This window comes from Streptomyces sodiiphilus (assembly GCF_039529215.1).
Classification (GTDB): Bacteria; Actinomycetota; Actinomycetes; order Streptomycetales; family Streptomycetaceae; genus Streptomyces; species Streptomyces sodiiphilus.
Window position 1 is genome coordinate 5,149 of sequence record NZ_BAAAMJ010000003.1, and the last position, 56,042, is coordinate 61,190.

Sequence of the window (56,042 nt, forward strand, 5' to 3'; positions counted from 1 at the left end):
CGGCCGCCGCCGCCGTCACGGCCTCGGCGGATTCGGCCGCCGCGGCCAGGAAGCCCGCCGCGAGGACGGTGAGCAGCGTCGCCGCGGCCGTCGCGGTCAGCGAGTCCATCCGCTCCGGACCCGGCTCGTGGTGGCGCAGCTGGAGTATCACCACCAGCAGGAACCACACCCCCAGCGTGCCCAGCACGGCCGCCGGTGCCGCGTCGCGCGGAGCCAGCAGCACGGCGGCGTCCGCCGTGAGGCCGGCGGCGAAGGCCAGTGCGATGCCCTGACGGGCCGGCCACATGCCGTTCAGCCGGAACCAGCCGGCCGCGGTCAGCACCTGGAGCAGCACCAGGCCCGGCAGCAGGGCGGGGCGGCCCAGCGGTGCGAGGGCGAGCAGCCCGGCCAGCGCGGCGGTCAGCAGCGCCGGCTGCAGCCCGGGCATGATGATCGGGGAGGGCGCCGCACGCCGTCCCTGCGCCGTCCGGCTCATCGCGCGCCCCCCGCGAACGGGGGAAGCACCTCGACGGTGCCGCCCTCGGTCAGCGGCACCTCGGAGTGGCTCCGGGAGCCCACCTGCGCGCCGTTCACCAGAAAGGAGCAGCGCCGCAGGACCTGGTCGAAGCCGGGCCTGTCGGCGTGCCGGGTGCGGGCCGCGTCGAGGGCCCCGGCGAGCGTGCCGGCCTCGTACTTCTCCTCCGCCGTCCCCGCGGCGGCCTTGGCCGCCGCCCAGTAGCGGATGGTGCCGCTCGCCATCGGTCTCCTCCCGGCTGTGAACCCTTGCCGCCCCATGATGCCCTTCCCCCGGGCGGGCCGAGGGGGCGCGGTGCCGTGCGTCCTGGAGTGTGACGAATGTCCCGGGCCGGTGGTCCCGTTCTCCTGCGCACCGGTGGCCGGGTCGGCTATGCTCGCCGGAAGTAAGGATCCGGGCGCTGACGCCATCCCGGGTCCTTTCGCGCTTTCAGGGCAGAGCCGCTCGATCCGTCCCGCCAGGACTGAGGAAGGAACGCCCAGTACATGAGTTCCCTGCTGCTTCTCACCAACGCCCTCCAGCCCTCCGCCCACGTACTGCCGGCCCTCGAGCTCCTCCTGCACCAGGTGCGGGTCGCGCCCGCCGAAGGGCCCGCCCTGGTCGACGCTCCCAGCGCCGACGTCATCCTCATCGACGGCCGCAAGGACCTGCCGCAGATCCGCTCGCTGTGCCAGCTGCTGCGCTCCACGGGGCCCGGCTGCCCGCTGGTGCTCATCGTCACCGAGGGCGGGCTCGCCGCCGTCACCGCCGAGTGGGGTGTGGACGACGTGGTGCTGGACACCGCCGGTCCCGCCGAGGTCGAGGCCCGGCTGCGGCTGGCCACCGGCCGCAGCCAGCTCACCGCGGACGACAGCCCGATGGAGATCCGCAACGGCGACCTGTCCGTCGACGAGGCGACCTACAGCGCCCGTCTCAAGGGCCGGGTGCTCGACCTGACCTTCAAGGAGTTCGAACTGCTGAAGTACCTGGCACAGCACCCGGGCCGGGTCTTCACCCGGGCCCAGCTGCTCCAGGAGGTGTGGGGCTACGACTACTTCGGCGGCACCCGCACGGTGGACGTGCACGTGCGGCGGCTGCGGGCCAAGCTCGGCCCGGAGCACGAGTCGCTCATCGGCACCGTGCGGAACGTCGGCTACCGCTTCGTGATCCCGGAGAAGGAGAAGCCGGAGGACGAGCAGGCGCGGGCCGTCACCCGGGAGGCCGAGCAGGTCGTGAAGCAGGCCGCACGGCGCGCGTAGAGGGCTGCGCGCGTAGACTCCCGCCGTGGCCAAAGTGACGCGGGACGATGTGGCGCGGCTGGCGGGTACGTCGACCGCCGTGGTCAGCTACGTCGTCAACAACGGGCCGCGGCCGGTCGCGGCCGCCACCCGGGAGCGGGTGCTGGCGGCGATCAAGGAGCTGGGCTACCGGCCCGACCGGGTCGCGCAGGCGATGGCCTCGCAGCGCACCGATCTGATAGGCCTGATCGTCCCCGACGCCCGGCAGCCGTTCTTCGCCGAGATGGCGCACGCGGTGGAGCAGGCCGCCGCCGGGCGAGGGAAGATGGTGCTGGTCGGCAACTCCGACTACCTGGACGAGCGCGAGGTCCACTACCTGCGGGCCTTCCTGGGTATGCGGGTCTCCGGGCTCATCCTGATCAGCCAGGGCCCCAGCGTGCACGCGGCGGCGGAGATCGACGCCTGGGACGCCCGGGTCGTCCTGCTGCACCGGCGCCCGGAGGCGATCGACGACGTGGCGGTGGCGCTCGACGACGTCGGCGGCGCACGGCTGGCCACCCGCCACCTGCTGGACCACGGCTGCGCCTACGTGGCCTGTCTCGGCGGGGTGGAGAGCACCCCGGTCTCCGGCGACCCCGTCGCCGACCACGTCACCGGCTGGCGGCTGGCCATGGACGAGGCCGGGCTCGACACCCGCGGCCGGCTCTTCCAGGCCCCCTACAACCGCTACGACGCCTACCGGGTGGCGCTGGACCTGCTGGCCGGCCCCGACCGCCCGCCGGCCCTGCTGTGCACCACCGACGACCAGGCCATCGGCGTGCTGCGCGCGGCCCGCGAGCTGCGCATCGACGTACCCGGCGAGCTGGCGGTGGCCGGTTTCGACGACGTCAAGGAAGCCGCCCTCACCGACCCGCCGCTGACCACCGTCGGTTCCGACCGCGAGGCGATGGCCGAGGCGGCGGTCCGGCTGGCGCTGGGAGACGGTCCGGACAACGGCGGCGACCGCGTCCACCAGTTCCCCGTGACCCTCCGCGTCCGCCGCTCCTGCGGCTGCGCGGGCTGAGCGGCACTCCCGCCCGGCGGCGTTCCCGCTCGGGGCACCCTTGATCCCGGCCCGACGGGGTACGCGCCCCGGTCCGTGATGGGCCGCCGGGGTGACACCGGCCGACGCTCCCGGCAGCCGGGCACCGGAACGGCGCTCTCGCGGTCGAATGGGACGACCAACGAGACGTCACGGCCCGGGCCCGCCCCGCGGCCGCGGGTGGAGGCAGCCGGCAGTGAGAATCGCTTTCCTGGTCCACGACATGTACGGGATCGGCGGGACCGTCCGTGCCACCGCCAATCTCGCCGCCGGACTGGTCGCGCTGCCGGAGGTGGAGGACGTGGAGATCGTCAGCGTCCACCGCAAGCGGGACCTCCCGCAGATCGGGCTCGACCCCCGCGTCCGGCTGGTGCCGCTGATCGACGCCCGCCGCCGCGGCTGGCGCTACCGCAATCCGCTGGGCGCGCTGCCCAGCCGGATGTTCCACGACCCGGGTCCGGCCAACAGCCCGCTGCCGCCCAGCCTGCTGGCCGACCGCCGGGTCGCCGCCTATCTGCGGCGCACCCGGGCCGATGTGGTCATCGCCACCCGTCCGCTCCTGGTGGGCCATCTGGCGGCGCACGGCCGGGGTCGCGGCTACCTGCGCATCGGGCAGGAGCACCGCACCCTGGACTCGCACAACCCCGAGCTGCGCCGCGAGTGCCTGGCGGCGGCCGGACAACTGGACGCCTATCTCACCGTGTCCGAGGCGGACGCGGAGCAGTGGCGGGCCGGGCTGCCGCCCGGTTCCCGGGCGCGGGTGCTGTGCGTGCCCAACAGCGTCCCGGCCCCGGAGGTCACCCCCTCGCGCGGGGACTCCCGCACCGTCGTGGCGGCCGGGCGGTTCATCCCCATCAAGCGCTACGACCGGCTGATCGACGCCTTCGCCCGGGTCGCCGCCGAGCGGCCCGGCTGGCAGCTTCGGATCTACGGCCGGGGACGCAAGGAGGGCCGGCTGCGCCGCCGCATCAACGAACTGGGGCTGCACGACCGGGTCCGGCTGATGGGCGCCGTCTCGCCGATCGAGACCGAGTGGGCCAAGGGCGCGGTGGCCGCGGTCTCCTCCGACGGGGAGTCCTTCGGGCTGACCATCGTGGAGGCCATGCGCTGCGGCGTGCCGGTGGTCTCCACCGACTGCCCCTACGGCCCGGGGGAGATCATCACGCACGGGCACGACGGCCTGCTGGTGCCGCTGGAGGGCGGCAGCGACGCGTTCGCCGAGGCCCTGATCAGCCTGATCGACGACCCCCGGCGGCGCCGGGAGATGGGCAGGGCCGGGCTGAAGAGCGGTGCGGCATACGACCCGGAGCGCATCGCGGCCCGCTACACGGAGCTGGTGCGGGAGCTGGCGGCGCGGCCGCTGCCCGGCGCGGCGGAGCCCGGGAGCGGCGAGCGGCCCGACAGCGGCCGGCGGTCCGACGGCGGGAAGCGGCCGCGAAGGCGCCCCTGGCGGCCGCGGCCCGCGGCCCCGGCCCCGGTCTCCGCGCCGGCCGGCGGGTCCGACGGCGGGCCGGTGCCCGCGCGGTGCGAGATCGCCGAGGACGGTGCGCTCACGGTGTCCTTCGCCCCCGACGCGCTGCCCGCCGGGGAGCTGGACCTGGTCCTGGCCCGGCGCGGCGGTTCCCCGGGCGGCCGGGTACGGCTGCCGCTGCCGCGGGGGACCGCCGGGGACGGCAGGCGGGTGACGGCCGCCCTGCCCCGCACGGCCGGGGCGCTGCCCGAGGGCCGCTGGGACTGCCTGCTGGCACCGCGCGGCAGCGACGGCTCCGGGCGCCCGGTGGTCGCGGAACTCGTGCAGACCGCCGCCCTGCTGTCCCTGCCGCCCGCGGTGGACGGCGACGGCGTCGCCGGCTGGATCCCCTACACGACCGCCGACGGGCGGCTGGCGGTGCGCAGCTGGCTGCGTCCCGCCCACGCGGAGGTCGAAGAGGTGGTGACCGGCGAGGAGTCGGTGACGGTGAGCGCCGTCCTGTTCCGGCCGCCGGGCGGGGAAGCGGGGGCCGGCGAGGCAGTGGGCGGGGAGGCGCGGGTGACCGCGTCCGGCACCGGGCTGCGGGTGCCGGTGCGGGCGCTGCCCGGGGGGCGGTTCGAGTTCACCCTCGGCTACCGTGAGGCGCTGGAGCACCGAGCCGGGGGGCCGCAGGTGTGGGAGCTCGCGCTGAGTACGGAGCCCGGGGCCCGGCCGGTGCCGCTGGGGCGGATCACCGGGGACATCCCCGACCGCCGTCGCACCGACCGCTACCCGGCCGCCGTCCTGCCCCACCCGGAGTGGGGCCCCACCCGGCTGCGCCCGGTGTTCACCGTCCACAACGCGCTGGCGCTCGCCGCCACGGACGTTCCGCCGTCCTGACCGCGGGTGGGCCGGCCGGTGTTCAGTCGGGGGCGAAACGGCGGGGCCCCGGGCCCCGCTCGCCGAGCACGTCCCCGGGGTTGGCCAGCCCGCAGGTGGACAGGGAGAGGCAGCCGCAGCCGATGCAGTCGGAAAGGTTGTCCCGCAGCTCGGTCAGCTGCCGGATGCGCTCGTCGAGCTCCGCCCGCCAGCCGGCGGAGACGCGGGCCCAGTCGCTCCGGTCGGGGGTGCGTCCCTCAGGGAGCCGGCCCAGCGCCTCGCGGATCGCCGCCAGTGAGATGCCCAGGTTCTGCGAGACGCGGATGAACGCGACCCGCCGCAGGGTGTCCCGGCCGTAGCGGCGCTGGTTGCCGGAGGTCCGGCGGCTGTGGATCAGCCCCTGCTGCTCGTAGAAGCGCAGGGCGGACGTGGCGCAGCCGCTGCGCTCGGCCAGCTGGCCGATGGTGAGTTCCTTCGCGATCCTGCCGGGCATGACCGCAACCCTAGCTTGACCTCAAGCCGTGTTGAAGTTCAAGAATCCCTCTGTAGCCCTGAACGGCAACCGAGTCGAGGAGTTCTCATGGACGCGCACGCGAGCACGGCGCCGGACGGACCGCCCGGGATCGCGGTCATCACCGGCAGCACCCGCGAGGGCCGGTTCGGCCCCAGGGTCGCCGGCTGGCTGCTGGAGGAGGCCGCCCGTCACGGGGGGATGCGCACCGATCCGGTCGATCTGGCGGAGGCCGGGCTGCCCGCCCACCTGCCCGGGTACGGCACGCCGGAGCTGCCTGCAGTGCGTGAACTGGGCGAACGGCTGGAGGCCGCCGACGGTTTCGTGGTGGTGACTCCGGAGTACAACCACAGCTTCCCCGGTTCGCTGAAGAACGCGATCGACCTGTACCGGGAGCAGTGGCGTGCGAAGCCCGTCGCCTTCGTGTCCTACGGCGGGATGAGCGGTGGCCTGCGGGCCGTGGAACAGCTGCGGCTGGTCTTCGCCGAACTGCACGCGGTGACCGTCCGGGACTGCGTCAGCCTGCACAACTCCTGGGCGCAGTTCCCCGAGGACGGTTCCGCCGGGCCGTCCGGGGACCGGGACGCGGCGGCCAAGACCATGTTCGACCAGCTGCTGTGGTGGGCGGAGGTGCTGCGCGAGGCCCGCGACCGCCGCCCCTACGCGGCCTGACCGGCCCGGTGACGGCGGCCGGTGGCGTGGCCGGCAGGGCTCCTGCCGGCCACGCCACCGGGGGTGTCACCGCAGGATCGTGATGCGGTCCGCCGGCGGGGCCGCGATCGGGCTCTCCGCGGACGAGACCGCCGCCAGGTACTCCGCGAGCACGTCCATGTCGTTGCCGCCGACCAGCGGGCTCGCGCCCTCGGCCAGGGTCGGGAAGCCGTCCCCGCCGCCGGCCAGGAAGGAGTTGACCGCCACCCGGTAGGTGGCCGCCGGGTCCAGCGGCTGACCGTTGACGGTCACCGACTCCGCCACGACACGGTCGGCCCCGGAGCGGGTGAGGTCCAGGGTCCAGGAGAAGCCCTCGGAGGGCTGCAGGATCTTCGGCACCGCCTCGTTGGCCCCGCTGACCTGCTCGCGCAGGACGGCCAGCAGCTGCTCACCGCTGAGGTCGATGAGGTGCACGGTGTTGGAGAACGGCTGCACCGTGAAGCCCTCCCCGTAGGTGACCACGCCGTCGCCCTCGTCGCCGGAGGCGGCGTAGGTGAGGTCGGCCCGGATGCCGCCGGGGTTCATCAGGGCGAGCGCGGCGGCGTCGTCGAGCTGCCGGGCGTGCGCGAGCTGTGCGTCGGCGATCAGGTTGCCCAGCGGGGACTCCAGGGTGCCGGCGCCGCGGCCCAGGATGTCCTCGGAGATCCAGCCGATGGGCCGGTTGGCCACCGGGGCGGCCAGCTCGCTCCAGAAGGTGACCAGCTCGGTCAGGTCGGTGGCCTTGCGGTGGTCGCGGTGCACGACGCGGTTGGTGCCCTCGACGGAGGCGCGCACGATGTCCTTGGTGCGCCGGTCGTACCGCATGTTCAGCTCGGTGAAGAGGGTGCCGTTGGCGGCGGCCGAGGTCACCAGGCGGTCGTTGCCCGCCGGGTCGGGGATGGTGCAGACGTACGGCTGGTGGGTGTGGCCGGTGATCAGCACGTCCACCGCGGCGTCGGTCCGCTCGGCGATGTCCACGACCGGTCCCGACAGCCCGCCGCCGTCGGCGTCGCAGTCGTGGTTGTAGGCCCGGGAGGCGGGATAGCCGCCCTCGTGGATCAGGGCGACGACGGCGTTGACGCCCTTGCGCCTGAGCTCCTTGGTGTACCGGTTGATGGTCTCGGCCTCGTCGAGGAACTCCAGGCCGCGGATGCCCTCCTCGGTGACGATGTTCGCCGTGCCCTCCAGGGTGACCCCGATGAAGCCGACCTTGGCGCCCTTGAGGTTCAGGACCGTGTAGGGGGCGAGGATCGGCTTGCCGGTTTCCTCGTGGACCACGTTGGCCGCCAGGAACGGGAAGTCGGCGCCCTCGAACTCGCGGCCCTCGACGTAGCAGCCGTCCTCCGGGTGGCAGCCGCCCTCCTGCTTGCGGATCAGCTCCCGCCAGCCCTCGTCGAACTCGTGGTTGCCGACGCCCACCACGTCCATGCCGAGCTGGTTGAGCGCCTCGATGGTCGGCTCGTCGTGGAACAGGCCGGAGATCAGCGGGGTTGCGCCGACCATGTCACCGGCCGCCACGGTCACCGTGCGCCGCTCGCCCTCGCGGGCCTCGCGCAGCGCGGTGGCGAGGTACTCGACGCCGCCCGCGTCGATGTCCTCCAGGGAGCCGTCCTCGTGCTCGTGAGTCACCCGTCCGGCCGAGCCGGAGGGGGGTTCCAGGGCGCCGTGGAAGTCGTTGATGGCCAGCAGCTGGAGATCCACGGTGTGGCCGTGGCCCGGCTTGCCGGCCGCCGGTGCGCCCGGCCTCTCCGGGGCGGCGTGCGCGGCGGGCAGGGCGGCGACGGCGAGGGCGCCCGCCACCGCGAGCGTGGCGGCGCCCGCGGTCATGCGGCGCATGCGTGATCGACGCGGGGGGGAAGCGTGCATGAAGTGTGAATCCCTCTCTGCGGTCAGGAAGATGGCATGACCATGTGCAAGCCCGCAGCTTACGGTTACGCGCGTAGCATGTCAGCGGGCGGGAGGTAAAGAGCACATTGCCGCAGGACATCGCACGCCCCGTAAAGTCGTCCCCATGACTGACGTCGTGGTGCTGGACGAGGTGACGTCGGCCCGGCTGCGGGCCACCCAGGAGCTGATCGACGCGGCGGCCCGCACGGACGGCCGCAGCGCGGTCTCCGAGCAGGGCAGACTGCTGCTGCGCGGCGGCCGCAGGGAAGGCGTCCGGCACCTGCTGCTGCACGAGCGGGGAGAGCTGGCCGGCTACGCCCTGCTCGACGGCACCGACCCGGTCGAGGCACCCGCCGCCGAGTTCGTCGTCCACCCCGGCCGGCGCGGCCGGGGACACGGCCGGACGCTGGGCGAGGCGCTGCTCGACGAATCCGGCCACCGGCTCCGCCTGTGGGCGCACGGCGGCCACCCGGCGGCCCGCCACCTGGCCCGGGTGCTGGGCCTGACCCTCTTCCGCGAGCTGCGGCAGCTGCGCCGCCCGCTGGAAGGGCTGCGGCTCGACGACCCCGCCCTGCCGCCCGGCGTCCGGGTGCGCACCTTCGTTCCCGGACAGGACGACGCCGCCTGGCTCGCGCTGAACGCCGCCGCCTTCGCCCACCACCCCGAACAGGGCTCACTCACCCAGCGCGACCTGGACGCCCGCAAGTCCGAGGCGTGGTTCGACCCGGCCGGATTCTTCCTCGCCGTGCGCCGCGACGACGCCGGCGGCGAGGAACTCCTCGGCTTCCACTGGACGAAGGTGCACGGCGCCGAAGGGCTCGGCGAGGTCTACGTACTCGGCGTCGGCCCGCGGGCCCAGGGGCTCGGCCTGGGCACCGCGCTGACCGCCATCGGCCTGCGCTACCTGCACCGCGACCGCGCACTGCCCACCGCCATGCTCTACGTGGACGCCGACAACGCGCCCGCGCTGCGGGTCTACGAACGCCTGGGCTTCCGCACCCACGAGACCGACCTGATGTACCGCACCGAGAACTGACGGCCCCCGCCCGCCGCTCCCGCCCCGCCGAAACGGTGACGGTGATCACCCACCCGTTCACACGCGCGACATGCCGCGTTATCCCCCGGGGCGGGAGAATGGGGGCATGAGCCAGGACGCGCAGAGCCCCCAGGAGGAGACCACCGGGACAGGCACGGCCGTCGGATCGATCGAGGCCTCCCGCCCCTACGCCCTGCCCGCCCCCGCCGGGACGGCGGACGGCGGAGCCGCGCCGGGGCCCGACGGAGCCCCGGCCGCCGCCGTCGACGAACGGCCGCGCGACCCCGAGCTGCCCGCCGACCGCTTCCTGGACCGCGAGCGCAGCTGGCTGGCCTTCAACGAACGCGTGCTGGAACTGGCCGAGGACCCGCTGACCCCGCTGCTGGAACGGGCGAACTTCCTCAATATCTTCTCGAAGAACCTGGACGAGTTCTTCATGGTGCGCGTCGCCGGGCTCAAGCGGCGCATCGCCACCGGCGTGGCCACCCGCGCCGCCTCCGGCCACCTGCCGCGCGAGGTCCTGGAGTCGATCCTGGTCCGCTCCCGCGAGCTGATGATCCGGCAGGCCGCCTGCTACCAGAAGACCGTCCTGCCGGAGCTGGCCGAGCACAACATCCACCTGGTGCGCTGGCCGGACCTCACCGAGGAGGAGCAGACCCGGCTGTTCTCCTTCTTCCGCCGGCGGATCTTCCCGGTGCTCACCCCGCTGGCCGTCGACCCGGCCCACCCCTTCCCCTACATATCCGGGCTGTCCCTCAACCTGGCCGTGGTCGTCCGCAACCCGGCCACCGGCCACAAGCACTTCGCGCGAGTGAAGGTCCCGCCCCTGCTGGCCCGGTTCCTGGAGGCGTCACCGCAGCGCTACGTGCCCGTCGAGGACGTCATCTCCGCCCACCTGGAGGACCTCTTCCCCGGCATGGAGGTCCTGGACCACCACATCTTCCGGGTCACCCGCAACGAGGACCTGGAGGTCGAGGAGGACGACGCGGAGAACCTGCTCCAGGCCCTGGAGAAGGAACTGCTGCGCCGCCGCTTCGGCCCGCCGGTCCGCCTGGAGGTCGAGAAGTCCATCGACCCCGAGGTCCACGAGCTGCTGCTGCGTGAACTGAAGATCAGCGAGGCCGAGGTCTACGCGCTGCCCGGCCCGCTGGACCTCACCGGGCTGGGCGCCATCGCCCGGCTGGACCGGCCCGAGCTCAAGTACCCGAAGTTCATCGCCGGCACCCACAGCGACCTCGCCGAGGTCGAGTCCGCCTCCGCGCCCGACATCTTCGCCGCCCTCCGCGAGCGCGACGTCCTGCTCCACCACCCCTACGACTCGTTCTCCACCTCCGTCCAGGCCTTCCTGGAACAGGCAGCCGCCGACCCGGACGTCCTGGCGATCAAGCAGACGCTCTACCGGACCTCCGGCGACTCCCCGATCGTCGACGCCCTCATCGACGCCGCCGAGTCCGGCAAGCAGGTGCTGGTACTCGTGGAGATCAAGGCCCGGTTCGACGAGCACGCCAACATCAAGTGGGCCCGCAAGCTGGAGGAGGCCGGCTGCCACGTCGTCTACGGCCTGGTCGGACTGAAGACCCACTGCAAGCTGTCGCTGGTGGTCCGCCAGGAGGGCGAGATCCTGCGCCGCTACGCCCACGTCGGCACCGGCAACTACCACCCCAAGACCGCCCGCCGCTACGAGGACCTCGGACTGCTCACCGCCGACCCGGAGGTGGGCGCCGACCTGTCCGACCTGTTCAACCGGCTCTCCGGCTACTCCCGGCGGGACAACTACCGGCGGCTGCTGGTCGCCCCGCGGTCGCTGCGCAACGGGATCATCGCGCGCATCCGCAAGGAGGTCGAGGCGCACCGGGCCGGCCGCCCCGCCGCCATCCGGATGAAGGTCAACTCCATTGTCGACGAGCAGGTCATCGACGCCCTCTACCGGGCGTCGCAGGCCGGTGTCCCGGTGGACATCTGGGTACGCGGCATCTGCGCGCTGCGCCCGGGAGTGCCCGGGCTCTCGGAGAACATCCGGGTCCGCAGCGTGCTGGGCCGGTTCCTGGAGCACTCCCGGTTCTACGCCTTCGGCACCGGGGCGGATGCCGAGGTCTGGCTGGGCAGCCCCGACCTGATGCACCGCAACCTGGACCGGCGGATCGAGGTGCTCGTGCGGGTCAACGACCCCGCCCACCGGTCGGCCCTCAGCCGGCTGCTGACCACCGGAACCTCCGACAGCACGTCCTCCTGGCACCTGGGACCGGACGGAGAATGGACCCGGCACTCCACCGACGAGGACGGCCGGCCGCTGCGCCACGTCCAGGAGATGCTGATCGAGGCGCGTACCAAGCGGAGGAAACGCCGTGGAACGGGAAACTGACCCGACAGACGCAGCCGTCCCGTCCCCGGCGGCCGGCCCGGTGCCCGTGCCGGCCGTCCGCGCGGCCGGGTGCGTGCTGTGGCGCCGCCCGACGGGCGCCGGGCCGGGCGGCAGCGGGGCCACGGGCGTGGAGGTGGCGGTGGTGCACCGCCCCAAGTACGACGACTGGTCGCACCCGAAGGGCAAGCTGAACGCCGGTGAGGACCCGGCCGCCGCGGCCGTCCGCGAGGTGCGCGAGGAAACCGGCATGGAGTGCGTGCTGGGCGCGCCGCTGCCCGTCACCCGCTACCTGACCGAGACGGGCGGCCCGAAGGAGGTCAGCTACTGGACGGCCGAGGCCGTCACCGGCGCCTTCGAGCCGAACGACGAGATAGACCTGCTGCACTGGCTCCCGCCGGGGCAGGCCCGGGACCGGCTCAGCCACCCCGCCGACCGCGACCTGTTGGACCGCGCCCTGGCCACCCTCACCCCCCGCCCCGCCTGACCCGCCGGCCGGACCGGCCACCGGGCCCCCGCCGGGGTCAGCCGCGGGGAGCGACGGCGTGCCAGTGGACGGTGATCTCGCCCTGCCGCCAGCGGCGCGGGCCGTCGGCCAGCGGCCAGTCGCCGGCCACCGAGCCCGCCGTACGGATCCAGCGCTGCCGCGCCCCCAGGGCGCCGTAGGGCGCGGCGGCCGCCCAGGCGCGGTCCAGGTCGCGCAGGAAGGCGTGCACCGGCTCGCCGGGCACATTGCGGTGGATCAGCGCCTTCGGCAGTCGTTCGGCCAGGTCGGAGGGGGTGTTCAGGCCGGCCAGCCGGGCCGCGAGGGTGAGCGTGCGCGGCCCCGTGGCGTCCAGCGCCACCCACGCGTGGCGCCGGCCCGCCTCGTCGCAGGTGCCCTCCACCAGCAGACCGCCCGGTGCCAGGCGGGAGCACAGCCGCTCCCAGGCACCGGCCACTTCGCCCTCGTCGTACTGGCGCAGCACGTTGGCGGCGCGGATCAGCAGCGGGCTCCCGGCACCGGCCGGCACCGGCACCTCGAAGCCGCCGCGCAGGAAGACCAGCCCCTCGCCGGCGTACGGCGCCGCCGCGGCCACCCGCGCCGGGTCGATCTCCACCCCGGCCACCGTCACGTCGGCCCGCACCCGGCGCAGCCGGTCCCGCAGCTCGACCGACGTCCACGGCGCCGCGCCGTACCCCAGGTCGACGGCGAGCGGGGGTCCGTCGGCCCGGCGCAGTGCGGCCCCGTGGGTGTGGGCGATCCAGCGGTCCATGCGCCGCAGCCGGTTCGGTCCGGTCGTGCCGCGGGTGGGCGTTCCCTCGGGGCGCCCCGGCGGGCGGGCGGGTCGGGCGACGGGCATGCCCCGACCCTACGGCCGCCTCCCGGCGTGCCCAACCGGTCACGATTTGGCAAAGTGGGAAGACGCGGCACGGGCGGACCGTTCACCCGCCTGGAGCAGACTCCGAACACGCTGCCGTCAGGAGGCCACGTGCCGAACATCTCCCGGCTCACCGCCCGGCATCACCGACTGCCGTCGGCCCGGCCGAGACGGGTCGCGATGCTCAGCGTGCACACCTCTCCGCTGCACCAGCCGGGCACCGGGGACGCCGGCGGCATGAATGTCTACATCGTGGAGCTGGCCCGGCAGCTGGCCGAGCTGGGCACCGAGGTGGAGATCTTCACCCGGGCCACGGCCGGAGCCCGGGAGCCGGTGGTCGAGCTGGCCCCCGGAGTGCTGGTGCGGCACGTGGACGCCGGCCCGTACGAAGGGCTGAGCAAGGAGGAGCTCCCCGCCCAGCTGTGTGCCTTCACGCACGGGGTGATGCAGGCCTGGGCGGAACAGCGCCCCGGCTACTACGACCTGGTGCACTCGCACTACTGGCTGTCCGGGCATGTCGGCTGGCTCGCCGCCCAGCGCTGGGGCGTGCCGCTGGTGCACGCCATGCACACCATGGCCAAGGTGAAGAACGCCTCGCTGGCGACCGGGGACACCCCCGAGCCGCAGGCCAGGATCATCGGCGAGACGCAGGTGGTGGAGGCGGCGGACCGGCTGATCGCCAACACCGACGACGAGGCGGCCCAGCTGGTCCGCTTCTACGACGCCGACCCGGCGCGGACCGCCGTGGTCCATCCGGGGGTGAACCTGGAGCGGTTCTCGCCCGGTGACGGCCGGGCCGCCGCCCGCGCGCGGCTCGGCCTGCCGCAGGACGCGGTGATCCCGCTGTTCGCCGGCCGGATACAGCCGCTGAAGGCCCCCGACATCCTGCTGTACGCGGTGCGCGAGCTGCTGGACCGAGAACCGGCGCTGCGCGGCCGGCTGGTGGTGCCGGTGGTCGGCGGGCCGAGCGGGAGCGGACTGGCCCGGCCCGAGCGGCTCCACAAGCTCGCGGCCCGGCTGGGCATCGGCGACCTGGTGCTCTTCCGGCCACCGGTCTCGCAGGCCGCGCTGGCCGACTGGTACCGGGCCGCCTCCGTGCTGGTGATGCCGTCCTACAGCGAGTCCTTCGGGCTGGTGGCGATCGAGGCCCAGGCGTCCGGGACTCCGGTGATCGCCGCGGCGGTCGGCGGGCTGCCGGTCGCGGTGCGCCACGAGGAGACGGGCTTCCTGATCGACGGTCACGACCCGGCCGACTACGCCTCGGCGCTGCGCCGTTTCGCCGAGCACCCCCGGCTCGCGGACCGGATGGGCGAGGCCGCCGCCCGGCACGCCCGCCGGTTCGGCTGGGACACGGCCGCGGCCGGGACGCTGGGGGTGTACGCGGACGCGATCGGGGAGCGTCGGTTCCGGTCCGGGGCGGCCGCTGGCCTACGCTCGGCGCATGGCTGATCCGCGGCAGGTCATCGAACAGACACTGGCATCGCTGTCCGAGGAGGACGAGAAGGTCCGTTGGGAGAGCCCCGGTGAGGGGCGGTACGTCGTCGAACTCCCGGGCACCAGGAAGCTGTCCACCACCTGCTCGCTCGTGGTGGGGGAGCACGCGCTGGCGGTGAGCGCCTTCGTGGTGCGCTGCCCGGACGAGAACCACGCCGCGGTGCACCGCTGGCTGCTGGAGCGCAACATCCGGCTGTACGGGGTGGCGTACGCCATCGACGGGCACGGGGACGTGTATCTGGCCGGGCGGCTGCCGCTGGCGGCTGTCACCCCCGAGACGCTGGACCGGATCCTGGGCACGGTGCTGGAGCAGGCCGACGGCGCCTTCAACACCCTGCTGGAGATGGGGTTCGCCACGGCGATCCGCAAGGAGTACGCGTGGCGCACCGAGCGCGGGGAGTCCACCCGCAATCTGGACGCCTTCTCCCACCTGACCAGGCCGGGCGGCGCGGTGAAGGAGTGAGCGGGCCCGCCGGTCCGCCCGGCGCCGGACCGCAAAGCGTTTCCGGACAGTGATTTAAAGGTTTCAAGTGTGTGTCCTCAGGGAAATTCCCGAGAGCGTTCTGGGAGCGCTCCCAATGACCGGAACCCCCCACAGCCGGAAATCGGAGGCACGCAGTGAACGAACACGCTCATCCCGCAGGGCCCGCCTGGACCATAAGGATCATGGCGCTGATGTCCGCCGTGATCATCGGTCTCATCCCCTGGGCGGACACCGCCGCGGCCCACGGATCGGTCGTCGACCCCGCGTCCCGCAACTACGGCTGCTGGCTGCGCTGGGGCAGCGACTTCCAGAACCCGGCCATGGCGCAGGAAGACCCCATGTGCTGGCAGGCCTGGCAGGACAACACCAACGCCATGTGGAACTGGAACGGTCTGTACCGCGACAACGTCGGCGGCAACCACCAGGCGGCGATCCCCGACGGCCGGCTGTGCAGCGCCGGTCACACCGAGAACGGGCGCTACCGGTCCATGGACACCCCCGGCGCCTGGCGGACGGCCGATGTGGGCAGCAACTTCACCGTCCACCTGCACGACCAGGCCATGCACGGCGCCGACTACCTGCGCGTCTACGTGACCAGGCAGGGCTACGACCCGCGGACCCAGGCGCTGCGCTGGAGCGACCTGGAGCTGGTGCGCGAGACCGGCCGCTACGCACCGGTCAACGACATCCGGGTGGACGTGAACGCGCCCGGCCGCAGCGGGCACCACGTGGTCTACACGATCTGGAAGGCCTCGCACGCGGACCAGACGTACTACCTGTGCAGTGACGTGAACTTCCGCTGAGCCGTCGCCGGGCCGGCAGGCGTGTGCGCCGGCGGGTCCCTCTCGCGGGGCCCGGCGGCGCACTCGCCCCGGCGGAAAGGGGCGCCCGGGGAGACCGGGAGGTGTCCGTCCGGTGTCCGGAAAAATTTCCGGTGTCACAACCGTTTCCTCTCCGTGTCGCCGTGAATACACTCGGACCGATCTGGGAGCGCTCCCATTGCCCGGAAACCCCACAGCCGGAAAACGGAGACCGCAGTGTACGAACACGCGCAGTCAACAACGCCCAGAGCCTGGACCGTCCGCGCCCTCGCTCTTCTGTCCGCGGTGATCATCGGCCTGATCCCATGGGCCGACAACGCCGCGGCCCACGGGTCGATCGTGGACCCCGCCGCCCGCGCCTACAGCTGCCACGACCGCTGGGGCCACGACCACCTGAACCCCGCCATGGCGCAGCAGGACCCGATGTGCTGGCAGGCCTGGCAGACCGACCCGAACGCCATGTGGAACTGGAACGGTCTGTACCGTGACAACGTCGGCGGCAACCACCAGGCGGCTGTGCCGGACGGCCAGCTGTGCAGCGGTGGCAACACCCAGAACGGCCGCTACCGCGCCATGGACGCCGTCGGCAACTGGCACGCCACCGACATCAGCAACAACTTCACCATGCGGCTGCTCGACCACGCCAGCCACGGCGCGGACTACTTCCGTGTCTATGTCACCCGGCAGGGCTTCGACCCCACCACTCAGCAGCTGCGCTGGAGCGACCTGGAGCTGGTGCGCGAGACCGGCCGCTACGCCCCCGCCCAGAACATCTCCTTCTCCGTGAACGCCTCGGGCCGCACCGGACGCCACATCGTCTACACCGTCTGGCAGGCCTCGCACATGGACCAGTCCTACTACTTCTGCAGCGACGTGAACTTCCGCTGAGCGGCAGTCCCGGGTCCGCTGCGGAACTCCCCTCGGTGAACGGGCGGCGAGCGGGCCTCGCCGCCCGCTCGCCGGCCCCGCCGGATGTCTTCCGCCGAGCCGTCGCCGAACGGTCGGGTGCGCACGCCGGCGGGTCCCTCACGCGGGGCCCGCCGGCGTTCCCCTGTGCCCGGCGAGGAGCGTCCGGGAGGCCGGGAGGTGTCCTTCGATGTCCGGAAAAAAAATCCGGTGTCACGACTGTTTCCACTCCGTGTCGCCGGGCATACACTCGGAGCGATCTGGGAGCGCTCCCATTGCCCGGAAACCCCACAGCCGGAAAACGGAGACCGCAGTGTACGAACACGCGCAGTCCGCATCGCCCAGGGCCTGGACCGTCCGCGCCCTCGCTCTTCTGTCCGCGGTGATCATCGGCCTGATCCCGTGGGCCGACAACGCCGCGGCCCACGGGTCGATCGTCGACCCCGCCGCCCGCAACTACAGCTGCCTCGACCGCTGGGGCCACGACCACCTGAACCCCGCCATGGCGCAGCAGGACCCGATGTGCTGGCAGGCCTGGCAGGCCAACCCGAACGCCATGTGGAACTGGAACGGCCTGTACCGCGAGAACGTGCGCGGCAACCACCAGGCGGCGATCCCCGACGGCCAGCTCTGCAGCGCCGGACGCACCGAGGGCGGCCGCTACAACGCCATGGACACCGTCGGCAACTGGCACGCCACCGACATCGGCAACAACTTCACCCTGCGGCTGTACGACCAGGCCAGCCACGGCGCGGACTACTTCCGGGTCTATGTCACCCGGCAGGGCTTCGACCCCACCACTCAGCAGCTGCGCTGGAGCGACCTGGAGCTGGTGCGCGAGACCGGCCGCTACGCCCCCGCCCAGAACATCGACATCAGCGCGAGCGCCCCGGGCCGCACCGGACGCCACATCGTGTACACGATCTGGCAGGCCTCCCACCTGGACCAGTCCTACTACTTCTGCAGCGACGTGAACTTCCGCTGAGCAGCAGTCCCGGGCTCTCCGCGGGACTCCCCTCGGTGAACCGCCCGTGAGAAACCGCGCCACCCGCACAGCCCCCTGTACCAGCGGCCCCGCCGGACGTCTTCCGTGTCCGGCGGGGCCGCTGTCGCCCAAGGCGCCCGAGCCGCTACTCTGCGTTCTCGACAGCGGTGCCGAAGGTGGCACGGGCCTGCGAGTGAGGAGCCGTGACGGTGGCGGGCAGCGGTGGGGGCAGAGGGAAGGGCGTGGTCGTGGTCACCGGCTTCGTCGTGGCCGGACTGGTCGGCTACGGCTGGGTCTGGGGCGGCGGCGGACAGCCGAACGAGACCGTCGAGATCGGTGGTGAGACGTTCCTGGTGCCGGCCGGCGAGGGGGAGAGGCTGGCGGAGTGCACCGACGAGCAAGTCGTGGAGGACCGGCTCTGCGGCGGGCTGGACATCGTGGTGGTGGACGCCGCCCGGATGCCGTTCGTGGCCCGCAACATCGCGCTGGCCTGGCGGGAGGGGCACCCCTCGGTGCTCACCCGGGACGCCGACCGCACCCGGGCCGAGGAGCGCCGCGAGGCCGCCTGCCCGGCCGGCGGGGCCGTCGAGGAGGGCGGGAGCTGCGAGGCGTACCCGTTCCCCGGCACCCGGGAGGGCGGGGCCCGGGCTCGCACCGAGACGGTCCCGGAGCGGGAGGCGCTGTGCCGGGACGGCACCCTGACGGGCGGTTTCCAGCTCCAGGGCATCGGGGACGGGGAGCGCTTCCGTCTGGTGATCCGCAACCCCGGTGATCTCGCGGAGCGTTCGTGGACCGGTACCGACATCGCCCGGGACACGGACTGCGGGGTGTGAGAAGCGGGCCGGAGATGCCCGCCCGTGGCCGCCGGGACATCGCGCCGGCGGGTCACGGGCGAGCGGGGGCGGTCAGCAGCCCGCGGTCCTGCTGTAGTGGCCCGGGGAGGTCTCCGTCAGGCTGGTGGTGACGAAGACGTTCCACAGCCCCAGGTCGTCGCCCGAGCCGACGGCGTAGGCCCGGCCGCCGCTGTGGGTGGCCCGGCCCGCCTGGGTGTGGGCCCAGTTGCTCGCGGTGTGGCAGGACAGCGGAGGCTCGGGGTCCGGGTCGGGCTCGGGCTCCGGGTCGGGGTCCGGCTCCGGGTCCGGCTCCGGGTCGGGGTCAGGACCGGGGCCCTCGCCGGTCAGCCCCCAGTCGGCGGCGATCCAGTAGCTGGAGCACAGGCCGGCCAGGAAGTATCCGCCGGTCCGGCCGCACTGGGTGGCGCCCGTGCCCGGGTCCACCGGAGTGCCGTGGCCGGCACCCGCGAGCAGATAGCTGATCACCACCGGCTGCCCGGCCGCGTCGTGATACTCCGAACGGGTGGTGTTGGCCGGGAGCTGTTCGGTGGCGTCCGCGGCCTGGTCGGTGCCGTGCGCGTTCGTCCACTGCTTGACGGACTCCGTCATGTTGGCGGTGGCCACCACGTAGTCGGCCCCGCCGTGCCAGACCGACACCGGAGGGCGGGCGCCCTGATGGCCCGGGTGTCCGGCGCGCACCAGGTCGCCCCACGCCTGAGCGGTCCTGGTGCGCCCGGGGTTCATGCAGGTGAAGGCGTCGATCATGGAGGTGGCGCAGCGGTGCGGCAGCCCGGCGATCACGGCGCCGCCGGCGAACGCGTCCGGATACACCGCCAGCAGGGAGGCGGTCATCGCCCCGCCCGCCGACAGGCCGGTGACGAACACCCGGTCCGGGTCGGCCCCCAGGTCGGACACCGTGCGGTCCACCATCTGCCGGATGGACAGGGCCTCGCCCTGGCCGCGGGAGGTGTCGCCGGTCTCGAACCAGTTGAAGCAGCGGCTGGAGTTGTTCGCGGTGCGCTGTTCGGCGGCGACCAGCGAGAAGCCGTGCGCGTCCGCGAACTTCTGCCAGCCGGAGTACTCCACGTACTCCGGGGCGCTCTGCCCGCAGCCGTGCAGCAGCACCACCACCGGGCTGCCGGCCGGCAGCGCCGCGGGAACGTAGCGGTACATGCCGAGATTGCCGGGATTGCTGCCGAAGGAGGGGACGGGGTCGAGTGTGCCGGCCGCCGAGGCGGGCACGGCGGCCGGGAGAAGGACTCCCGCCGCGGCGAGACAGAAGGCGGTGAGCAGTCCGGCTGCTCTCCGCCGCAGTGAAGCGGCTCTCATGCTCGGCTCCAGATGAGGGGGGTGGAGTGTGATCCGGGCAACATAGGGCCGGCAGGGGCATGACTGAATGTCCCGGGAGTCCACCGGCGGGCCGTCGAATATGTGCGGCCCGCACATTGCTGCGGGCCGGGCCGCGGGCGGACGCTGCTCCGCATCACCGCGACGCACACGAGGAGCCGACCCGCCATGAGAACCGCCAGCAGAACCATCGCCGCCACCGCCGTGGCGGCTGCCTTCCTCGCCGCCTGTTCCAGCCCCGGCGGCAGCACCGGCCGGGGAGGGGAGGACGGCGGCGCCGCGGTGAAGGTCGCCCTCATCACCTCCTCCTCGGGACCGCTGGCCTCCTACGGCGAGCAGTACCTGCGCGGTTTCGAGGCCGGCCTGGACCACGCGACGGACGGCACCGGTGAGGTGGACGGGATCATCGTGGAGGTCGTGCGCTCCGACGACGCCGGGGAGCCCGACAACGGCGTCTCGCTGGCCCGCCAGCGGATCGGCGAGGGCGCCTCCATCATCGTCGGCACCGCCTCCTCCGGGGTGGCCGTCCAGATGGCGCCGCTCGCCGAGCAGAACCAGGTGCTGTACATCTCGGGGCCGGCCGCCACCGACGCCCTCACCGGCGTCAACGACTACACCTTCCGCTCGGGACGACAGACCTACCAGGACGTCGTCACCGTCCGGGAGATCCTCGACGACGGCTCCGACGGCGACCGGAAGGTCGTCGTCCTCGCCCAGGACAGCGCCTTCGGGCAGGCCAACGTCGCCGCGGTGGAGGCCGTCATCGGCTCGGACGGCACCACCGAGGTGGTGCCGGTGCTCGCGCCGCCCAGCGCCACCGACCTGACCCCCTCGGCCGCCCAGGTCCTCTCCCACGAGCCCGACCTGGTGTTCGTCGCCTGGGCCGGGGACACCGCCCAGTCCATGTGGACCACCCTCGACCAGCAGGGCGTCCTGGACGCCGCAACCGTGGTCACCGGCCTGGACGGGCGCGCCAGCTACCCGGTGTTCGGCAAGGCCCGCGACAAGGTGACGCTGATCGCGCACTACGTGCCCGGCGGCGCCGGCACCCCCGAGGAACAGGCCATGGAGGCCTACTTCGAGGACAAGGGCTGGGAGACCGACCTGTTCGCCCCGGACGGCTTCAACGCCGCCCAGATGGTCGTCGAAGCGGTGCGGGCGGGCGGCGAGGACGCCGACACCGCGGCCATGGTCAAGGCCCTGGACGGCTTCACCTTCTCCGGGGTGAAGGGCGAGAACACCGTGCGCGCCGGGGACCATGCCCTTCTCCAGCCCATGTTCCAGGCCGAGTTCGACGGCGACACGCCGACCGTGATCCGCACCCTGGACGCCGCTGTGGTGGCGCCGGCCGAGGCCGGGGGCCGGTGACGATGGCGAGTGCCACCCTGGCCCCGCCCGCGGAGGTCCTGCGCCTGGACTCGCTCAGCTGGGCGGTCGGCGCGGTCACCATCGTGGACGGCGTCGACCTGGCCGTCACCGAAGGCCAGTTCCTGGCCCTCATCGGCCCCAACGGCGCCGGCAAGACCTCCCTGTTCAACCTGGTCTCCGGCGTCACCCGGCCGACCGGCGGGAGCATCCGGCTCGACGGCCGCGCCGTGGACCGGCTGCCCCCGCACCGCCGGGCACGCCTGGGCATCGGCCGCACCTTCCAGTCCTCCTCCGTCTTCCCCACCATGACCGTCGCCGAGCACGTCGAACTCGCCGCCCGCTCCGCCGGCGCCCGCCGCGTCACCGGCACGGACGTGCGGGGCGTGCTGGAACGCGTGCGGCTCGGCCACCGCGCCGGCGAGGAGTCCGGCGGCCTGTCGCACGGCGACAAGCGCAAGCTCGAACTGGCCATGCTGCTGGCCCCCACCGTCGCCGGCCGGGGCCCGCGGCTGATGCTCCTGGACGAGCCGATGGCCGGCGTCGCCGCCGAGGAGGTCGGCGAACTCGGCGAGGTCATCCGCTCCCTCCACCGCGACGAGGGCCGCACCCTGCTCATGGTCGAACACCACATGGACGTCGTGCTCGACCTGGCCGAGCGCATCGTCGTCCTGAACCACGGCACCCTGCTCGCCGACGGAACACCGGAGGCCGTCATGGCCGACCCGGAGGTCCAGCGGGCCTACCTGGGGGAGGAGATATGAGCGAGCACACCGGCGGCATCCTGTCCGTCGACGGGCTGCGGGTGGACATCGCCGGCTCCCGCATCCTCCAGGGCGTCGGCTTCACCGTCCCCGCCACCGGCGTCACCGCCCTGATGGGCCGCAACGGCGCCGGCAAGACCACCACCGTGCGGGCCGTCCTCGGGCTGCTGCCCGACGAGGGCCGCGTCACCGGCGGCACCGTCACCTTCGACGGCGACGACATCACCCGGGAACCCACCCACCTCACCGTCCGCCGCGGCATCGGCTACGCCCCGGAGGACCGCGGGATCTTCGGGCAGCTCACCGTCGCGGAGAACCTCACGCTCGCCGAGCGGGCGGGCGGCACACACCACTACGGCCTGGTCCACGAGCTCTTCCCCGAACTGCGCGAGCGGCGCGCCCAGCGGGCCGGGACGCTCTCCGGCGGCCAGCAGCAGATGGTCGCCATCGCCCGCACGCTGCTCAACGACAACCGCCTGATCATCGTCGACGAGCCCACCAAGGGGCTGGCCCCCCGCGTCGTGCAGGAAGTCACCGAGGTGCTGCGGCGGGCCGCCGGACGCGTCCCGATGCTGCTGGTCGAACAGAACCTGGCCGTCATCCGGGAACTCGCCGACACCGCCGTGGTCCTGGAGGCGGGGAAGGTCGTCCACACCGGCCCGGCCGCGGACCTGCTCGCCGACCGCGACCTGACCACCACCCTGCTGGGCGTCGGACGGGCCGCCCACCTGCGCACCGAGCAGGGCGCCCGCCAGGACATCCCGCAGAACACCACCACGGAAGGAAGCGGCCGATGAGCACCTTCCTGCTGCTGACCCTCACCGGCCTGGGCCTGGCCGCCCTCTACTTCCTCATCGCCTCCGGCCTGGCGCTCATCTTCGGCCTGATGGACGTCCTCAACTTCGCCCACGGCGCGTTCCTGACCGTCTCCGCCTACGCCGCCTGGCGCACCGCGGAGGCCGTCGGCGGCATGAGCGGACTGCTGCTGGCCGTCATCACCGGCACCCTCACCGGCCTGCTCCTGGCCGTCGTCGTCGAACGCGTCCTCATCCGGCGGCTCTACGGCCGCCCCAAGGAACAGATCCTGGTCACCGTCGGCCTGTCGCTGACCATCCCGGCGCTCGTCCAGGCCGTGTGGGGATCGGACGCCCGGCCCTTCCCGGTGCCCGAGGCGCTGTCCGGCACGGTGCCGGTGCTCGGCGCGAACGTGCCCGTCAACCGGTTCGTCCTCATCGCCGCGGCGGTCGCCGTGCTGATCGGCGTACGGCTCTTCCTCGGCCGCACCCGCTACGGGCTGATCGTGCGGGCCGGTGTCGAGGACCGGGCCATGGTCACCGCGCTCGGCATCGACGTCACCCGCGCCTTCACCCTCATCTTCGCCCTCGGCGGCGCGCTGGCCGGCCTGGCCGGCGTGCTCGGCGGCCTCTACTTCGGGTCGCTCTCCCCGCACCAGGGCACCGCGCTGCTGATTTTCGCCTTCGTCGTCGTGATCATCGGGGGGATGCACTCCATCACCGGGGTGGCGCTCTCCGCCCTCGCGGTCGGCCTGGTCCAGCAGTACGCCAACTACTACATCGCCGGCGGCTTCGGCGACGTCGCCGTCATCGTCCTGCTCGCCCTCGTCATCCTCGCCCGGCCCGCGCCCGGCCGGCCCGGCCCGCTGCACCGGCTGCGGGAGCTGACCTACGCCCGGCGGCCGGGCCCGCCGGCCGCCGCCCTGTCCCCCGGAGGCAGCGCATGACCACCGCCGTGACCCGCACCCCGCCCGCCGGGCCGGGACCCGACGCCGGCGAGGGGCCCGCCGCCGCGCCCCAGGACCGCCCCTCCGGCCGTCGGCCGCTGCCCGCCTGGGCCGTGCCCGCCGCCGTGCTGCTGCTCCTGCTGACCCTGCCGTTCTCCGCCCTGGACATCCCCGGACTGCTGGACGGCCCGGTCAACTCCCCGGGGTCGCTCCAGCTGTTCGCGCTGTGCCTGGTGTTCGCCGGGTTCGCGCTCAGCTACGACCTGCTGTTCGGCCGCACCGGCCTGCTCTCCTTCGGCCACGCCCTCTACATCGCCGGCGGCGCCTACGGCACCCAGCTGGCCATGTCCGAGCTCGGCCTGGGCCTGGTGCCCGCCGGGCTGCTCACCCTGGCGGCCGGCACGCTCGCCGCCTGCCTGCTCGGCGCGATCTCGCTGCGCACCCTGGCTCTGGGCGGCATCGGCTTCGCGATGGTCACCCTGGCCTTCGCGCAGGCCGGCTCGATCTGGGTGTCCCGCAACCCCGGCGGCCTGACCGGCGGGGAGGAAGGGCTGCCGCTGCGGGCCGACACCGTGCCCGGCGCGTTCATCGGCGTGGGCAACACCGTCAACGTGTACTGGCTGGCCCTGGGCTATCTGGTGGTCACCGCCGCCGTGGTGTGGATCGCGGCCGCCTCCCCGGCGGGGAAGGTGTGGCAGGGCATCCGCGACAACGAGCAGCGTGTCTCGGTGCTGGGCCGCGACCCGTTCCGCTACAAGCTCGGCGCGTTCGTGCTCGCCTCGGCGCTCGCCCTGCTCGGCGGCATCGTCTACCTCGTCGTCACCGCCGGCGTCACGCCGCACGCCAGCACCCCCGAGTTCACCCTCACCCTGCTGGTGATGGTGGTGCTCGGCGGCGCCGGCACCCGCTGGGGGCCGGTCATCGGCGGCGTGCTGTTCATCTACCTCGACCACCGGCTGACCGCCCTCGGCGTCTCCGACGCCGTCCACGGCCTGCCCACGGTGATCAGCGCGCCGCTGTCCGAACCGCTGGTCGTCCTCGGCATCCTCTTCGTGGTGGCGGTCTACGCGGCACCCGGCGGGCTGACCAGGATCGGCGCCGCACTCCGGACCAGGCGTGGGAGGAACGCATGAGCTCGGCAGATGTGAGAGAGCTGTCCGTGCCGGTGCCCGGCGGCGAGCTCGCCGTGGCCCACTGGCCCGGGGACCCGGCCGCCGTGCCCGTTCTCGCGCTGCACGGCATCACCGCCAACAGCCGCGCCTTCACCGCGTCGGCCCGCGAACTGGGCGACCGGCCGCTGTACGCGCCGGACCTGCGCGGCCGGGCGGGCAGCCGGGCGCTGCCCGGGCCGTGGGGGCTGGCCGCGCACGTCACAGACGTGCTGGCGGTGCTGGACCACCTGGGCCTGGAGCGTCCGGTGCTTCTCGGCCATTCGATGGGCGCCTTCATCGCCGCCCTGGCCGCGTCCCGGCACCCCGAGCGCTTCGCCCGGGTGGTGCTGGTGGACGGCGGGGTGGGGTTCCCCGCCCCGGCCGGCACCGACACCGACGCCCGCCTGGAGGCCGTCATCGGCCCGGCCATGCGCCGGCTGTCGATGACCTTCCCGGACTCCGCGTCCTACCGGGAGTTCTTCCGGGCCCACCCCGCGCTGGCCGGGCACTGGGGCCCGGACGCCGCCGCCTACATCGACCACGACCTGACCGGCATCCCGCCCGAGCTGCGCAGCAGCTGCGTGCGGGAGGCGGTGCTGGCCGACGGCGCCGACGTGCTGGCCGACCCCGAGACGCTGTCCGCCGTGCACCGCCTCACCGTGCCCGCCACGCTGCTGTGGGCCGAGCGGGGCCTGATGGACGAGCCGCAGGGCCTGTACGACACCGGGCGGCTGGACGCCGCCGGGCTCGACCCGGACCGCATCGCGGTGCGGTGCGTGCCGGACACCAACCACTACACGATCCTGCTGGCCCGCCACGCGGTGCGGGCCGTCGCCGAGGAGGTGGCGCGCGCATGACCGGACATCCGGCAGCGGACGTCCTGGGGGCGGCGGCCCCGGCCCCCGCCCTCGACCTGCGGGGCCGCACCGCCGTGGTCACCGGCGCGGCCGGCGGCATCGGCCGGGCCTGCGCGCTGCGGCTGGCCGCCGCCGGGGCCACCGTCAGGGCGGTGGACCGCGACGCGGCCGGGCTGGCCGCCCTCACCGCCGAGGCGGCCGGGGACGCCGGAGCGGCACCCGGGCGCGGCTCACGGGCCGGGGCGGTGGAACCGCAGGTGCTCGACCTCACCGACCTGGAGGCCGCCGAACAGGCTGCCGCCGGCGCGGACATCCTCGTCAACAACGCCGGGATCCAGCTGGTGCGGCCCATCGAGGAGTTCCCCCCGGACGCCTTCGGCACCATCCTCACCCTGATGTTGCACGCGCCGTTCCGGCTGATCCGCGGGGCGCTGCCGCACATGTACGCCCAGGGCTGGGGGCGCATCGTCAACATCTCCTCGGTGCACGGGCTGCGGGCCTCCGCCTTCAAGTCGGCCTATGTCTCCGCCAAGCACGGGCTGGAGGGGCTGTCGAAGGTGACCGCCCTGGAGGGCGCCTCGCGCGGCGTCACCTCCAACTGCGTGTGCCCGGCCTACGTGCGCACGCCCCTGGTGGAGAAGCAGATAGCCGACCAGTCGCGGGTGCACGGCATCTCCCCGGAGCGGGTCGTCACCGACATCATGCTGGCCGACTCCGCCGTCAAGCGGCTCATCGAGCCCGCCGAGGTCGCCGAGGCGGTGGGCTACCTGTGCTCACCCCACTCTTCCATGATCACCGGCACCTCGCTGCTGATGGACGGCGGATGGACCGCCCACTGACACCGCCCGCTCGCGACACCGCGGGGCCCGGCCGCCACCGGCCGCCGCGCCCCGCGGCCTCCGAGCGCCCGGCCTGGCGCGCACGCGCCGCCGTGGGCGATGCTGGGCCCATGCCGCACGCCGGGCCGCCCGGGGCTTCCCTTCCCGAGCACCCCTACCTGGAACTCCTCGCGCAGGGCGCCCCCGCCGGTGCGTACGAGGAGCCGGTGCGGCGCGCCCGGGAGGACGGCGCGCCGCCCGCGCGCCTGGCCGCACTGGAGCGCGCGCGGGAGCTCGCGCTTCGGGTGCGCGCCGAACTGGACGGCCGCCGGCGCCGCGAGGCCGAACTCACCGCGCTCTTCGAGACCGCCCACGACCTGGCCGGGCTGCGCGACCTGGACGCCGTGCTGCGGGCCATCGTCCAGCGCGCCCGCTCCCTGCTGGGCACCGAGGTCGCCTACCTCACGCTCAACGACCCCGACCGCGGCGACACCTACATGCGGGTCACCGAGGGGTCGGTCTCGGCCCGCTTCCAGCAGCTCAGACTGGGCATGGGCGAAGGGCTCGGCGGACTCGTCGCGCAGACCGCCCGCCCCTACGTCACCGACGACTACATGCACGACGCCCGCTTCCGGCACACCTCCGCCATCGACGTCGGAGTCGGCGAGGAAGGGCTGGTCGCCATCCTCGGCGTTCCGCTGCTGCTGGGCCGCGAGGTCATCGGGGTGCTCTACGCCGCCGACCGGCGCGCCCGGGTCTTCGAGCGCGAACAGGTCGCCCTGCTGGGCTCCTTCGCCGCGCACGCCGCCGTCGCCCTGGACACCGCCCGGCTGCTGGCCGAGACCCGCAGCGCGCTCGCCGACCTGGAGGCCGCCGGGCAGATCATCCGGGACCGCAGCCGGGCCATCGAGCGGGCCGGGGAGGTCCACGACCGGCTGGTGGCCCTCGTCCTCAAGGGCGGCGGGGTGCCCGACGTCGTCGCCGCGGTCGCCGAGGCGCTCGGCGGCCGGGTGGAGTTCGCCGAGCCAGGCAGCGCCCCCGCGGACGCCGTGCGGCGCTCGGCGGCCGACGGCCACGCCGTGCGGCACGGCGCCACCACTGTCGCCGCCGTCGCGGCCGGCGGCGAGCTGATGGGCGCCCTGCTGCTGCACGGCCACCCGGACCTCGACCCGGTCGACCAGCGCACCCTGGAGCGAGCAGCCATGGTCACCTCGCTGCTGCTGCTGGCCCGCCGGTCCGCCGACGAGGCCGAGCAGCGGGTCCGCGGCGAACTCCTCGACGACCTGCTGGACGCCCCGGACCGTGACCCCCGGCTGCTGCGCGAGCGCGCCGCCCGGCTCCGCGCCGACCTGGACGAGCCGCACGTGGTACTCGCCGCGCACCAGGACGGCGCCGGTGACCACGCGGTGGGCAGACAGCTGCTGTGGTCGGCCGCCTCCCACCTGGCCGCCACCCGGCACGGCCTGGCCGCGGCCCGCGACGGCGGCGTCGTCCTGCTGCTGCCCCCGGACGGGGACGAGGACCCCGGCCGGCTGGCCCGCGCCGCCGCCGCCTCGCTCGGTGCCTCCCTCGGGGCGCCGGTCACCGTCGGCGCCTCCGCCGCGGTCCGGGCACCGGCCGGTGAGCCCGCCGCGGTCGCCGAGGCCTACGCCGAGGCCCGCCGCTGCGTGCAGGCCCTGCGGCTGCTGGGCCGCGGCGGCCAGGGGGCGGCGGCGGCCGACTTCGGCTTCCTGGGCCTGCTGCTGGCCGACAGCCAGGACGTCGGCGGCTTCGTGCGGCGCACCCTGGGCCCGCTGCTGGAGTACGACGCGCGCCGGGGCACCGAACTGGTCGCCACGCTCGCCGCCTACTTCGACTCCGGGATGAGCCCGGCCCGGGCCCGCGAGACGCTGCACATCCACGTCAACACCGTCGCCCAGCGGCTGGACCGGGTGGCCCGGCTGCTGGGCGACGACTGGCAGTCACCGGCCAGGACCCTGGAGATCCAGCTCGCCCTCCGCCTCCACCGCCTCTCCGGCGCTGTCCTGCGCTGACCGGCTGTCCTGCGCTGAACGGCCGTCCTCGCCGACGGCCGTCAGGTCGCGGTTGCGGGTCTCCTGGGCGAACGCGAGGGCGATGACGGTGAGCAGTGCCGCGGCGATCAGATACAGCGCGATCGGAGTGGAACTGCCGTGCGCGGCCAGCAGCGCGGTCGCGATCATCGGGGCCGGGGCACCGGCTGCCACCGAGGAGAACTGCGCCCCGATCGAGGCGCCGGAGTAACGCATCCGGGTGGCGAACATCTCGGAGAAGAACGCGGCCTGCGGCGCGTACATCGCCCCGTGCAGCACCAGTCCGACCGTCACCGCCAGCAGCATCGCGGGGAACGAGCGGGTGTCGAGCAGGGCGAAGAACGGGAAGACCCACAGCCCGACCCCGGCCGCGCCCAGGAAGTACACCGGCCGCCGGCCCCGCCGGTCGGACAGCGCCCCCCACACCGGGATCACCGCGAAGTGCACGGCGGAGGCGATGAGCACGGCGTTCAGCCCGGTCTGCTGCGGCATCTCGAGATGGTTCGTGATGTAGACCAGGATGAACGCGGTGATCACGTAGTAGCTGATGTTCTCCGCCATCCGGCAGCCCATGGCGATCAGCACGTCCCGCCAGTGGTGCCGCACGACGGCCAGCAGCGGCATCCGCTCCACGGCGCCGTCGGACGAGCGGCGCTCGGCCTGCTCCCTGGCCTGCCGGAAGACGGGGGACTCGTCCACCGACAGCCTGATCCACAGCCCGACGATCACCAGCACGCCGGACAGCAGGAAGGGGATCCGCCAGCCCCAGCTCAAGAACGCCTCGGCGCTGAGCAGCCAGGTGAGCAGTGCCAGCACGCCGGTCGCCAGCAGCTGGCCGGCCGGCGCCCCGGTCTGCGGCCACGACGCCCAGAAGCCGCGCCGCCGGGCGTCGCCGTGCTCGGACACCAGCAGCACCGCCCCGCCCCACTCGCCGCCCAGCGCGAAGCCCTGCACCAGCCGCAGCGCCGTCAGCAGGACCGCCGCGGTGGCCCCGAGGGTGGCGTGGGTCGGCAGCAGACCGATCGTGAACGTCGCCCCGCCCATCAGCAGCAGGCTGATTACCAGGAGTTTCTTCCGCCCGAGGCGGTCCCCGTAGTGACCGAAGACCAGGGCGCCCAGCGGCCGGGCGGCGAAGCCCACGGCGTAGGTGGCGAAGGCGAGCAGGGTGCCGACCAGCGGGTCGGAGTCGGGGAAGAAGAGCTTGTTGAACACCAGCGCGGCGGCCGCGCCGTACAGGAAGAAGTCGTACCACTCGATGGTGGTGCCGATGAGGCTGGCGACGACGACGCGCCGGAGCGTCCGTGGTGTGGTCGGTGCGGGGGCGGAAGATGCCATGCGGGGTCCTTCCGGCAGGCGCGGGAGCGGGCTCCCGCGTGGGGGACGGGGACGTGACTCGCGCGCCACACCGTAGGCCCGCCGCCCGCCGCGGCCCATGTGGCCGGAACCCACACTTCGGCCGTCGGCTGTCCGTCGCGAGGCCATGGCGGACCGGCCGGTTCCCGCACCCGCCGCCGGCGGCGGACGGCGCCGTTTCCGGCCCTCGCGGGGGCAGGGTCGCGCCGTCACGGGGCCGAGGGGATATCTTGATGTCGAGCAATGTTGCAGACGTGGAGCGGAGCACCCGGTGACTGACTCGACCATCATCTACACGCACACCGACGAAGCCCCGGCCCTGGCGACGTATTCGTTCCTGCCGGTGGTCCAGGCGTACGCCTCGACGGCCGGGGTGGGTGTCGAGCGCCGTGACATCTCGCTGGCGGGCCGGATCATCTCCCAGTTCCCCGAGTACCTCCAGGAGGGTCAGCGCATCGACGACGCCCTCGCCGAGCTCGGAGAACTGGCCAAGACCCCCGGGGCCAACATCATCAAGCTGCCGAACATCTCGGCATCCCTCCCGCAGCTCAAGGCCGCCGTCGCCGAGCTGCAGGAGCAGGGCTACGCCCTCCCCGACTACCCGGACGACCCGAAGACCGACGAGGAGCGCGACATCCGCGCCCGCTACGACAAGGTCAAGGGCAGCGCCGTCAACCCGGTCCTGCGCGAGGGCAACTCCGACCGCCGCGCCCCCGCCTCGGTGAAGAACTACGCCAAGGCCCACCCGCACCGCATGGGCGCCTGGACCGCCGACTCCCGTACCAACGTCGCCCACATGGACGGCGACGACTTCCGCTCCACCGAGAAGTCCGTCGTGATCCCCGAGGACGGCTCGCTGCGCATCGAGCTGGCCGGCGACGACGGCAGCACCACCGTGCTGCGCGAGTCGGTGCCCGTGCTGGCCGGCGAGGTCGTCGACGCCGCCGTGATGCGGGTCGCGGCCCTGCGCGAGTTCCTCGCCGCCCAGGTCGCCCGCGCCAAGGCCGAGGGCGTGCTGTTCTCGGTGCACCTGAAGGCCACCATGATGAAGGTCTCCGACCCGATCATCTTCGGTCACGTGGTGCGCGCCTTCTTCCCGAAGACCTTCGCCGAGTACGGCGAGACGCTCGCCGCCGCCGGGCTCACCCCCAACGACGGCCTCGGCGGCATCCTCAAGGGCCTGGAGTCGCTGCCCGACGGCGCGAAGATCAAGGAGTCCTTCGAGGCCGAGATGGCCGAGGGCCCCGAGCTCGCGATGGTCGACTCCGACCGCGGCATCACCAACCTGCACGTACCGAGCGACGTCATCGTCGACGCCTCGATGCCCGCCATGATCCGCACCTCCGGCCACATGTGGGGCCCGGACGGCCAGGAGGCCGACACCCTCGCCGTCATCCCCGACAGCAGCTACGCCGGCGTCTACCAGGCCGTCATCGACGACTGCCGCGCCCACGGCGCCTACGACCCGGCCACCATGGGCTCGGTGCCCAACGTCGGCCTGATGGCGCAGAAGGCCGAGGAGTACGGCAGCCACGACAAGACCTTCGAGATCCCCGTCACCGGCACCGTCCGGGTGACCGACAACGCCGGCAACACCGTCATGGAGCACGCCGTCGGCGCCGGCGACATCTGGCGCATGTGCCAGACCAAGGACCTGCCGATCAAGGACTGGGTCAAGCTCGCCGTCACCCGCGCCCGCGCCACCGGCGACCCGGCGGTGTTCTGGCTCGACGAGACCCGCGCCCACGACCGCAACCTCATCGAGAAGGTCAAGGCGTACCTGCCCGAGCACGACACCGAGGGCCTGCGGATCGAGATCATGGCACCGGTCGACGCGACCGCCTTCTCCCTGGAGCGCATCCGCCGCGGCGAGAACACCATCTCCGTCACCGGCAACGTGCTGCGCGACTACCTGACCGACCTGTTCCCGATCCTGGAGCTGGGCACCAGCGCCAAGATGCTCTCGGTCGTCCCGCTCATGAACGGCGGCGGGCTGTTCGAGACCGGCGCCGGCGGCTCCGCGCCCAAGCACGTCCAGCAGCTGGTGAAGCAGAACTACCTGCGCTGGGACAGCCTGGGCGAGTTCCTGGCCCTCGCCGTCAGCTTCGAGCACCTCGCCCAGAGCACCGGCAACGCCCGTGCGCAGATCCTCGCCGACACCCTGGACCGCGCCACGGCCACCTTCCTCAACGAGGACAAGTCGCCGACCCGTCGCCTGGGCGGCATCGACAACCGCGGCAGCCACTTCTACCTGGCGCTCTACTGGGCCCAGGAGCTGGCGAAGCAGACCGAGGACGGCAAGCTCGCCGAGGCGTTCTCCGCCCTCGCCGAGACCCTGGCCGGCCAGGAGCAGACCATCGTCGAGGAACTCATCGCCGTGCAGGGCTCCCCGGCCGACATCGGCGGCTACTACGCGCCCGACGACGCCAGGGCCACCACCGTGATGCGCCCGTCGAAGACCTTCAACCAGGCCCTCACCATCCTCGGCTGACAGCCGGGCGGGGGCCGCGCGCCCCTGAGCCACCACCCTTCCCTCCCCGCCCCGGCGGACCGGGACCCGGTCCACCGGGGCGGGGGCGTTCGCGCAGGCCGCCGCACCTGACCTGCCCACTGGGCGAGACCCTGCCGGGGGTGGCACGGGCAGTTCGTTTAGTCTCGGAACATGGCCGACGCACCGTACAAGCTGATCCTGCTCCGCCACGGCGAGAGCGAATGGAACGCCAAGAACCTGTTCACCGGCTGGGTGGACGTCAACCTCACCGGCAAGGGCGAGGAGGAGGCGATCCGCGGCGGCGAGCTGCTGCGTGAGGCCGGCCTGCTGCCCAACGTCGTGCACACCTCCCTGCTCAAGCGCGCCATCCGCAGCGCCAACCTCGCGCTGGACGCCGCCGACCGGGCCTGGATCCCCGTGCACCGCGCCTGGCGCCTGAACGAGCGCCACTACGGCGCGCTCCAGGGCAAGGACAAGGCCGCCACCCTCGCGGAGTTCGGCGAGGAGCAGTTCATGACCTGGCGCCGCTCCTACGACACCCCGCCGCCCGTCCTGGAGGACGGCGCCGAGTGGTCCCAGAGCGACGACCCGCGCTACGCGCACCTGCCCAGCGAGGTCCGGCCGCGCACCGAGTGCCTCAAGGACGTCGTCATCCGCATGCTGCCCTACTGGTACGACAACATCGTGCCGGACCTGCTGGCCGGCCGCGTCGTCCTGGTCGCCGCCCACGGCAACAGCCTGCGCGCCCTGGTCAAGCACCTGGACGGCGTCTCCGACGCCGACATCGTGGGCCTCAACATCCCCACCGGCATCCCCCTGCTCTACGAGCTGGACACCGACTTCCAGCCCGTCAACCCCGGCGGCACCTACCTCGACCCGGAGGCCGCCAAGTCCGCCATCGAGGCCGTCAAGAACCAGGGCAAGAAGTAGCAGCCCAGACGCGACCAAGCCCTCTGCCTGCGGGTTCTCCGCAGGCAGAGGGCTCGGTGCTACCTCTGGACCGTCCGGGGCCCTCTGAGCCAGAAGCAACGGCCCCCGGCTGCCCGTGGGCCCGCTGAGTACGGACTGGCGAGGGTCCCGGCGAGCGGAGTGCCGTGCCCGTCGATGATCACCCGCCGCTGTCAACGGAGGCGTGGACGTGGTCAGCGCCGGTGGCGATTGGCCAGGTCTGCGTCAGATCGAGCAGTCAGTCACGGCTACTCGGAGGTCATAGCTGTGCAGAGGCTGGTGGCAGGCTTGGCGCCGCCGTAAGCGTGGTGGCCAGCGAAGATCCGCATACGAGGAGCGCTGGGCTTACAGAGCAACGGCTGGTCAGTTTCCTGGGAGACCGAGGCTCTTCAGGTAGGTGAGGCGGGCGTTTATGGCTGCGGCGAAGTGGCGCCAGTCGAGGCTGTCGACCGGCTCGATCGGGCTCGGGTTCTCCAGCGAAGAGGTCACGTAGCAGACGGCGTCGTAGAGCTGCTCGTCGACGAGTCGTTGGCAGAAGATACCGAAGCGGTCCTGGTACGAGGTGCCGTGCCACATGCCGTCAACCGGCAGCCCGCTTTTTGCGATCTTGACCGGAGACCGTGACCCCTCGCCGTCCTGCATGATGAAGAAGTAGCCGAGCCAGGGCTTCTCCTTCGGGAACAGCTCTGCCAGGGCCGCGCGGCGCAGGTCGACGGCGCTGCCGAGGGCTTCTTCGACTCGGTTGTTGTAATTGTTGCCGTACGACGGCCCGCCCAGCCCTTTGAGCTCGAAGGCCGCGATGAGGACGCCCTCGTGGACGACCACGACGTCCCATTGCTTCTGAGGCCGGTAATAGCCGGGCAGGGCGAGCCCCTGGGACTTGGCGACGCGGATACTCTCGGGCGGGTAGCCGGCGTCGAGGAAGAACTTGGCCAGGAGGGTGGCGATCGCGTCGAAGTGCTTGCCGCCCCGCACGGTGCCCGCGGTGCCGGCGCCCACCGCGTCCCGGATCATGGACTGCTCGCCCTGCATCTGCTTGGCACCCCAGTAGGCGGCTATGGCGTCCTCGAAGTCCTGGCGTGTGACGGTCACCGTCGGCTTCTCCTACTCGGGTAGTTCGGCAAGTTCGTACACGCGCAGCGCGGCCTCGGTGGCAGCCTCCACGTCCCGACGATCGAAGGCGTCCGCGAGCGCGGCCCTGTCCCGCTCGTCGATCGCGTCTGGTTCGGGAACACGGATCTTACGGAGGTACTGGGCCTGGAAGCGAAGGGTTCCCCCGCGCATCCGGACCGCGTAGGCCTCCACGAATGCCTGGGCGATCCTCGACAGCAGCAGGCCGCCGAGAACACGCAGGTCCCAGGTGTCCGAGACGATGTAGTAAAGGTTGTGGTGAGGGTACAGGCCACCTTCGTCAAGGACTGGATGGATCGTCAACTTCATGTCCGGGAACAGCAGTTTGGGTCGGCGGGTGAGGCGAGCGTCGACCTTGTCGATCGTCTTGTACCAGCGGTGGGGCTGCTTGACCGCCACGTACCGCTTACGCAGAGCGTCCCCGTGCCTGTCGAGGTAGGAGGCGAGCCGAGGGTAGGCGCCGAGGTCGACCAGGTCGCCGTCTGTGCTCCACGGATTGACCAGGTAGGTGCCGCCCCAGTCGAGGGTGCCGTTAGTGGTGTCGCGGACCATCGCCATCGGCAGCAGCCGATCGGGTTCGACCGCGTCGGCGTCCTGGGTGAGGAACACCTTGTCCGCGCCGGTGGCGACTCCGATGCCGACACGTGTCCCGGTGCGGGGATCCTCCAGTAGACCGAACCGCTTGGTGAGGTCTTCCAGCATCGCCAGCCGGGCCGGGGGAGCCGCCGGCCAGGACTCTTCCCCGGGGAACCAGTACGGCAGGCGGACGGCCTGGAAGGCTTCCGAGTCGATCTGCTCGCGGGCTTCGGACCGGCACCAGACGGCGAAGTCGCGGGACTGCGAGGCGTCGAAGGCCCGTGTGGTGTCGGCGACGACGGCCTGCCCCTGGCGACGGTTGGAGATGACCGTGATCGCCGGATACGCCGAGACCTGCTCGTCGAAGGCGTCCACGTCGTGCATGGTCAACACCAGGTCCATGCTGAAACCGCGGGTCACAAGGCGGCGCAGGGCGCGGCCGTACTGGTTGCGCATCCAGCGGTCGGCGCAGATGAAGCCGAGGCGGCCACCCGGGATGAGGCTGCGCAGGGCGGTCTCGTAGAAGCCGATGTAGATGTCGGCCCGGCCGCTCATGGTGGGGCAGGCATCCCGGTAGGCGGCCATGCGGTCGTCGGGGACGTCTTCCAGCCGGATGTAGGGAGGGTTGCCCACGACGAAATCGGCGCGGTGGCCGGAGTCGGCCTGGAGCAGGTAGTCGCCCTGGCGCACCCACGCCGCGGCAGCCTGCTCGGAGTCGGCTGAGCCCCAGCCCTCATCCTGTAGTGCGCGTGTGATCAGAGTCTGGCTCTGCTCCACGTTGTGGTCCAGCAGATCGAATGCCCGAACCGCCTCAATCGCGTCGGTGAGGGGGCGGCCGTGGGTGTGGCAGGAGGCGCTTACGCGGGAGGCGATGGCTCCCAGGAACGCGCCGGCGCCACAGGCCGGCTCGATCAGCTTGGTATCGCACAGGTCCTTGTCAGGCGTGTAGCCGATCAGGTCCAAGATCAGCTCGACCACCCAGCTACGGGTGAACACCTCGCCATGTTCCACGGCCTCCTGTAGAGACTTGGGAAGGGCGAGGCTGTCGGTGCCGAAGAGCGCGAGAGTTGCCACCCTTGGACACTATCGCCTCAGACACAACGAGCCGGATTCGTCCACAGAATGTACTCACCTGCTGACAGCGGGGGCAGTGCTCCGGGCGCAGGCCGGTCGAGTCAGGTAGCCACCTGCGCAACGTGCTGGGCCGTCGCTGGTCCGTGGGAGGGGTGGCCAACGACGAGAAACGAGAACAACCGGTGACGGCTCAGCCGCAGGTCAGAACGTGGTTGTTTGAGTAGCCGCCAGGCTGCGGAACCGGTCGTGAAGAAGCAGGGCAAGAAGTAGCAGACGCCCCGCGGGCAGGCACCTGTCGCTGCTGGTGGATAGTGGGAATCCCATGACTAGGATCGCCGGTCATGGACTGGCTGGAGCGGGCCGCGAAACTGCGGCAGTGGACCAAGGGCGGGACGCGCGCCCCGCACAAGCCGCTGCTCTTCCTGTACGCCCTCGGCCGGTTTCAGCGGGATGCCGAGGGCGAGCTGCGGTACACCGCTGTCGAGCAGGACCTGAAGCGGCTGCTGGCCGAGTACGGCCCGGCCAACCGGACGACGCCGTCCTACCCCTTCCACCACATGGAGAACGACGGTGTGTGGGAGGTACGCACCGATCGCGGCCCCGGAAGCCCCGGAAGCAGCGTGCGGGTACTGCGGGCGACGGGAGCCGCGGGCAGGCTGTCGGCGGAACTGCGGGCGGCGCTGCGGCGGGAGCCGTCGCTGCTGGGCCGGATGGCGCGGACGCTGCTGGACCTCAACTTCCCGCCGTCCCTCCACGGTGACCTGTGCGAAGCCGTCGGCCTGGAACTGGAGCCGCCGGAGGGCGAGCTGCCCTCGGACGCGCGACGGCAGCGGGACCGGCGCATGCGGGAACAGGTCCTGACCGCGTACGAGTACCGGTGCGCCTTCTGCGGCTACGACGGCAGAATCGGTGCGACGCCGGTCGGCCTGGAGGCCGCACATGTGCGCTGGTGGGCGTTCGGAGGCCCGGACGACGTCGACAACGGACTGTGTCTGTGCTCGCTGCACCACAAACTCTTCGACAAAGGTGTCCTCGGCATCGGCGACGGCCACCGCGTCCTGGTCTCGCAGCGCTTCGTGGGGCACAGTCCTGCCGCTCGCGAGCAGGTCATAGCGCTCTCGGGCCGTCCCCTCACCGGCCCGCAGCCGGGCGCCCGTCCCGTGGCGGCTGACCACCGCTCCTGGCACAGGGACCAGGTCTTCCAGGGCACCCCGAGACCCGCCAGTACGGTCTGACCGCACTGCCGGAGTGCTGTGAGACGGCAGCCTGCACGTCAGCGGGCGGCGAGTGAGGCCCCTCGCGTGGTCTGCGGGGCTACTCGGCGGGGAGGGAGTCGCGCATCGCCTTCGCGGTGGCGGCCGGGTCGTAGTCCTCGGGGACGCCTTCGACCAGGATGATGTCGCCCTCGATGTGCCGTGAGCGCAGCGGCGCGATCTCCTGGTACGCGGGTGACTCCCACCAGGCCCGTGCCTCGGCGATCCCGGGGAAGCCGATCACCACGACGTGCCCGGGCCAGCTGCCCTCCTTCACCTCGTGCGGGGTGGCGTGCACCAGGAAGCGCCCGCCGTACGGCTCGAAGGTGGCGGGGACGCGCTCGACGTACTCGGCGATCTCCGGGTGCGGGGCGGCCTCCTGCAGGTGAGCTATCGCGTAGGCGGGCATGCTGTCCTTCCGGTCGGCCGAACCTGGTACGCCGAGCATGGCATGCCGGAGCGTCGGGCGCATGACCTGGGCGGCAATGCGGCCGGGGGCCGGAGAGCCGCTGAGTTCGGGTCAGCGTCCGTGCCAGTGGGTACCCTTGACACTGATGTGAGACCGGACCGATGCCAGGGAGGGCGTATGTCCAAGGGGAGTTCTCGCCGTCGCAGTGCTGCGCTCGCCGGCGGCGGGTCGGTGCTGGATCTGTCCGGGGTGGCCACCTATCGCGCGCGGCGGCGGGAGCGCGCGGCGGGGGCGGCGGGGTTGGAGTCGGATTGGCAGAACGTGGGCCAGGAGCTGCGCCGGGCGATGAAGAAGCACGGCCGGACAGCGGTGAAGAAGAGCCGCTGACCTCGGTACCGGCTCCGCGCCGGACCGAGCCCGGCAGCGACGAGACCGCCGTGCCCCACGAGGGGGAGCTGCGGATCGCCCGCATGGTGGTGGGCGAGCTGCGTCATGCCGGGCCGCTGCCGCCCCCCGAGTTACTGGCCGGCTATGAGCGGGTGCACGACGGGCTGGCCGAGCGGCTTGTCTCCATGGCGGAGCGGGAGCAGTCCCACCGCCACTACATGGACCGCACCGACATGACCGAGGCGAACCGCCTCGCCCGGAGGGGCCAGCTCTGTGGACTGCTGGCGCTGGTCGTCCTCGCGGCGGTCGCCGTCACCCTGGCGATCGTGGGCGAGCCCTGGGCCGCCGCGATCCTCGGCACCATCGACGTGCTGGGCGTGGTCGGCGTCTTCGTCGCCGGCCAGAAGTTCTCCGCCGCCTCCTCCCAGCCCGAACCGCGGCCGGAGCAGGACGAGATGCCGTCCTTAGTCAGAGTCCATCCGCCCGACGGAAGCTGACCGGCGCCCCACAGCGGCCTAGGCCGGTTGCCCGTCAGTCTGCGGCTGTGTGGCTGTGACCGCGGGCAATGAGCGGGCGTGCGTTGCGCCGGATCACCCTCAGGCAGTTGCCTCGTCGCGCTTCAGGGCGCTGATGAAGGACGTCCAGCTTCCTGCGGGAAGAGTCAGCGCGGGGCCGTCGGGGTACTTGCTGTCGCGGATCGGCAGGCGGCGGTCCCGGAGAGGGGCCATCTCCAGGCAGTTGCCTCCCTGGCCGCTGTAACTGCTGCGCTGCCACTGAGTGTTCTCGCGATCCCGAACCAACGTAGTTGCCCCCTTGTCGCTGAGCTTCGTGCTCTCCTCCGGGTTGGACAGTCGCACGGTGGAGCGGGACGGAGCAAGGGCCCGGGGGACCGGGCCCGGAAAGCGCGGCGGGGTTGGCGGAAGAGGGCCCGGTTCGGGGTGTCCCCGGCGGCGCGCCCGCCGCGCTGTGGGCCCCGCGCGCCCCCGGAGGGGTCAGCTGCCGACGGGTTTGCGTTCGGTGTTGGTGCGGGTGGCGGCGCGTTCCATGCGGTCCAGCCAGTCGCTGCCGGGCGGGAGCTGCTGGAGGGCGGTGGCCTTGCCGTGGCGGAGGCGGACGAAGGTCTCCGGGAGCCGGGCAGCCAGCCGCCGGTGGGCGAGACGTCCCAGGAACCAGGCGGCACCGGCCCCGTTGGCGAGGCCGACGGGCACGGTCAGCCAGGCGAGCGCGCCGCCGCCGGCGGCCAGGCCGGTGACGAGCGCCGCGAAGGTGGGGATGATGAGCAGCCCGGTGCCGTACATGGCGATCCACACCTGGTAGGACACGTCGCCCGCGTCGTTCGGGCCGATGCGGTACTTCGGGTCGACGCCGGGGGTCGCGGCGATCACCGACAGCAGGACCGCGACGCCGGTGCCGGCGCCGAGCAGTGCCGCCAGCAGGCCCAGCGCGTAGGGCCAGGCCCAGTGCTGGCCGGAGAGCACGGTGAAGACGGCGGTCATCAGCAGCGCGGCCGGGCCGCACAGCAGGAGCAGCGCGAACTGCCGGCCGCGGATGTCGTGGCGGGCGGTGTTCTCGTCGGCGCCCACCACCGTCTGCCACAGCGCGGTGCCGTCCTGGCCGTAGAGGTTGCAGGCCACCAGGGCGGCCATGAACGCCACCGAGACGCCCGCGAACGGCAGCATCTGGGGGATGCCCGCGACGATCCCGATCAGGGCGATGAACACACCGGTCCAGACCCCGCACTGGAGCTCCAGGGAGCGCCACGGGTCGCGCCACCACTGCCGCAGCTCCTTGCCGGCCACGCTCCACGCGGGGGTGTCCGGCAGCAGCGGACGGGTCGTCAGGACGCCGGTGCCCAGCGGGGGACGGCGGCGGTGCGGCGTGGCGTTGCGGGTGCGGGGGGTGAGCAGCAGCGCGCACAGTGCGGAGGGGATCGCCGCCGCGGCGGCCAGTGCCAGCAGCAGTCCGGCCGCCGTGCCCCAGCGCCCCTCGGCGCCCGCCTCCACGGCCAGGACCGGCCAGGAGGTGGGGAGCGCTTCGAGGACGCGGGCGGCGGTGTCCGGCAGGCCGTCCCGGACGAGTCCGGCGATGCCCTCGCCGACGGCGGACAGCGCCACCCAGCCCACCATCAGCCCGGCGATCAGCGCTCCGTACTGGATGCCGGACATGGCCACCCCCAGCCGGGAGCCCATCGCCGCGCCGAGCAGCGCGTAGACCACCCGGGAGGTGGCGACCACGGCGACGAGCAGCAGCGGCAGCGCCACGGCGGCCACCGCCAGGGACGGCGGGGAGAGCAGGTAGGCGTGCGCGCCGAGCACGGCGAGCGAGAGCAGGGTGACGGCAGGGCCGACGCCGACGCACACCGTGATCATCAGAGCGACGCCCAGCCATCGCCGGTTCAGCGGCAGGTGCGCGAACCACTCCGGGCGCAGCACCCCGGCGCCGGAGGTCAGCACCGGGCCCAGGGCCCAGCCGGTGCCCCACAGGGCGAGGACGACCAGCAGCACGTCGTGCCGGGCGCCGTCGCTCCCGGCGGCCAGCACGGCTGCCCAGGTGGCGAGCACGGCGAGGGGGGCGACCACCCAGCGGGTGATCCGCAGACCCTGGGTGCTGTGGCCGAGGATGGTGAACTTCAGCCGGATCAGGTCGCCAACCATGCCAGTTCCCCCTCACCCATCTCGCGGCGGCCCGCCAGCCGCACGAACGCCTCCTCCAGCGTTCCCCCGCCGCGCACCTCATCAAGGGTGCCCTCGGTGCGGCCCCGGCCGTCGGTGATGATCGCGACCCGGTCGCACAGCTGCTCCACCAGCGGCATCACGTGACTGGAGAGCACCACCGAGCCGCCGGCCGCGGTGAAGCGGCGCAGGATCGCGGTGAGCACCCGGCCGGAGACCGGGTCCACCGCCTCGTAGGGCTCGTCGAGCACCAGGACCCTGGGAGCGTGCAGCAGGGCGGTGGCCAGCCCGATCTTCTTGCGCATGCCGGTGGAGTACTCGATGACCAGGGCCCCGGCCCGCTCGGCCTCGTCCAGTTCGAGGACGCGCAGCAGTTCGGCGGTGCGGGCGGCGATGGTGTCCCGGTCCATGCCGCGCAGCCGTCCCCAGTAGGCCAGCAGTTCGCCGCCGGTGAGGCGTTCGGGCAGGGCCAGGCCGTCGGGCAGGACGCCCAGCAGCCGTTTGGCCCGCGCGGCGGAGGCCTGGTCCGCCCAGATGTCCTCGCCCATGATCCGGGAGGTGCCGGAGTCGGGGCGCAGCAGGCCGACTGCCATCGACAGGGTGGTGGTCTTGCCCGCGCCGTTGGGGCCGACCAGGCCCATCAGGCAGCCGCGCGGCACGGTCAGGTCGACCGCGTCGGCGGCCCGGGTCTCGTGGAACGTCTTGGTCAGGCCCGCCAGCTCCAGGGCGGGCGGGAGGCCGGCCGTGCTGCCGGGGTCCGGGGGAGAGGTCGGGATGGACATGGCAGCACTGTGCCGGGGCGTGCCGGGTAGGGGCCATCTGTCGGGGGGCCGGAGTTCTCCGGCCGGCCGGCAGAGGCGCGTGGGCCCGTGGCGTGCGTAGGCTCCGGTGCATGGACGGATCGGCCGGTGCCGGTGTGCGGGGCAGCGGCCTCGAGGGGCGGTTGCAGCGGTGGGTGCTGCCCGGCGAGCTGCTGGCGACGGACGGCCGACGGCCGGTGCGCCGCACTGCCCGGGACTGGCTGGTGGACTCCCTGCTGTTCCTGTGGGCGGTGTTCCTGTGGCTGGTGATGCTCGAGCAGGTCCCCGGGCACCTTCCCGTCTGGTTGCGGGCGGTGGATGCCCCGGCGGGGGCCGTGAGCTGTCTGGCGCTGTGGCTGCGGCGCCGCTTCCCGGCCGGGCTGGCGCTGGCGATGGTGCCGGTCGGCGGGCTGGTGAACAGCAGCGTCGGCGCGCTGATGGTGGTCATCGCGAACCTCGGGCTGCGCGTGCCGTGGCGTCCGGCCCTGGCGGTGCTCGGCCTGCACCTGCTGGGCGCGGTGCCCTACATGGTGCTGTACACGCTGCCGTACGAGGGCGGCTGGCCCACGGCGGCCTTCATCGTCGCGTTCTACCTGGTGTTCTTCTCCTGGGGCGGGGCGATGCGGGCCCGGCGGCAGCTCGTGGTGCGGCTGCGGCAGGACGCGGAGCGGGAGCGGGCCGAGCACGTCCGCCGGCTGGCGGACACCCGCCGGGCCGAGCGGGAGGCGATCGCCCGGGAGATGCACGATGTGCTGGCCCACCGGATCTCGCTGCTGTCGGTGCACGCGGGCGCGCTGGCCTACCGCACCGGCGACGCCGCCGGGTCGGCCGCTCCGCTGTCCGGGGCGGAGGTGCACCGCAGCGCGCAGATCATCCGGGACAACGCCCATCAGGCGCTGGAGGAGCTGCGGGAGGTGCTGACGGTGCTGCGGGGGACGGGTGGTGAGCTGGGCAGCGCCCGGCCTCAGGTGGCGCTGGCGGACATCGCCGGGCTGGTGGAGGAGGCACGCCGGTCCGGGCAGCCGGTGGAGCTGGAGGAGAGATGCGCGGCGGGTGCGGGCGGCGGGCCGCGCCCCCAGGTGCAGCGCACCGCCTACCGGGTGGTGCAGGAAGGGCTGACCAACGCCCGCAAGCACGCGCCGGGCGCCCGGGTGACGGTCTCGGTGACGGGGGAGCCGGGGACCGGGCTGACGGTGCGGGTGGCCAACCCGTTGCCGGTCGGTGTCACCCAGGCCGAGATTCCGGGGGCGGGTGCCGGGCTGACCGGGCTGGAGGAGCGTGTCGGGCTGGACGGCGGCGAGCTGGAGCACGGCAGCACGGACGGGACGTTCCTGCTGCTGGCCCGGCTGCCGTGGGCCCGGGGCCGAGTCGGTACCGGGCCTGGTGGTGGCGGCACCGGCGGTGTAAAGTGATATCACTTTTAATGGACCATGCACGGGGGACACCATGTCCGCACTTCCTGACAGCAACGACACCAACAGCAGCGGCACCGCCGCCACGAACGCCGCTCCGCTGCCCGACGCACCGGAGATGCCGCAGGCGCCGGTCGAGGAGCGGCCCGCGCACAACATCAGCGGCGGGCTCGGGCTGCTCATCGCCGTCCTCGGTCCGCTGCTCGGCATCGGCGTGCTGCTGGCCGGAGTCGCCGTCGGCTTCGACCCCGGCGACCGGCCCGCGCTCGGGATTCCGCTGATCGTCATAGGCGCCCTGCTGGCCATCGCCTCGCTGTTCGCCTGGAACGGCGTGAAGATGGTGGCCCCCGGAGAGGCCCGGGTCATCCAGCTCTTCGGCCGCTACGTGGGAACGCTGCGGACCGACGGGCTGCGCTGGGTGAACCCGCTGACCAGCAGCACCAAGATCTCCACCCGGATCCGCAACCACGAGACCGCCGTCATCAAGGTCAACGACGCCGGCGGCAGCCCGATCGAGATCGCCGCCGTCATCGTCTGGCAGGTGGAGGACACCGCGCAGGCCACCTTCGCGGTGGACGACTACGAGGAGTTCGTCACCACCCAGACGGAGACCGCGCTGCGGCACATCGCCACCAACTACCCGTACGAGTCGGCCGGTGACCTGTCCCTGCGGGACAACGCCGAGAGCATCACCGACCAGCTCTCCGCCGAGGTCGAGGCCCGGGTCGGCGCGGCCGGGGTGAAGGTGATCGAGTCCCGCTTCACCCACCTCGCCTACGCGCCGGAGATCGCCGCCGCCATGCTCCAGCGGCAGCAGGCCGGAGCGATCATCGCCGCGCGCCGGGAGATCGTCGAGGGAGCCTGCGGCATGGTGGAATCGGCCGTGGCCCGGATCACCGCGCAGGACTTCGTCGAACTCGACGAGGAGCGCAAGGCCGCCATGGTCTCCAACCTGCTCGTCGTGCTCTGCGGTGACCGCACCCCCCAGCCCGTGCTGAACGCGGGGTCGCTCTACCAGTGACGGAGGAACCCGCCCGGCGGCGCGCCCCGCGCAAGCAGGTGCTGCTGCGGCTCGACCCCGCGGTCCACGACGCGCTCGCGCGGTGGGCCGCGGACGAGCTGCGCAGCACCAACGCCCAGGTGGACCTCCTGTTGCGGCGGGCGCTCACGGAAGCCGGCCGGATGCCCCGCACGGCCCAGCCGCACCCTCCTCGCGGGCGCCCGCCGCGGCGCGAAGCGGGGGAGTGACGCCCGCTTCGGCGGCGGGCCGGAGTGCGAGGGCTGCGGCGGGTCGTTCCCGCCGTCCGGTCCCGATAGCGTGGGCCCATGACCATCCGGGTGCTGCTCGTGGACGACGACCCTCTGGTGCGCACCGGGCTGCGGCTGATGCTCGGCGGGGCCGGGGACCTGGAGGTCGTCGGCGAGCTGGCGGACGGCGCGCAGGTGCCCGGGGCGGTCCGCGAACTGGCCCCGGACGTGGTCCTGATGGACATCCGGATGCCGGTGGTGGACGGCATCGAGGCCACCCGGGAACTGGCGGCGCGGGCCGCAGGGGACGCCCGGGCACGGGTCATCGTGCTCACCACCTTCGGCACGGACCGCAATGTGCTGGCCGCGATGCGCGCCGGGGCGGCCGGGTTCCTGCTCAAGCACACCGAGCCGGAGGAGATCGTCGAGTCGGTGCGGCGGGCCGCGCGCGGCGAGCCCGCCGTCTCCCCGGCGGTGGTGGCGACGCTGATGGCGCACGCGGCCGCGGACAGCGGTGCGGAGGAGTCCCGCCGCCGGTTCCGGGTGCTGACCGAGCGGGAGCGGGCGGTGGCCGCGGCGGTGGCCGAAGGGCTGTCCAACAGCGAGATCGCGGGACGGCTCCACCTGTCGGCCGGCACGGTCAAGACGCACATCTCCAGCGCGCTCGCCAAGCTCGGGCTGGACAACCGCATACAGCTGGCCATCGTCGCCCATGAGGCGGGCACCGGCCGCTGACCCGGCGCGCTGACCGGCCGGAGCGCGGCGGGCCCGCGGTGACGCACGGGCGAAGCCCCCGGCCGGCGGACGGGATCCGCCGGCCGGGGGCTTTCCGCCGGGGCCGGTGCCCGGCCCGGGTGCGCGGTGCGTCAGCCGCAGGAGCCGCCGCACTGGCACGACCCGCCGGACTGGCACCCGCAGGTGCAGCCCGAGCCGCAGCCGCAGGCCCCCGGCAGGGGCATCGGGTGCCGCCCGGAAGGAACCTCGGGGACGCGTATCGGGGGAGGGGAGTCAGCCATGGAATGTCCTCCTCGCAGGGGTTTCCGCCACCGGCCATTACCGCGCGCGGCCCCCGCGCCGGTCAACGGCGCTTTGGAGCATTCCGGGCGCTTTGGGCGCCCGGCGCTCACTCCGGCGCCCGCTCCGTCGTGGGAGGTGCGCCCTCCGCGCCGGCGGCCCGGCCCGTTCGAGGGGCCGGGCCGTACCCGTCACGCCTCGCCGGACTCCTGGGACGTGGGCGTCGCGGACCCCGGTGCGGACTCGGAGGAGGAGTCCGCCTCGAACTGGTCGGCGTACTCGCCGGTGACCAGGTAGACCACCCGGCGGGCGATCGAGACCGCGTGGTCGGCGAACCGCTCGTAGTAGCGGCCCAGCAGCGTGACGTCCACCGCCGTCTCCACGCCGTGCTTCCAGCGGTCGTCCATCAGGTGCTGGAAGAGGGTGCGGTGCAGGCTGTCCATCGCGTCGTCGTCGTGCTCCAGCTGCAGCGCCAGATCCACGTCCTTGGTGATGATCACCTCGGCGGCCTTCGCCATCAGGCGCTGCGCGAGCTGCCCCATCTCCAGAATGGTGGCGTGCAGGTCGCGCGGCACCGCCGAGTCCGGGAACCGCAGCCGGGCCACCTTCGCCACGTGCTGCGCCAGGTCCCCGCACCGCTCGAGGTCGGCGCTCATGCGCAGCGAGGTGACCACGATCCGCAGGTCGGTGGCGACCGGCTGCTGGCGGGCGAGCAGCGCGATCGCGCTGTTCTCCAGCTCGCGGTGCATCTCGTCGACCTTGTCGTCCGCCGCGATCACGCTCTCGGCGAGCTTCAGATCCGCGTCCAGCATCGACGTGGTGGCGCGGCCGATGGCGGAGCCGACGAACCTGGCCATCTCCACCAGGCTGTCGCTGATCGCGTCGAGCTCCTCGTGATACGCGTCACGCATGATCGTCCTTCCCCTCGCATGGCCCGCTGCCGAACGCGCGAGACCTTCGCTCCTACGCTCCCACAGCTGTTGCGCTCCTACGCTGCGCCTGTCAGACGGCTGTCCGCGCCACGCCAAGTGAACCATCGCTGTCGTGAAGGTGAACTTCTCGGGGCGCCCGGTCGAGCATCTCCGGTCAGCCCTGTGGTTCACCGCGGGCCCCCGCATAGCCTGAGGGTATGGACGTGAACGCGGCAGTGGCCGCCGTGGCGGCGATCGCCGGGCTGGGGACCGGCGTCATCGCCATGCTCGCGTTCCGCATGAGCGAGCGCGAGCGGACCCGCCCGCTGCGCAGCGGGCCCCCGCCGGAGAACACGCTGCCGGCCGGAGTGGACACGGTGCTCTCGGTCCTGCGGTCCTCCGCGGTGGTGCTGGACGAGGCGGACGGCGTGGTCAAGGCCAGCTCGGCGGCGTACGCGCTCGGGGTGGTGCGCGGCGGCCGGCTGGCGGTCGAACCGATGCTGCAGATGGCCCGTGAGACCCGGCGCGACGGCGAGATCCGCCAGGCCGAGCTCGATCTGCCCCGGCGCGGCAAGGGCCGCACCGACGCGCTGGCGGTCTCCGCCCGGTCCGCGCCGCTGGGCTCACGGCTGGTGCTGCTGCTGGTGGAGGACCTCACCGAGGCCCGGCGCATCGAAGCGGTGCGGCGGGACTTCGTCGCCAATGTCAGCCACGAGCTGAAGACCCCCGCCGGGGCGCTGTCCCTGCTCTCGGAGGCCGTGCTGGACGCCGCCGACGACCCGGAGGCGGTGACCCGCTTCGCCGGCCGGATGCAGATCGAGGCCACCCGGCTGACCAACCTCGTGCAGGAGCTCATCGACCTCTCGCGGGTGCAGGACAACGACCCGCTCACCCACGCCGAGCCGGTGGAGGTCGGGGAGCTGATCTCCGAGGCCGTCGACCGGTGCCGGCAGCAGGCGAGCAGCAAGCAGATCACCATGGTGGTCGGCGGCACCCCCGGCCTGACGGTGTGGGGTCACCGCAGCCAGCTCGCGGCGGCGCTGGGCAACCTGGTGGAGAACGCGGTCAACTACAGCCCGGCGCACACCCGCGTCGCCATCGCGGCCGCGGTGGTGCCCGGGCGCGGTGGCGAGCAGATCGAAATCTCCGTCACCGACCAGGGGGTGGGCATTCCCGAGAGCGACCGGGACCGGATCTTCGAGCGGTTCTACCGCGTGGATCCGGCGCGCTCCCGGGCGACCGGGGGCACGGGCCTGGGCCTGGCCATCGTCAAGCACGTGGCCGCCTCGCACGGCGGGGAGGTCCTGGTGTGGAGCTCGGAGGGACAGGGCTCCACCTTCACCCTGCGGCTGCCGGAACCCGGCAGCGCGCGGGAACGCCACCGTTCGGCCCGGCGCCGCCGGGAAGGGCCGAGCGGCACGCTCCACGAACCGGCGGCATTCCCCGACAGCGCCGACGCTGACGCGGACACCACCAATGATCATGCCCGGGAGGTTCTTCCGTGACCCGAGTGCTCGTCGTAGAGGACGAGGAGTCGTTCAGCGACGCTCTGTCGTACATGCTCCGCAAAGAGGGGTTCGAGGTCGCCATCGCGCCCACGGGTCCGGAAGGGCTGGACGAGTTCGAGCGCAACGGCGCCGACCTGGTCCTGCTCGACCTGATGCTGCCGGGGCTGCCCGGCACGGAGGTCTGCCGGCAACTGCGCAGCCGGTCGAACGTCCCGGTGATCATGGTCACCGCCAAGGACAGCGAGATCGACAAGGTCGTCGGCCTGGAGATAGGGGCCGACGACTACGTGACCAAGCCGTTCTCCTCCCGCGAACTGGTGGCCCGCATCCGGGCGGTGCTGCGCCGCCGGGGTGAGGCCGAGGAGGAGAGCCCGGTGGCCCTGGAGGCCGGGCCGGTCCGGATGGACGTGGACCGGCACGTGGTGACGGTCTCGGGCCGCAAGGTGGATCTGCCGCTGAAGGAGTTCGACCTGCTGGCGATGCTGCTGCGCAACGCCGGGCGGGTGCTGACCCGGATGCAGCTCATCGACCGGGTCTGGGGCGCGGACTACGTCGGCGACACCAAGACGCTGGACGTGCACGTCAAGCGGCTGCGGGCGAAGATCGAGCCGGACCCGGGAGCGCCCCGGTACCTGGTGACCGTCCGCGGGCTGGGCTACAAGTTCGAGCCCTGACAGGGGGGCGGGGAAGGACCGCCGGCGGCCGGAACGGGGCCCCCGGGCGCATGCCCGGGGGGAGAGCGATCTCCCGGCCGCCGGTGAACGCGAGGCGGTGCCGCCGGGATCAACGGCGGCACCGCCTCGCTGCTGTTCTTCCGCTGTCGCGCGACCGGCCGGGGTCAGTCGCCGGACTCGGTGTCGTCCTCGGAGGTGTCCTCGTCGCGGGCGCCCTCGGTGCCCTCCTCGCCGGCGTCCTCGTCGGTGCCGGGCTGGTCGGTGCCGGTGTCGGAGCCGTCCGACTCCACGCCGTCCTCGTCCTCACGGGCGTCCTCGGTGTCCTGCCCGGCGCCCTGGCCCGTCTCGGGGGAGGGGGAGGGGCCCCACTCCTGGTAGTGCTGCCAGTGGCCGTCGGCCGGGACCACCCGGGCGTACAACTCGGCCCGGCCGCTCTCGCTCAGGTCGAAGACGAGGTGCTGGGCATTGCCCAGGGCGACGCCCGCGGCCTCGGCGTCCTCGATGACCGCGGCGGCGTTGCCCTCGCCGCCCAGCGCGACGGAGCCGCGCGGCGGGAGGACGATACGGCTGTCGCCCTCGGCCGGGACGAGCTGGATCTCCTGGCCGGTGTCGGCCAGGACGATGGCCTCCAGGGTCTGTTCCTCGCTGCCGTCGTTGAACAGCCGGGCGCTGACCGAAGCCGGCCCGTCGCTCTCCTCGCTCATGACGATGTTGACGTTCTGGATCTGGATGTCATCGACCCGGACCGTGGCGTTCCGGGGGTTCACGCCTCCGGTCTGGGCGTCGAATCCGGCTCCGCAGGCGGCGGTCAGCGGGGCGATCGAGAGCACGATCGCGGCGGCGAGGGCGCCGCGTCGAAGGCTGCGGCTCACGGCGGCGGCATCTCCTAGGACGAGCTTGGGCGGACCGGGAACGTACGGCCGGACCGGACTGTCAACGGGTCTGTCAGCGGCCTCAGAGTACCGACCCCCTCCGGCGCTCCCGCAGCCGACCCACCCGGTAGGGGCCGGACGGGTGCGCCGGAGGCGGGGACGGAGCCGGGCGGGAGGCATGAACGGACCGGCCGCCGCCCCGAAGCGTTAATCGCGACAAATCGGACATCTTTCGAGTGGCGTGTGAGGGGTGTGCCAAGTTCTTCCGGTTCTGCCGCCTTGTTTCCCGAACGGCCGATCCCGGCTCTCACCTGCGGATACCCGTCCGAGCCCCCCTCGCGCAGCACGCCCGGGCGGCCCTTGTCAACCCCCGAGATGTGGTCTGACCTGCGAAAACGTCAGTCATATGGCCTTCGGCCCGTGTTACCCTGGATAGCCACGGAAGGGGTACCTGTCACATGACGTTCAAGGTTGGCGACACCGTGGTCTATCCCCATCATGGGGCCGCGCTGATCGAGGCAATTGAAACGCGCCAGATCAAGGGTGTGGACAAGACCTACTTGGTACTGAAAGTCGCCCAGGGTGACTTGGAAGTGCGCGTCCCGGCGGAAAACGCGGAACTCGTCGGCGTGCGCGATGTAGTGGGCCAGGACGGTCTGGACCGGGTCTTCGAGGTGCTGCGCGCGCCGTACGCCGAGGAGCCCACCAACTGGTCCCGGCGTTACAAGGCGAATCTGGAGAAGCTGGCATCCGGGGATGTCATCAAGGTCGCGGAAGTGGTGCGTGACCTGTGGCGCCGCGAGCGCGAGCGCGGGCTGTCCGCCGGTGAGAAGCGCATGCTCGCCAAGGCGCGGCAGATCCTGGTCAGCGAGCTGGCGCTCGCCGAGAGCACCAACGAGGACAAGGCCGAGACGCTCCTGGACGAGGTGCTGGCGTCCTGACGCCCGCCCTCGGCGGCAGCAGTCGTCGGTGAGAGTACCGCTCCGCAGCCACCGGAGCGGAGTGCTTGGCCACGGCAGGCGGTGAGCCCGTCCGTCGATGCCGGCCGATGCCCGCCGTCCCGCGGCGGTCTGCAGCGCCCCGAGGCACCCCGGGCATGAACGGTGCCGGACGGGCGCTGCGGCGTGCGCGACGCGGTGATCGCAATGCTGCGCGGGACGCCGCCTGTCCGCTGTGCCCGGCATCCGCTGTGCTCGGCTACGCTTCCGCCCCCGGGAGTCTTCTCCCCGGGCGTTCGTTCTCCCGACTGCTCGTTCCCCCGAGTGTGCGCCGGGTCGGTCTTTCCTCGGCCGGCGTGTCACGGAAGGGAAACCGGCCGGTGCCGTGCCCGGCACGCTCTGGCCATACCCACCCCTGCCCCGCCGACAAACCCTGTGGCAGTCAGAAATGTCAGACACCGCACACCCGCCGGCCGCCGCGCCGGCCCCCCGGACCGCCGCCGTCGTTCCCGCGGCCGGCCGTGGCGTACGCCTCGGGCCCGGCGCGCCGAAGGCGCTGCGCCAGCTGAACGGCACGCCCATGCTGGTGCACGCCGTCCGGGCCATGGCCCGTGCCCGCGCGGTGTCGCTGGTCGTCGTCGTCGCGCCCCCGGACGGCATCGCGGAGACCCGCGCGCTGCTCGATGAGCATCCCCCGCCCGCCTCGGTCGAACTGGTGGTCGTCCCCGGCGGTGACACCCGTCAGGAGTCCGTCCGCCGCGGCCTGGACGCGCTGCCCGAGGACATCGGCATCGTCCTGGTGCACGACGCGGCCCGGCCGCTGGTACCGGTCGAGGTCGTGGACAGCGTGATCGCCGCCGTCCGGGACGGCGCCCCGGCGGTCGTCCCGGCGCTGCCGGTCACCGACACCGTCAAGCAGGTGGCCCCGGGAGGCGTGCGCGGCGAACCGGAGCCGGTGACCGCCACCCCGGACCGCTCGCTGCTGCGCGCGGTGCAGACCCCGCAGGGGTTCGACCGCCGCGCCCTGGCCGCCGCCCACCGGCGGATCCCCGCCACCGGGGAAGGAGCCACCGACGACGCGGGGATGGTCGAGCGGACAGGCGTCCAGGTGGTCCTCGTCCCCGGCCACGAGGAGGCCTTCAAGGTGACGCGCCCGCTGGACATCGTGCTCGCCGAGGCCGTGCTGGCCCGACGGAGGCTGACCGATGGCTTCTGACCCGGGCGCGACGCCCGCCGTGCCGCGGATCGGCATCGGCACCGATGTGCACGCCTTCGAGCAGGGCCGGGAGCTGTGGTGCGCGGGCCTGCACTGGCCGGACGCCGAGTACGGCCTGGCCGGGCACTCCGACGGCGACGTCGCCGCGCACGCCGCCTGCGACGCGCTGTTCTCGGCGGCCGGGGCGGGCGACCTCGGCGCGCACTTCGGCACCGGGCGGCCCGAGTGGTCCGGAGCCGCCGGGGTCACCCTGCTCGCCGAGGCCGCCCGGATCGTCCGGGCCGAGGGCTTCGAGATCGGCAATGTCGCCGTCCAGGTGATCGGCGTCCGCCCGAAGATCGGCAGGCGGCGCGCGGAGGCCCAGCGGGTGCTGTCCGGCGCGGTCGGCGCGCCGGTGTCGGTCTCGGGCACCACCACCGACGGGCTCGGCCTGACCGGCCGGGGGGAGGGGCTGGCCGCACTGGCCACCGCTCTCCTGCTGCCGCGCTGAAAGCCCGCGCGGCACCACCGGCGCGGACACGGCGGATGCCGGGGTGCCGTTGGGTACGGTGCGCGGTAGTGCCCCCGCCCCCCCCACCGACGCCGAGGGAAGGTGCCCCGCATGACCGCCACCCTGTCCGACCGCCTCAAGCAGCTCCTGGACGACAAGACCTTCGTCTCCATCGCGACCGTTCAGCCCGACGGCAGCCCGCAGGTCTCGCCGGTGTGGGTCAAGCGGGACGGCGAACAGCTGCTGGTCTCCACCACCGTCGACCGGCGCAAGTACCTGAACCTGAAGCGGGACCCCCGCACCACCGTCGTGGTGATCGACTTCCAGGCGCCCTACAACTACGCGGAGATCCGCGGCACCGTGGAGATGACCACCGAGGGCGGCCCGGAGCTCATCGACGAACTGTCGCGGAAGTACACCGGCAGGAGCTACGCCGAGTTCAACGCGAGGGCGGGCCAGGACGCCCAGCGCGTGGTGGTCCGCATCACCCCGCACAAGGTCCTCGGGATGGGCGACCTGGCCTGACCTTCCGTCCGCCGCCCGCCGGGCCCCCGCGCCGCACGGGCGCGGGGCGCCGCCCGCGTTTCGGACTACCCTGGGACCGTGACTCTTCGCCTGTACGACACCAGCGCCCGGCAGATCCGTGACTTCGTCCCGCTCACGCCGGGCTGCGTTTCGATCTACCTGTGCGGCGCGACCGTCCAGGCGCCCCCGCACATCGGTCACATCCGCTCGGGGCTGAACTTCGACATCCTGCGCCGCTGGTTCACCTACCGCGGCTACGAGGTGACGTTCGTCCGCAACGTCACGGACATCGACGACAAGATCATCGCCAAGGGCGCCGAGCAGGACCGGCCCTGGTGGCAGATCGGCTACGAGAACGAGCGCGCCTTCACCGCGGCCTACGAGGCGCTCGGCTGCCTCCCGCCGAGCTGCGAACCGCGCGCCACCGGCCATGTGCCGGAGATGATCGAGATGATGCGCGGGCTCATCGAGCGCGGCCACGCCTACCCGGCCGACGGCAACGTCTACTTCGACGTGCGCTCGCACCCCGGCTACCTCAAGCTCTCCAACCAAAACCTGGACCAGCTCCTGCAGCCCGCCGGCGAGGGCGAGACGGGCAAGCGGGACCCCCGCGACTTCGCGCTGTGGAAGGCCGTCAAGCCGGGCGAGCCGAGCTGGGACACGCCCTGGGGCCGCGGCCGGCCCGGCTGGCACCTGGAGTGCTCGGCCATGGCGCACAAGTACCTGGGGTCCGCCTTCGACATCCACGGCGGCGGCGTGGACCTCGTCTTCCCGCACCACGAGAACGAGATCGCCCAGTCCGAGGCGTTCGGCGACGCCTTCGCCGCCTACTGGATGCACAACGCCTGGGTCACCATGAGCGGCGAGAAGATGAGCAAGTCGCTCGGCAACTCGGTGCTCGTCCACGAGATGGTCCGGCGGTGGCGGCCGATCGTCCTGCGCTACTACCTGGGCGTCCCGCACTACCGCTCGACCATCGAGTACAGCGAGGAGGCGCTGGCCGAGGCCGATGCCGCCTTCGGGCGCATCGAGGGCTTCCTGCAGCGCGCCACCGAGCAGACCGGACCGGTCGCCCCGGCCGCGGCGGTGCCCGGTGACTTCGCCGCCGCGATGGACGACGACCTGGGCGTCCCGCAGGCCATGGCGGCGGTGCACACCACCGTACGGCAGGGCAACGCCGCCCTCGCCGAGGGCGACAAGGAGTCCGCCGCCGCCCTGGTGGGACAGGTCCGGGCGATGCTCGGAGTGCTCGGTCTGGATCCGCTGGACGACGCGTGGTCGGGAGGGGCCGCCGACCGCGGCGCCGAACTGCACGCCGTGGTCGACTCCCTCGTCTCCCTGGTGCTCCGGCAGCGGCAGGCCGCCCGGGAGCGGAAGGACTACGCGACGGCCGACGCCATCCGCGACGAACTCAAGGACGCCGGACTGGCCATCGAGGACACCCCGCAGGGCCCCCGCTGGGAGCTCGGCACCCACTGAACGGACCGCCCCCGGCGACGCCCGGGGGCACCGTCACGCACACGTCGACACCGCCGGACCACAGGTCCGGCACCGCCCGCGCCGCCCGCCCGGCGACGGCCCGCAGGCCCTCGCCGGGCGGCGGCGCGCGCGGTGGAAAAGGAGTTCGGATCCCATGGCAGGCAACAGCCAGCGCCGCAACCGGCGCACGTCCAACAAGAAGGGCGCCCAGGTCGGCAGCGGCGGCAAGCGGCGCCGCGGCCTTGAGGGCAAGGGCCCCACGCCACCCGCCGAGATGCGCAAGGGCCACGTCAAGCAGCGCGCCGCCCAGGCCAAGATCCGCAAGCAGAGCGGCAAGCAGGCCCAGCGCCGCAGCAAGTCCGTCTCCGAGCTGGTGGTCGGCCGCAACCCGGTGGTCGAGGCGCTGCGCGAGGGCGTCCCGGCCAACGCCCTGTACGTGCAGCAGTTCATCGACACCGACGAGCGGGTGCGGGAGGCCGTGCGGCTGGCCGGGGAGCGGGGCGATGTCCGGCTGGTGGAAGGGCCGCGCCCGGAGCTGGACCGGATGACCGGGCACCTGAACCACCAGGGCCTGGTGCTGCAGATCCCGCCCTACGACTACGCGCACCCGGAGGACCTGACCGCGGCCGCCTTCGACCGCGCCGAGGACCCGCTGATCGTCGCCCTGGACGGGGTCACCGACCCGCGCAACCTGGGCGCCGTGGTCCGTTCGGTGGCGGCCTTCGCCGGACACGGGGTCGTCGTGCCCGAGCGGCGCGCGGCCGGCATGACGGCCGGGGCGTGGAAGACCTCGGCGGGCGCCGCGGCCCGCGTCCCGGTGGCCCGGGCCACCAACCTCACGCGAGCGCTGGAGGCGTATCAGAAGGCGGGGCTGCAGGTGGTCGGTCTGGCCGCGGACGGCGAAGCGGACCTGACGGAGCTGGCCGCCCTGGACGGGCCGGTGGTGATCGTGGTGGGCAGCGAGGGCAAGGGCCTGTCACGCCTGGTCGGCGAAACCTGCGACGTGCGGGCGCGCATCCCGATGCCCGGCGGCTCCGAGTCGCTGAACGCCGGGGTGGCCGCCGGAGTGGCGCTCTACGAGGCGGCTCGCCGCCGGGGATAGCGTGGCTCGCCGCCGGGGACAGCACGGCTCGCCGCCGGGGACAGCACGGCCCGCCGCCGGGGACAGCACGGCCCGCCGCCGGGGCCCGGGTCCGGCGGCGCCCGGCGGAACCCGTGCCCGGCGGGCTGGTGTTGACGGGTCGCGGACACATTGGTGCCGGGCAGGCAGTGTCTTAAGCCCGGGTCGCTCGGTTAGTGGGGCGTGGACACCAGAACACGCCGCAGGCCCAAGGGGGAGACGGCCCCGGGCGGTTTCACCGAGGACGATCCGGTGCTCAGCACGGTCAAGGTGCCGTCCGACCCGGCCCAGGTCGCCGTGAACCACGCGAGCTTCCGCGTCGAACTGGGCAGCCCCCCGCCGGTCAGCGGGGCGGTCATGACGGAAACCGTTCTGCTGCCGCGGGTCCCCGCCCCCGCCGCTCCGCGGGCCCCCGTCGCCGCGACCGCGCCGGCGGGCGGGCGCCGCCGCGCGGTGGTGATGTGGAGCGGCCGCAGCACCCCGGGAGACCCGGGCGCGACCGTCTCGCTGCTGCACGCCGTCCGCCGGGCCACGGCGGACCGGGAGCCGGACGGCGCGGCCACCCGCGTGCTGCCGCGTGTCCGGGCCACCCCGGCCGTGCCGTCCCCGGCGGGGCCGGGCGGGCAGCTCCCCGGCCCCCGGGGCGCGGAGCCGGACCCGCACAGCGGGGTGGAGCGGGCCACCGGCTTTGTGCCGGCGGTCCGCCGCGAGAGGACGCGTCCCCTCGACATCCCCTTCGCGGAAGGGGCGGGCGGCCCCGACGACTACGACGCGCACCAGGAATACGCCGGGCACGAGGACCACGACGCGCGGGACCGGGCCCTGGGCGGCGCGGACGAGGACGCCGCGGGCGGTCCGCCCGCCCGCCCCGGCGACGGCCGGCACGCCTTCTACCCCGGGCGCCGGATGAACCTGGGCGTCGTGCTGCTGCCGCTGCGG

Annotated in this window: 53 protein-coding genes and 1 pseudogene (1 of these 54 running past the window's edge); 39 read left to right on the forward strand and 15 right to left on the reverse strand. The window is 73.2% G+C overall.

The features are described from left to right. Positions 1 to 475: pseudogene (locus tag ABD299_RS01365) on the reverse strand (hypothetical protein); the annotation flags it as partial. After that, positions 472 to 738, reverse strand: a complete 267-nt coding sequence (locus ABD299_RS01370; protein ID WP_344258097.1) for a MoaD/ThiS family protein — start codon at positions 736 to 738, stop codon at positions 472 to 474. The gene ABD299_RS01370 and the pseudogene ABD299_RS01365, both read right to left, overlap by 4 nt. A 261-nt stretch (positions 739 to 999) precedes the next feature. Here ABD299_RS01370 and ABD299_RS01375 point away from each other — a divergent pair, with 261 nt between their 5' ends. From ABD299_RS01375 to ABD299_RS01385, 3 genes are all read left to right on the forward strand, one after another. Beyond that, the gene (locus ABD299_RS01375; protein ID WP_344258099.1) at positions 1,000 to 1,752 is read left to right on the forward strand and encodes a response regulator transcription factor; all 753 of its coding nucleotides are present in this window, start codon (positions 1,000 to 1,002) and stop codon (positions 1,750 to 1,752) included. Between the two features lie 25 nt (positions 1,753 to 1,777). Next, positions 1,778 to 2,794: a LacI family DNA-binding transcriptional regulator gene (locus ABD299_RS01380; RefSeq protein ID WP_344258101.1), complete on the forward strand. Its 1,017-nt coding sequence runs from the start codon at positions 1,778 to 1,780 to the stop codon at positions 2,792 to 2,794. Between the two features lie 214 nt (positions 2,795 to 3,008). Next, entirely contained in the window at positions 3,009 to 5,162 is a 2,154-nt protein-coding gene (locus ABD299_RS01385; protein ID WP_344258102.1) for a glycosyltransferase family 4 protein, read from the forward strand. A 22-nt stretch (positions 5,163 to 5,184) separates the two neighbouring features. On the opposite strand, the gene soxR is transcribed toward ABD299_RS01385, so the two are convergent. Continuing rightward, positions 5,185 to 5,634, reverse strand: coding sequence for a redox-sensitive transcriptional activator SoxR (soxR, locus tag ABD299_RS01390; RefSeq protein WP_344258103.1), 450 nt, complete (start codon positions 5,632 to 5,634; stop codon positions 5,185 to 5,187). An 87-nt stretch (positions 5,635 to 5,721) separates the two neighbouring features. Here soxR and ABD299_RS01395 point away from each other — a divergent pair, with 87 nt between their 5' ends. After that, positions 5,722 to 6,324, forward strand: a complete 603-nt coding sequence (locus ABD299_RS01395; protein ID WP_344258105.1) for an NADPH-dependent FMN reductase — start codon at positions 5,722 to 5,724, stop codon at positions 6,322 to 6,324. A 66-nt stretch (positions 6,325 to 6,390) separates the two neighbouring features. Here ABD299_RS01395 and ABD299_RS01400 read toward each other — a convergent pair whose 3' ends face one another. Then, positions 6,391 to 8,208: a bifunctional metallophosphatase/5'-nucleotidase gene (locus ABD299_RS01400; protein ID WP_344258107.1), complete on the reverse strand. Its 1,818-nt coding sequence runs from the start codon at positions 8,206 to 8,208 to the stop codon at positions 6,391 to 6,393. A 145-nt stretch (positions 8,209 to 8,353) separates the two neighbouring features. Here ABD299_RS01400 and mshD point away from each other — a divergent pair, with 145 nt between their 5' ends. From mshD to ABD299_RS01415, 3 genes are all read left to right on the forward strand, one after another. Then, positions 8,354 to 9,265 (forward strand): mycothiol synthase, encoded by a 912-nt coding sequence (gene mshD, locus ABD299_RS01405; protein ID WP_344258109.1) that lies wholly within the window; start codon positions 8,354 to 8,356, stop codon positions 9,263 to 9,265. 106 nt (positions 9,266 to 9,371) lie between these two features. Beyond that, positions 9,372 to 11,627, forward strand: a complete 2,256-nt coding sequence (locus ABD299_RS01410; RefSeq protein ID WP_344258111.1) for an RNA degradosome polyphosphate kinase — start codon at positions 9,372 to 9,374, stop codon at positions 11,625 to 11,627. A 40-nt stretch (positions 11,628 to 11,667) separates the two neighbouring features. Next, the gene (locus tag ABD299_RS01415) at positions 11,668 to 12,111 is read left to right on the forward strand and encodes an NUDIX hydrolase (RefSeq protein WP_344258291.1); all 444 of its coding nucleotides are present in this window, start codon (positions 11,668 to 11,670) and stop codon (positions 12,109 to 12,111) included. Positions 12,112 to 12,148: 37 nt separating this feature from the next. Here ABD299_RS01415 and ABD299_RS01420 read toward each other — a convergent pair whose 3' ends face one another. Next, positions 12,149 to 12,967 carry a class I SAM-dependent methyltransferase gene (locus ABD299_RS01420; RefSeq protein WP_344258113.1) on the reverse strand — a complete coding sequence of 273 codons (819 nt, stop codon included), beginning with the start codon at positions 12,965 to 12,967 and terminating at the stop codon, positions 12,149 to 12,151. A gap of 129 nt (positions 12,968 to 13,096) precedes the next feature. On the opposite strand from ABD299_RS01420, the gene mshA reads away from it, so the two are divergent. From mshA to ABD299_RS01450, 6 genes are all read left to right on the forward strand, one after another. Continuing rightward, on the forward strand, positions 13,097 to 14,434 hold the full coding sequence (gene mshA, locus ABD299_RS01425) for a D-inositol-3-phosphate glycosyltransferase (RefSeq protein WP_344258115.1): 1,338 nt from the start codon (positions 13,097 to 13,099) through the stop codon (positions 14,432 to 14,434). Next, positions 14,427 to 14,942, forward strand: a complete 516-nt coding sequence (locus tag ABD299_RS01430; RefSeq protein ID WP_344258117.1) for a type III secretion system chaperone family protein — start codon at positions 14,427 to 14,429, stop codon at positions 14,940 to 14,942. Before mshA ends, ABD299_RS01430 begins: the two co-directional genes overlap by 8 nt. Positions 14,943 to 15,145: 203 nt before the next feature. Beyond that, positions 15,146 to 15,766 carry a lytic polysaccharide monooxygenase auxiliary activity family 9 protein gene (locus tag ABD299_RS01435; protein ID WP_344258119.1) on the forward strand — a complete coding sequence of 207 codons (621 nt, stop codon included), beginning with the start codon at positions 15,146 to 15,148 and terminating at the stop codon, positions 15,764 to 15,766. A 234-nt stretch (positions 15,767 to 16,000) separates the two neighbouring features. Next, positions 16,001 to 16,672: a lytic polysaccharide monooxygenase auxiliary activity family 9 protein gene (locus ABD299_RS01440; protein WP_344258121.1), complete on the forward strand. Its 672-nt coding sequence runs from the start codon at positions 16,001 to 16,003 to the stop codon at positions 16,670 to 16,672. 331 nt (positions 16,673 to 17,003) lie between these two features. Continuing rightward, positions 17,004 to 17,675, forward strand: coding sequence for a lytic polysaccharide monooxygenase auxiliary activity family 9 protein (locus tag ABD299_RS01445; protein ID WP_344258123.1), 672 nt, complete (start codon positions 17,004 to 17,006; stop codon positions 17,673 to 17,675). 209 nt (positions 17,676 to 17,884) lie between these two features. Then, a complete protein-coding gene (locus tag ABD299_RS01450; RefSeq protein ID WP_344258125.1) occupies positions 17,885 to 18,508 on the forward strand; it encodes a NucA/NucB deoxyribonuclease domain-containing protein in 624 nt (207 codons plus the stop codon). Between the two features lie 72 nt (positions 18,509 to 18,580). Here ABD299_RS01450 and ABD299_RS01455 read toward each other — a convergent pair whose 3' ends face one another. After that, the gene (locus tag ABD299_RS01455; protein ID WP_344258127.1) at positions 18,581 to 19,837 is read right to left on the reverse strand and encodes an extracellular catalytic domain type 1 short-chain-length polyhydroxyalkanoate depolymerase; all 1,257 of its coding nucleotides are present in this window, start codon (positions 19,835 to 19,837) and stop codon (positions 18,581 to 18,583) included. 186 nt (positions 19,838 to 20,023) lie between these two features. Between ABD299_RS01455 and ABD299_RS01460 the strand changes: the two genes are divergently transcribed. From ABD299_RS01460 to ABD299_RS01495, 8 genes are all read left to right on the forward strand, one after another. Continuing rightward, positions 20,024 to 21,223, forward strand: coding sequence for a substrate-binding domain-containing protein (locus ABD299_RS01460; protein ID WP_344258129.1), 1,200 nt, complete (start codon positions 20,024 to 20,026; stop codon positions 21,221 to 21,223). A gap of 2 nt (positions 21,224 to 21,225) precedes the next feature. Further along, complete coding sequence (locus ABD299_RS01465; protein WP_344258131.1) at positions 21,226 to 21,984, forward strand: ABC transporter ATP-binding protein; 759 nt, start codon at positions 21,226 to 21,228, stop codon at positions 21,982 to 21,984. Then, positions 21,981 to 22,781: an ABC transporter ATP-binding protein gene (locus ABD299_RS01470; protein ID WP_344258133.1), complete on the forward strand. Its 801-nt coding sequence runs from the start codon at positions 21,981 to 21,983 to the stop codon at positions 22,779 to 22,781. Before ABD299_RS01465 ends, ABD299_RS01470 begins: the two co-directional genes overlap by 4 nt. After that, on the forward strand, positions 22,778 to 23,725 hold the full coding sequence (locus ABD299_RS01475; RefSeq protein ID WP_344258135.1) for a branched-chain amino acid ABC transporter permease: 948 nt from the start codon (positions 22,778 to 22,780) through the stop codon (positions 23,723 to 23,725). The genes ABD299_RS01470 and ABD299_RS01475 overlap by 4 nt, the downstream gene beginning before the upstream one ends. Then, positions 23,722 to 24,858, forward strand: a complete 1,137-nt coding sequence (locus ABD299_RS01480; protein WP_344258137.1) for a branched-chain amino acid ABC transporter permease — start codon at positions 23,722 to 23,724, stop codon at positions 24,856 to 24,858. The genes ABD299_RS01475 and ABD299_RS01480 overlap by 4 nt, the downstream gene beginning before the upstream one ends. Next, positions 24,855 to 25,733 (forward strand): alpha/beta fold hydrolase, encoded by an 879-nt coding sequence (locus ABD299_RS01485; RefSeq protein WP_344258140.1) that lies wholly within the window; start codon positions 24,855 to 24,857, stop codon positions 25,731 to 25,733. Before ABD299_RS01480 ends, ABD299_RS01485 begins: the two co-directional genes overlap by 4 nt. Further along, positions 25,730 to 26,572 (forward strand): 3-hydroxybutyrate dehydrogenase, encoded by an 843-nt coding sequence (locus tag ABD299_RS01490; protein WP_344258142.1) that lies wholly within the window; start codon positions 25,730 to 25,732, stop codon positions 26,570 to 26,572. The genes ABD299_RS01485 and ABD299_RS01490 overlap by 4 nt, the downstream gene beginning before the upstream one ends. Positions 26,573 to 26,682: 110 nt before the next feature. Beyond that, positions 26,683 to 28,584, forward strand: coding sequence for a helix-turn-helix domain-containing protein (locus ABD299_RS01495; RefSeq protein ID WP_344258144.1), 1,902 nt, complete (start codon positions 26,683 to 26,685; stop codon positions 28,582 to 28,584). Here ABD299_RS01495 and ABD299_RS01500 read toward each other — a convergent pair. Continuing rightward, positions 28,513 to 29,937, reverse strand: coding sequence for an MFS transporter (locus tag ABD299_RS01500; RefSeq protein WP_344258146.1), 1,425 nt, complete (start codon positions 29,935 to 29,937; stop codon positions 28,513 to 28,515). The two genes, ABD299_RS01495 and ABD299_RS01500, sit on opposite strands and share 72 nt — an antisense overlap. A 289-nt stretch (positions 29,938 to 30,226) precedes the next feature. Here ABD299_RS01500 and ABD299_RS01505 point away from each other — a divergent pair, with 289 nt between their 5' ends. After that, complete coding sequence (locus ABD299_RS01505; protein WP_344258148.1) at positions 30,227 to 32,446, forward strand: NADP-dependent isocitrate dehydrogenase; 2,220 nt, start codon at positions 30,227 to 30,229, stop codon at positions 32,444 to 32,446. Between the two features lie 171 nt (positions 32,447 to 32,617). Further along, positions 32,618 to 33,376: a phosphoglyceromutase gene (locus ABD299_RS01510; protein WP_344258150.1), complete on the forward strand. Its 759-nt coding sequence runs from the start codon at positions 32,618 to 32,620 to the stop codon at positions 33,374 to 33,376. A 381-nt stretch (positions 33,377 to 33,757) separates the two neighbouring features. On the opposite strand, the gene ABD299_RS01515 is transcribed toward ABD299_RS01510, so the two are convergent. Both ABD299_RS01515 and ABD299_RS01520 read right to left on the reverse strand, forming a co-directional pair. After that, entirely contained in the window at positions 33,758 to 34,486 is a 729-nt protein-coding gene (locus ABD299_RS01515; protein WP_344258152.1) for a PaeR7I family type II restriction endonuclease, read from the reverse strand. 12 nt (positions 34,487 to 34,498) lie between these two features. Continuing rightward, on the reverse strand, positions 34,499 to 36,175 hold the full coding sequence (locus ABD299_RS01520; RefSeq protein WP_344258154.1) for an Eco57I restriction-modification methylase domain-containing protein: 1,677 nt from the start codon (positions 36,173 to 36,175) through the stop codon (positions 34,499 to 34,501). Between the two features lie 341 nt (positions 36,176 to 36,516). Between ABD299_RS01520 and ABD299_RS01525 the strand changes: the two genes are divergently transcribed. Then, positions 36,517 to 37,410: a phosphorothioated DNA-binding restriction endonuclease gene (locus tag ABD299_RS01525; RefSeq protein WP_344258156.1), complete on the forward strand. Its 894-nt coding sequence runs from the start codon at positions 36,517 to 36,519 to the stop codon at positions 37,408 to 37,410. Positions 37,411 to 37,489: 79 nt separating this feature from the next. On the opposite strand, the gene ABD299_RS01530 is transcribed toward ABD299_RS01525, so the two are convergent. Further along, complete coding sequence (locus ABD299_RS01530) at positions 37,490 to 37,837, reverse strand: DUF1330 domain-containing protein (RefSeq protein ID WP_344258294.1); 348 nt, start codon at positions 37,835 to 37,837, stop codon at positions 37,490 to 37,492. Between the two features lie 177 nt (positions 37,838 to 38,014). On the opposite strand from ABD299_RS01530, the gene ABD299_RS01535 reads away from it, so the two are divergent. Both ABD299_RS01535 and ABD299_RS01540 read left to right on the forward strand, forming a co-directional pair. Further along, on the forward strand, positions 38,015 to 38,224 hold the full coding sequence (locus ABD299_RS01535; protein WP_344258158.1) for a hypothetical protein: 210 nt from the start codon (positions 38,015 to 38,017) through the stop codon (positions 38,222 to 38,224). A 50-nt stretch (positions 38,225 to 38,274) separates the two neighbouring features. Then, complete coding sequence (locus ABD299_RS01540) at positions 38,275 to 38,721, forward strand: DUF2335 domain-containing protein (protein ID WP_344258160.1); 447 nt, start codon at positions 38,275 to 38,277, stop codon at positions 38,719 to 38,721. A gap of 99 nt (positions 38,722 to 38,820) precedes the next feature. Here ABD299_RS01540 and ABD299_RS01545 read toward each other — a convergent pair whose 3' ends face one another. The 3 genes from ABD299_RS01545 to ABD299_RS01555 form a co-directional block, all read right to left on the reverse strand. Next, a complete protein-coding gene (locus ABD299_RS01545) occupies positions 38,821 to 39,024 on the reverse strand; it encodes a DUF397 domain-containing protein (RefSeq protein ID WP_344258162.1) in 204 nt (67 codons plus the stop codon). 192 nt (positions 39,025 to 39,216) lie between these two features. Further along, positions 39,217 to 40,878, reverse strand: coding sequence for a hypothetical protein (locus ABD299_RS01550; RefSeq protein WP_344258164.1), 1,662 nt, complete (start codon positions 40,876 to 40,878; stop codon positions 39,217 to 39,219). Continuing rightward, on the reverse strand, positions 40,863 to 41,678 hold the full coding sequence (locus ABD299_RS01555) for an ABC transporter ATP-binding protein (RefSeq protein WP_344258166.1): 816 nt from the start codon (positions 41,676 to 41,678) through the stop codon (positions 40,863 to 40,865). The genes ABD299_RS01550 and ABD299_RS01555 overlap by 16 nt, the downstream gene beginning before the upstream one ends. Positions 41,679 to 41,788: 110 nt before the next feature. Between ABD299_RS01555 and ABD299_RS01560 the strand changes: the two genes are divergently transcribed. From ABD299_RS01560 to ABD299_RS01575, 4 genes are all read left to right on the forward strand, one after another. Further along, the gene (locus tag ABD299_RS01560) at positions 41,789 to 43,108 is read left to right on the forward strand and encodes a sensor histidine kinase (protein WP_344258168.1); all 1,320 of its coding nucleotides are present in this window, start codon (positions 41,789 to 41,791) and stop codon (positions 43,106 to 43,108) included. Positions 43,109 to 43,142: 34 nt separating this feature from the next. Continuing rightward, positions 43,143 to 44,129 (forward strand): SPFH domain-containing protein, encoded by a 987-nt coding sequence (locus ABD299_RS01565; protein WP_425581229.1) that lies wholly within the window; start codon positions 43,143 to 43,145, stop codon positions 44,127 to 44,129. Then, positions 44,126 to 44,356 (forward strand): type II toxin-antitoxin system antitoxin, encoded by a 231-nt coding sequence (locus tag ABD299_RS01570; RefSeq protein ID WP_344258170.1) that lies wholly within the window; start codon positions 44,126 to 44,128, stop codon positions 44,354 to 44,356. The genes ABD299_RS01565 and ABD299_RS01570 overlap by 4 nt, the downstream gene beginning before the upstream one ends. 78 nt (positions 44,357 to 44,434) lie before the next feature. After that, a complete protein-coding gene (locus ABD299_RS01575; protein WP_344258172.1) occupies positions 44,435 to 45,091 on the forward strand; it encodes a response regulator in 657 nt (218 codons plus the stop codon). Between the two features lie 470 nt (positions 45,092 to 45,561). Here the strand turns inward: ABD299_RS01575 and phoU are convergent, their stop codons facing one another. Further along, positions 45,562 to 46,281: a phosphate signaling complex protein PhoU gene (gene phoU / locus ABD299_RS01580; protein ID WP_344258173.1), complete on the reverse strand. Its 720-nt coding sequence runs from the start codon at positions 46,279 to 46,281 to the stop codon at positions 45,562 to 45,564. A gap of 218 nt (positions 46,282 to 46,499) precedes the next feature. Between phoU and phoR the strand changes: the two genes are divergently transcribed. Both phoR and phoP read left to right on the forward strand, forming a co-directional pair. Next, complete coding sequence (phoR, locus tag ABD299_RS01585) at positions 46,500 to 47,786, forward strand: two-component system sensor histidine kinase PhoR (protein WP_344258175.1); 1,287 nt, start codon at positions 46,500 to 46,502, stop codon at positions 47,784 to 47,786. Then, positions 47,783 to 48,463 carry a two-component system response regulator PhoP gene (gene phoP, locus ABD299_RS01590; protein ID WP_344258177.1) on the forward strand — a complete coding sequence of 227 codons (681 nt, stop codon included), beginning with the start codon at positions 47,783 to 47,785 and terminating at the stop codon, positions 48,461 to 48,463. The genes phoR and phoP overlap by 4 nt, the downstream gene beginning before the upstream one ends. A 164-nt stretch (positions 48,464 to 48,627) precedes the next feature. Here the strand turns inward: phoP and ABD299_RS01595 are convergent, their stop codons facing one another. Further along, complete coding sequence (locus ABD299_RS01595; protein ID WP_344258180.1) at positions 48,628 to 49,335, reverse strand: DUF461 domain-containing protein; 708 nt, start codon at positions 49,333 to 49,335, stop codon at positions 48,628 to 48,630. Positions 49,336 to 49,793: 458 nt separating this feature from the next. On the opposite strand from ABD299_RS01595, the gene ABD299_RS01600 reads away from it, so the two are divergent. The 7 genes from ABD299_RS01600 to ABD299_RS01630 all read left to right on the forward strand — a co-directional run. Beyond that, positions 49,794 to 50,276 carry a CarD family transcriptional regulator gene (locus ABD299_RS01600; protein ID WP_182665093.1) on the forward strand — a complete coding sequence of 161 codons (483 nt, stop codon included), beginning with the start codon at positions 49,794 to 49,796 and terminating at the stop codon, positions 50,274 to 50,276. A 445-nt stretch (positions 50,277 to 50,721) separates the two neighbouring features. Continuing rightward, positions 50,722 to 51,489, forward strand: a complete 768-nt coding sequence (gene ispD, locus ABD299_RS01605; protein WP_344258184.1) for a 2-C-methyl-D-erythritol 4-phosphate cytidylyltransferase — start codon at positions 50,722 to 50,724, stop codon at positions 51,487 to 51,489. After that, complete coding sequence (ispF, locus tag ABD299_RS01610) at positions 51,479 to 51,979, forward strand: 2-C-methyl-D-erythritol 2,4-cyclodiphosphate synthase (protein ID WP_344258186.1); 501 nt, start codon at positions 51,479 to 51,481, stop codon at positions 51,977 to 51,979. Before ispD ends, ispF begins: the two co-directional genes overlap by 11 nt. A gap of 111 nt (positions 51,980 to 52,090) precedes the next feature. Then, entirely contained in the window at positions 52,091 to 52,504 is a 414-nt protein-coding gene (locus ABD299_RS01615; protein ID WP_344258187.1) for a PPOX class F420-dependent oxidoreductase, read from the forward strand. 78 nt (positions 52,505 to 52,582) lie between these two features. Next, positions 52,583 to 53,983 (forward strand): cysteine--tRNA ligase, encoded by a 1,401-nt coding sequence (gene cysS / locus ABD299_RS01620; RefSeq protein WP_344258189.1) that lies wholly within the window; start codon positions 52,583 to 52,585, stop codon positions 53,981 to 53,983. A gap of 154 nt (positions 53,984 to 54,137) precedes the next feature. After that, positions 54,138 to 55,085, forward strand: a complete 948-nt coding sequence (gene rlmB, locus ABD299_RS01625) for a 23S rRNA (guanosine(2251)-2'-O)-methyltransferase RlmB (protein ID WP_344258191.1) — start codon at positions 54,138 to 54,140, stop codon at positions 55,083 to 55,085. Positions 55,086 to 55,286: 201 nt separating this feature from the next. Next, positions 55,287 to 56,042 carry the 5' end (the start) of a DoxX family membrane protein gene (locus ABD299_RS01630; RefSeq protein WP_344258192.1) on the forward strand. The gene runs 984 nt beyond the window's last position, so only the first 756 of its 1,740 coding nucleotides appear in the window; the start codon lies at positions 55,287 to 55,289; its stop codon lies off the right edge, out of view.

Bases quoted from the DNA above. Each gene is read 5' to 3' on its own strand.
- ABD299_RS01370 (WP_344258097.1), bottom strand. From the start codon at position 738: ATGGCGAGCGGCACCATCCGCTACTGGGCGGCGGCCAAGGCCGCCGCG.
- ABD299_RS01375 (WP_344258099.1), top strand. From the start codon at position 1,000: ATGAGTTCCCTGCTGCTTCTCACCAACGCCCTCCAGCCCTCCGCCCAC.
- soxR (WP_344258103.1), bottom strand. From the start codon at position 5,634: ATGCCCGGCAGGATCGCGAAGGAACTCACCATCGGCCAGCTGGCCGAG.
- ABD299_RS01395 (WP_344258105.1), top strand. From the start codon at position 5,722: ATGGACGCGCACGCGAGCACGGCGCCGGACGGACCGCCCGGGATCGCG.
- ABD299_RS01400 (WP_344258107.1), bottom strand. From the start codon at position 8,208: ATGCACGCTTCCCCCCCGCGTCGATCACGCATGCGCCGCATGACCGCG.
- mshD (WP_344258109.1), top strand. From the start codon at position 8,354: ATGACTGACGTCGTGGTGCTGGACGAGGTGACGTCGGCCCGGCTGCGG.
- ABD299_RS01410 (WP_344258111.1), top strand. From the start codon at position 9,372: ATGAGCCAGGACGCGCAGAGCCCCCAGGAGGAGACCACCGGGACAGGC.
- ABD299_RS01420 (WP_344258113.1), bottom strand. From the start codon at position 12,967: ATGCCCGTCGCCCGACCCGCCCGCCCGCCGGGGCGCCCCGAGGGAACG.
- ABD299_RS01430 (WP_344258117.1), top strand. From the start codon at position 14,427: ATGGCTGATCCGCGGCAGGTCATCGAACAGACACTGGCATCGCTGTCC.
- ABD299_RS01435 (WP_344258119.1), top strand. From the start codon at position 15,146: ATGGCGCTGATGTCCGCCGTGATCATCGGTCTCATCCCCTGGGCGGAC.
- ABD299_RS01455 (WP_344258127.1), bottom strand. From the start codon at position 19,837: ATGAGAGCCGCTTCACTGCGGCGGAGAGCAGCCGGACTGCTCACCGCC.
- ABD299_RS01460 (WP_344258129.1), top strand. From the start codon at position 20,024: ATGAGAACCGCCAGCAGAACCATCGCCGCCACCGCCGTGGCGGCTGCC.
- ABD299_RS01465 (WP_344258131.1), top strand. From the start codon at position 21,226: ATGGCGAGTGCCACCCTGGCCCCGCCCGCGGAGGTCCTGCGCCTGGAC.
- ABD299_RS01470 (WP_344258133.1), top strand. From the start codon at position 21,981: ATGAGCGAGCACACCGGCGGCATCCTGTCCGTCGACGGGCTGCGGGTG.
- ABD299_RS01475 (WP_344258135.1), top strand. From the start codon at position 22,778: ATGAGCACCTTCCTGCTGCTGACCCTCACCGGCCTGGGCCTGGCCGCC.
- ABD299_RS01480 (WP_344258137.1), top strand. From the start codon at position 23,722: ATGACCACCGCCGTGACCCGCACCCCGCCCGCCGGGCCGGGACCCGAC.
- ABD299_RS01485 (WP_344258140.1), top strand. From the start codon at position 24,855: ATGAGCTCGGCAGATGTGAGAGAGCTGTCCGTGCCGGTGCCCGGCGGC.
- ABD299_RS01490 (WP_344258142.1), top strand. From the start codon at position 25,730: ATGACCGGACATCCGGCAGCGGACGTCCTGGGGGCGGCGGCCCCGGCC.
- ABD299_RS01495 (WP_344258144.1), top strand. From the start codon at position 26,683: ATGCCGCACGCCGGGCCGCCCGGGGCTTCCCTTCCCGAGCACCCCTAC.
- ABD299_RS01500 (WP_344258146.1), bottom strand. From the start codon at position 29,937: ATGGCATCTTCCGCCCCCGCACCGACCACACCACGGACGCTCCGGCGC.
- ABD299_RS01510 (WP_344258150.1), top strand. From the start codon at position 32,618: ATGGCCGACGCACCGTACAAGCTGATCCTGCTCCGCCACGGCGAGAGC.
- ABD299_RS01525 (WP_344258156.1), top strand. From the start codon at position 36,517: ATGGACTGGCTGGAGCGGGCCGCGAAACTGCGGCAGTGGACCAAGGGC.
- ABD299_RS01530 (WP_344258294.1), bottom strand. From the start codon at position 37,837: ATGCCCGCCTACGCGATAGCTCACCTGCAGGAGGCCGCCCCGCACCCG.
- ABD299_RS01535 (WP_344258158.1), top strand. From the start codon at position 38,015: ATGTCCAAGGGGAGTTCTCGCCGTCGCAGTGCTGCGCTCGCCGGCGGC.
- ABD299_RS01550 (WP_344258164.1), bottom strand. From the start codon at position 40,878: ATGGTTGGCGACCTGATCCGGCTGAAGTTCACCATCCTCGGCCACAGC.
- ABD299_RS01555 (WP_344258166.1), bottom strand. From the start codon at position 41,678: ATGTCCATCCCGACCTCTCCCCCGGACCCCGGCAGCACGGCCGGCCTC.
- ABD299_RS01560 (WP_344258168.1), top strand. From the start codon at position 41,789: ATGGACGGATCGGCCGGTGCCGGTGTGCGGGGCAGCGGCCTCGAGGGG.
- ABD299_RS01565 (WP_425581229.1), top strand. From the start codon at position 43,143: ATGTCCGCACTTCCTGACAGCAACGACACCAACAGCAGCGGCACCGCC.
- ABD299_RS01575 (WP_344258172.1), top strand. From the start codon at position 44,435: ATGACCATCCGGGTGCTGCTCGTGGACGACGACCCTCTGGTGCGCACC.
- phoU (WP_344258173.1), bottom strand. From the start codon at position 46,281: ATGCGTGACGCGTATCACGAGGAGCTCGACGCGATCAGCGACAGCCTG.
- phoR (WP_344258175.1), top strand. From the start codon at position 46,500: ATGGACGTGAACGCGGCAGTGGCCGCCGTGGCGGCGATCGCCGGGCTG.
- ABD299_RS01600 (WP_182665093.1), top strand. From the start codon at position 49,794: ATGACGTTCAAGGTTGGCGACACCGTGGTCTATCCCCATCATGGGGCC.
- ispD (WP_344258184.1), top strand. From the start codon at position 50,722: ATGTCAGACACCGCACACCCGCCGGCCGCCGCGCCGGCCCCCCGGACC.
- ispF (WP_344258186.1), top strand. From the start codon at position 51,479: ATGGCTTCTGACCCGGGCGCGACGCCCGCCGTGCCGCGGATCGGCATC.
- ABD299_RS01615 (WP_344258187.1), top strand. From the start codon at position 52,091: ATGACCGCCACCCTGTCCGACCGCCTCAAGCAGCTCCTGGACGACAAG.
- rlmB (WP_344258191.1), top strand. From the start codon at position 54,138: ATGGCAGGCAACAGCCAGCGCCGCAACCGGCGCACGTCCAACAAGAAG.